Raw genomic sequence first — 57,671 nt, 5'->3', positions numbered from 1 at the left:
TTTTATTGATATTTTTATCCACTACAATTCCATTAAAAGGTGATTTTGAACTTATATTTCTAGTTATATTTTTGTTAAATAAGCAGCTGTTCACAACAGTTTATCGCCTGTTAATCTTTGCTGAAAGCTTGTTCTTATCATGGTAAATAAATTTAGAATTCAGCCACAATAAAGTTATAAGCAGCTGATTACAAGGTAAACTATATAAAAATAGGTTTGTTTTCCGGTGCTTATGTTTGAGAAAATACAACAATCGCGGTAATTATCCTGAAAACTCGTTATTATATAAATCACAATTTTTTAGAGCGTCAATACCCATGGATATTATGAATGAAACACTACCTATTTCTATTAAAGTAAGTGATGATTTAGCTGCAGAAGTGCAACACATATTATCTATTACTAATAAACTATCTGCGCAGTTAAATTTTCATACAATGACAGCAAACTGGTATGGCGACGAAGCGAATATTATGTCGATAAATTTTTATCTTGTCGCTCTGGCTGAGCTTGCTCACTTAAGCACTGATAATGAAAAAGTTACAGTAGAGAAACTTGCTGATGACGTAATGCTTAGCGCAAACAACAATGTATTTGATTGCCATGTTGCTATCACCGAAGCTGAATTAGCCTTGATAACAAAGCAACCAAAGTTATTATCTGGTTACCTCGCGAAAAAACTCACCAAAGTACTTAATTTAATTGCTGACAAACAACAACTCATTCATATTTAACGTTATTGAAAATAATTAATAGCTTGTTTTTGTTAGTAAAAATAAAGCTTATATCGAAGGTTTAATAATTTACTTTAAATAAAACTTAAATAAAACTTAAATTAATTGAACTAAATTAGAGTTCAGGGCTCTTACTTAGCAAGAGATTCTCCCCCTCGGTTTAGTTTTTATTGTTGTTTTATATTAGTGTTTTTATATTGTAAGCGCACCTCGACTGAGGGGCGCTTTTTTTTTCTTAAAATAAGTAACCTGAACTCTGGATAAGCAGCACTGATGGTATCTATTTCTGATGTTCACCTTGATATAGTAGTTACTTTATCACCTAAGGTTTTGATTTACTTGGGTATCAAGCACTCATTATCTAGAGTTCAGGGTAAGTAAACAAATGCAGCACACTTAACTTCAACTAAATGCATTAAATATTTAAGTTAAATTAATTTGAACTTAACCATAAATATAAGCTCTTACTTAGCAAGAGATTTCCCCCCTCGATTTTGTTTTTATTATTTTTTTGTATTAGTGTTTTATGACAAGCGCCCCTCATTTGAAGGGCGCTTTTTTTGTCTTTAATACTTAAAAACCAGTAACCTCTATCTCTAACTTATAAATAATATTTCAAGACAGGGATAGTCACATATATACATGCATACACAAATTGATAGGTTTTACCTATTGATGTTATAAATTCAAACGATTGTTCCTATTTGAAATTCCGGCGTATCATTCTCCCAACTTAACAAGAACTCATTTTTATAAACAAGTGGAGATACACATGTACCAATCAATTATCAATTCAACTATTCAACCATTTAACGCAACAGCATTTAGTAATGGCGATTTTATTGACGTTTCTGAAGCTGATGTAGCTGGCAAGTGGTCAGTATTCTTCTTTTACCCAGCTGACTTTACTTTTGTATGTCCGACTGAGTTAGGCGACATGGCTGATCACTACGCACAGTTACAAGAAATGGGCGTTGAAGTTTACTCAGTATCAACTGATACACATTTTACGCATAAAGCATGGCATGCCAGTTCAGACACTATTGGCAAGATTCAATATCCAATGATTGGTGACCCAACAGGTAAAATTACTCGTAATTTTGGTGTCATGATCGAAGAAGATGGTTTAGCGCTACGTGGTACGTTTGTTGTTAACCCTGAAGGCGAAATTAAAATTGCTGAAATACATGACTTAGGTATTGGTCGTTCTGCAAAAGAATTGGTTCGTAAAATTCAAGCAGCACAATATGTAGCTGAACATGACGGAGAAGTTTGTCCTGCAGCATGGCAGCCAGGTGCAGATACATTAACACCTTCTTTAGACTTAGTTGGCAAAATCTAAACTAAGCATAATATTGCCGCGATATTAAATTAAATATCGCGGTTAATTTTAAACCAACAAACGCCTTAAATCTTATTCATCACAATTTTCGAAGGAATAAACCATGTTAGATACAAACTTAAAACAACAACTAACAACCTATTTGCAAAATTTAACATCGGCTGTTGAATTATCAGTATTTTTAGGTGACGACTTAAAATCAAAAGAATTAAATACTTTGGTGACAGAAATTGCACAAATGTCGCGATTAGTGTCTGTTGTAGAGGCAGATGCAAGCAATGAACGTGTGCCATCAATGTTAGTAAAATCTGTTAAAACTGGCGGCGAAATGCGTTTTGCCGGTGTACCTATGGGGCATGAATTTACCTCGCTTGTGTTAGCCCTTTTACACAGTGGCGGACACCCAATAAAACTTGATAAAGCAGTGATAGAACAAGTAGCAGCATTAGAAGGAAACTATAGCTTTGAAACCTATATTTCTTTAAGTTGCCAAAATTGCCCAGACGTAGTGCAAGCGTTGAACATGATGGCCGCCATTAACCCACAGATTCAACATGTAATGATCGATGGCGCTTTATTCCAAGAAGAAGTGTACAAACGTGATATTTTATCAGTACCTGCGGTTTACCTTAATGGACAAGCGTTTGGTCAAGGCCGAATGACAGTAACCGAAATTTTAAATAAAGTAGATACTAATGCCGGTGCAAGACAAGCGAAAGCAATAAACAATAAAGAAGCTTTTGACTTATTAGTTATAGGTGGCGGGCCTGCAGGAGCAGCCTCTGCAATATATAGTGCTCGCAAAGGTATTCGTACCGGTATTGTTGCTGATAAGTTTGGTGGCCAAGTACAAGACACTATGGCGATTGAAAACTTTATTTCAGTAAGTGCTACCGAAGGTCCAAAACTGGTGGCAAGTCTAGAGAATCATGTAAACGACTACGATGTTGATATTATGAATAATCAACGTGTAAAAAATATTATTGAAAGTGATGTTGAAGGTGGTTTAATCACTGTTGAATTAGAAAATGGTGCAACATTACAAACACGCTCAACCATTATTGCCACTGGTGCTAGATGGAGAGAAATGAATGTAACCGGTGAGCAAGAATATCGAGGTAAAGGTGTTGCTTATTGCCCTCATTGTGACGGCCCTTTGTTTAAAGGAAAATCAGTTGCAGTAATTGGTGGTGGTAATTCAGGTATTGAGGCAGCCATTGATTTAGCAGGCTTGGTTGAGCATGTTACTGTTTTAGAGTTCGATAGTACTTTACGTGCTGATGCTATATTGCAAAACAAAGCACGTTCTTTGCCGAATATTGACATTATTGTTAATGCACAAACGACTGAAGTGTTAGGCAATGGAAAACATGTAACCGGGCTTAATTACTTGAATCGTGCGACTGATGAGCAAGAAACAATAGAACTTGCCGGTATATTTGTACAAATTGGTTTGGTGCCTAACTCTCAGTTCTTAAAAGGCACAGTAGAGTTAACAGAGCGTGGCGAAGTTGTGGTTAATCAAAAGGGTGAAACAAATATGGCTGGCGTTTATGCGGCTGGCGATGTTACTAATACACCGTTTAAGCAGATTATTATTGCCATGGGCAGTGGTGCAACGGCGGCGTTAGGTGCCTTTGATTATTTAATCAGAACACCTAATCCACTAGAGAACACTGAAAAGCTGACTGAAGCTGCTGCATAATATTCAACAAACTCTTGAACCTTTAAACGCTATTGTGAAAACAATAGCGTTTTTTTATTTTTAAAGTAACTCAAGTACGAGCACGTTAAATTAAATGATACGTTAAGTGACTATGTGCTAATCGAACAAACCTGTTACGGCTTGGCGAATATGGCTCACTATCGCTCTAACACTTTCCATGCGAGCGTAACCACTTCGACATAACAATACAATTTCACGAATCGGTTGAGGCTCTTGAAAAGGAATATAATGAATATGCTTTTGTGGTGCATAATTCATCGTTGCTAATTGTGGTAACAAGGTGATACCCATATTACTTGCCACCATGTAACGTAAAGTTTCAAGGCTAGTAGCGCGAAAACTATGATCTTCTTCCGCACCGGCACTAAAACAATAACCCATGGCCTGATCTCTTAAACAATGACCATCTTCTAAGGTGAGAATTTTTTGATTATGTAAATCATCAAAGGTTACCAATGAACGCTCTGCCATTGCATGAGATGCAGATGTAGCCATTACCAGAGGCTCGTTAAATAAATCGTAGCGTTCAAAACGTGCCATTTCGGGTAGCCAAGGCAGAATCAAAACATCAAGCTTGCCCGTTTCTAATTCTTGCAGTAAATCTTGCGTTCTGTTTTCATGTAAATAGAAATTTATTTTGGTTAGATTACTGTTCAACTCCGGCATAATGTGCGGCAGGATATAAGGGGCAAGTGTAGGAATTAACCCGATATGTAAATCACCTGAAAGCGGGTCAAGTAAGGCTTTAGCTGCTTCTTCAAAGTTATTTGCCGCAGTTAATACTTGCTGCGCTTGCTGCACAAGTTTTTCACCCGCTGGCGTTAACATAACATTACGCGGTTGCCGCTCAATTAAAGTTAACTTAAGGCGCTGTTCTAACTTTAAAATTTGCCCACTCAGCGTTGGTTGACTTACAAAACACGCATCGGCCGCATGACCAAAGTGTTTGTAGTGACCGATAGCCGTTAGGTATTCTAGGTCGCGAATTTTTATCATAGTTACAGTCTATGGTTACCTGAAAATTAATAGCTACAATATATTAACTGAAGCGAGTCAATTTAGCGAAATGCTAATCTTCACTAGGGAGTTTTTTGCTAAACCTACCTTTGAATTGATTCAATATTTTTATAGCGATACTAAACATATTATTGCCGGTTATTAATACTGAAGGTTAGCTTATATCCATAAATCATTTTGCGCGGTGAGCTTACCCGTTGCCTCACCCGTATTTACAACTCCTTTAGGTTCTATAATCATGATTTTGCATTCAGCATTAGCTACAGGCTTATGCTCTACACCTTGAGGGATTACGTACATTTCGCCAGCCTCTAACGTTACAAGGGTATCTCGAAATTCGATGCTCAGTGTACCTTCAATAACTATAAAAACTTCATCAGTATCAGGGTGGTTATGCCAAACAAACTCGCCTTCAACTTTAACCAGTTTAAATTGATAATCATTCATTTCAGCTATTACACGAGGAGACCAATGGTCGGAAAATTTAGTAAATTTCTCTTTAAAATTAATAACTTTAGATTGCATACTCACTTCTTTATGTTTATCGGTTATTTATTAATGTTACATTATTTCAGCGCCTTAGGAACAATTAATGCCTGATTTAATGAAAGTGCAGGATTGGTTTTATTGGTGTTTATAGCCGCTAAAATAATAAAACCGCTTAATACCATAACAATAAAATCTTGCGTTTACTCTAGGCCTGTATACAATAACAGTAATACTGTTTAAAAATACAGGCTTAACCATCAGTCGCTTAAGGAATGAAAATGCGCCCTTTAACACCTAGACAACAGCAGATATTTGATCTGATCAGAGAGAAAATAGCCGATACAGGTATGCCGCCAACACGTGCTGAAATTGCGACTAATTTTGGTTTTAAGTCAGCCAATGCCGCAGAAGAGCATTTGAAAGCACTGGCGAAAAAGGGTTATATAGAGATGTTGCCTGGTACATCGCGTGGTATTCGCCTTGCAGAAGAATTTATGGAAGAAGATGGTTTACCGCTTATTGGGCGTGTGGCTGCCGGCGAACCTATTTTGGCGCAAGAGCATGTAGAGCAACATTATAAAATTGATGGTAGTTTATTTCATCCTGCTGCAGATTATTTATTGCGTGTAAATGGCGAAAGCATGAAAGACATTGGGATATTAGACGGTGATTTATTAGCCGTGCACCAAACAACTGATGTGCAAAGTGGCCAAGTTATTGTAGCCAGAGTTGAAGACGATGTAACCGTTAAGCGCTTTAAACGTGAAGGCAACGTGGTTTATTTGCATGCCGAAAATGAAGACTTTGAACCTATTAAAGTGGACTTACGTTCGCAGCAGTTCAATATTGAAGGGTTGGCAGTCGGTGTAATTAGAGCTGCCGATTGGATGTAATTGTAATAAAACGTTAAATTTTTTCATCATTTTAAATCCAGCAACTTTAAATCCTGCAATATAATACAGATTAAACTCGTTTTTTTTTGAAATCATTCGGTTTAATCTGTTTTTTTATCTATCTTTCCCCCGCCATTTTTATCTTATTTTTGTTAACGACTAAAATACACATTTTACTTTAAATTCTCGTGAGTTGTAGATTTTTTATACAGATTTATTTTGGTGTTGATTATTTATTATTCAGTGTAAAAAAATCAACTTGAACAATAAATAAACATTCAGCATAACCTTTTAGAAATGGACCTTTCATTCAGTTTAGGGTTATTACTCTATTGTATTTATTAGTTTTTATTTTCAATGCATTTGAAATTTTAAATTGACCCCGATCAACTTTTAAGTAATTCTAGTCTAGAAAACGTACAAACATAACAATAGGGCGTACTTGACCGTTGTCGAATAATACGTCACTTAAATAATAATAAATGTATGCGCAAAACAGCCGGCTTTCATGATGAAACTGTGTTGTTTTGCCTTAAAAGGGTGAAGGAGATGTCGAGTGAAAAGACGTAACCTAGGTATGCTGTTGCTAGGGGGCTTGTTGTCTAGTTCGGTTTGGGCAGATATGCCGCTGAACTTAACCAAAGGCGTTACAGATGTCAGTAGAGACGTATATGATTTACATATGTTGGTGCTCTATATCTGTACTGCTATTGGTGTTGTAGTATTTGGTGCCATGTTTTGGTCTATGGTTTTTCACCGTAAATCAAAAGGCTTTAAGCCAGCAACCTTCCATGAAAGCACAAAAGTTGAAATTCTCTGGACGGCAATCCCTGTCGTCATACTAATCGCTATGGCTGTTCCTGCCACTATAACGCTCATTGATATGGAAAATAACGATGATGCCGATTTAACTATTCAAGTTACTGGCTCCCAGTGGAAGTGGCATTATAAGTACTTCGATCAAGATATCGAATTCTATTCCGTACTTTCTACACCACGTGAACAGTACGAAAACCAAGATGGTACTTCAGCCGATAAAGGTGAACATTACCTGCTCGAGGTTGATCGCCATTTAGTAATTCCTACTAACAAAAAAGTACGTTTTGTTATTACCTCTGATGATGTTATTCACGCGTGGTGGGTGCCAGCATTTGCGGTTAAACAAGATGCTAACCCAGGTTTTATTAATGAAGCTTGGACCAAAGTAGATGAACCTGGAATTTATCGAGGCCAATGTGCTGAGCTGTGTGGTAAAGATCATGGTTTTATGCCGATTGTTGTAGAAGTTAAATCTGAAGCTGATTATGCGATTTGGCTTGATGAACAAAAGCAACTTAAAGCTAATGCTGCAGCTGCTGAGGCCGCGTCATTAAATGCTTCTGTACCTTTAGAAGAGTTAATGCAACTGGGTGAAACCACTTACACTGCTTATTGTGCGGCTTGTCATCAAGTGAGTGGCCAAGGTTTACCACCAGCATTTCCAGCACTTAAAGGCAGTGCCATTGCAACTACAGGCCCAGTTAGTGAGCACATAGATATTGTGTTCAATGGTAAAGCGGGCACAGGTATGCAAGGTTATGGAAAGCAACTCAGCTTAAAAGAAATCGCGGCAGTGGTTACCTACGAGCGTAATGCTTGGGGTAATAATACTGGTGATGCGGTACAAGCTGCTGATGTTAAAACTGTCTCGGGCGGTGAAGATGCAAGCATCTTAGGCGCTGTTGAAGATGCCGTTGAAAATGTTGCAGAACAAGTAACAGAAGTAGTTGAAGAAATTATACCAGCCGAAGATTTAGCCAAGGTTTATAGCGAAGCTGAATTAATGACCATGGGTGAAGAAGTTTATATGGCATCTTGTGCTGCTTGTCATCAAGCTAATGGAACAGGTATGGCACCGGTATTTCCTGCACTGGTAAATAGCCCCATTATTAAAGGCGACGTAAAAGTACATCTCGACATGGTACTGAACGGAAGTAAGAAAAATCCAGCGATGGCGGCATTTGCTAGCCAATTAACTAAAACGCAAATTGCTGCGGTTGTAACTTATGAGCGAAATGCTTGGGGTAACAATACCGGTGATTTAGTCCAGCCAGCAGATGTTGCTGCTAGCGCGAAGTAGGGAGGCGTTATAATGACTACAGATGTAATTAATGATCAATCAGAACATGATCCACATGACGGTGATCACCATGATCATAAAATGACCGGCCTGAAACGCTGGTTATATACTACTAACCACAAAGACATCGGATCGATGTACTTATGGTTCTCATTTATTATGTTTTTAACTGGCGGTGTTATGGCGCTAGTTATCCGCGCTGAGTTATTTCAGCCTGGTTTACAAATAATTGAGCCTGACTTCTTTAACCAAATGACGACTGTACACGGTCTTATCATGGTTTTCGGTGCAATAATGCCAGCCTTTACAGGTTTAGCTAACTGGATGCTACCTATGATGGTAGGTGCGCCAGACATGGCATTGCCACGATTGAATAACTGGAGTTTTTGGATTCTCCCATTTGCTTTCGCTATTTTATTGTCGACTTTCTTTCTAGAAAGTGGCGCGCCAAACTTCGGTTGGACCTTCTACGCACCATTATCAACAACTTACAGTAACGGTAGTACGGCACTGTTTGTATTTGCGGTACATATTATGGGGATTTCCTCAATAATGGGCGCAATTAATATCGTTGTTACCATTATGAATATGCGTGCGCCGGGTATGACTTACATGAAAATGCCACTATTTGTTTGGACATTTTTCATCACGGCTTACTTGTTAATTGCGGTAATGCCGGTGCTCGCGGGCACGGTAACTATGGTGTTAACCGATACTTATTTTGGTACCAGCTTCTTTGATGCCGCTGGTGGTGGTGATCCCGTAATGTTCCAGCATATTTTCTGGTTCTTTGGTCATCCTGAAGTTTACATTATGATTTTGCCTGCGTTTGGTATTGTATCTACAACTATTCCTGCATTTGCACGCAAACCACTGTTTGGTTATAGCTCTATGGTTTACGCAACGGCATCGATTGCCTTCTTGTCGTTTATTGTTTGGGCGCATCACATGTTTACCACAGGCATGCCACTATTTGGCGAACTGTTTTTCATGTATTGCACCATGTTAATTGCCGTACCAACGGGTGTTAAAGTCTTTAACTGGGCGGCAACTATGTGGCGTGGCTCAATTAGTTTTGAAACACCAATGCTGTTCTCTATTGCCTTCGTGATTTTGTTCACTATTGGTGGCTTTTCTGGCTTGATGCTAGCGATGACTCCAGTCGATTTTCAATATCATGATACTTACTTTGTGGTTGCTCATTTCCATTATGTATTAGTTACCGGTGCGCTTTTCTCTATTTTTGCAGGCGCATACTACTGGTTACCAAAATGGACTGGCTACATGTACAACGATACCTTAAGTAAGTGGCATTTTTGGTGTTCACTAGTTTCAGTGAATTTACTGTTTTTCCCTATGCACTTTTTAGGATTAGCGGGTATGCCTCGTCGTATTCCTGATTATGCATTGCAATTTGCTGACTTTAATAAATGGGTCAGTATTGGCGGCTTTGCTTTTGGTATTTCACAGTTAATATTCTTGGTATTGGTTATCAAGTGTATTAGAGGTGGCGACAAAGCACCGGCGAAACCTTGGGAAGGTGCAGAAGGATTGGAATGGACAGTGCCTAGCCCTGCGCCGTATCACACTTTTGAAACACCACCAAAAATTGATTAATTGGAAATAAAATGACTAACGGCGAATCGCAAAATAAGTTGTCGGAACAAACACAAGCAAAAACACATGATGCATCAGTGAAAAAAACAGTTAAAAAGCTGATGCTCATCGTTTTTGGTATGTTTGGTTTTGGTTTTGCGATGGTACCGTTATATGACGTGTTTTGTGATATCACAGGTTTAAACGGTAAAACGTCTAATGTGGCAGCAAGTTACAATGCTGTATCGGTAGATACCGAACGTACGATTACGGTGCAATTTTTGACAAGAACCGCCAAGGGTATTCCTTGGCGGTTTGAGCCAATGATCAACGAAGTAAAAGTACACCCAGGTGAGCGTAAGGTCGTAAAGTTTTACGCGAAGAATGAATCGGTTAGTAATATTGTTGGCCAAGCCGTGCCGTCAGTATCACCGGGTCGGGCTGCGGTTTATTTTCAAAAGATTGAATGCTTTTGTTTTAATAATCAGCCGCTAAAAGCCAGTGAAGATGTTGAAATGGGTTTGCAATTTTATGTTGATGTAGATTTGCCAGACGATGTTTCAACCATCACGTTATCTTACACCTTATACGATATTACAAGCTCAGTTGATTCTTAAGTGCTTGGCACTTAATTGAGGGGAACAACAATGACAACCAAAGAATACGAAAGTTATTACGTACCAGCGCAAAGCAAATGGCCAATAATTGGGGCAATAGCGCTGTTTTTAATTGCTGTAGGTGCTGGCAATTATGTTTCAAATTTAAATAATCCTGAAGCTAGCGGTGGAGGTTGGGTTTTACTGGCCGGTATTGCTTTGATTATATATATGGTTTTTGGCTGGTTTAACAATGTTATTACCGAGTCAATGGCTGGAAAGTATAGCCATCAAATGGACAACTCTTTCCGCCAAGGTATGAGCTGGTTTATTTTTTCAGAAGTGATGTTTTTTGCGGCATTTTTTGGTGCCTTGCTTTACGCCCGTACTTTTTCAGTACCGTGGCTTGATGGTGCAGGAAACAATGCAGCAACGGCAGCCATTTTATGGCCAGACTTTACGGCAACTTGGCCGTTAATTAAAACGCCTGATGGTACTGAAACCACTGCCATGGGTTGGTATGGTTTACCACTCATTAATACTATTTTGTTGTTAACTTCTTCAATTACAGCACATTTTGCTCATGTTTCACTCGAGCAAGAAAAACGTGAATTATTGAAGTTTTGGTTAGGACTAACCGTGGTATTAGGTATTGTATTCTTGTTTTGCCAAGGCCTAGAGTATGCTCATGGTTATGCTGATGAAATGAAGCTGTACCTAGATAGTGGCATTTACGGTAATACCTTTTACTTGTTAACCGGCTTTCACGGTATGCATGTAACCTTAGGGACTATTATGCTACTGGTTATGCTGATCCGCGTATTTAAAGGACATTTTACCCCGAAAAACCACTTTGCGTTCCAAGCCGCAAGTTGGTATTGGCATTTTGTTGATGTGGTTTGGGTAATTTTATTTGTTTTTGTTTATATCATTTAACGTTATAAATAACGGCAATGTTATACAGCCCGTGTAAGTATTTGAAGGTACGGTAAAGTAATCCGTACCTTCAACTATTTAGAAAGGGCGAGGGTTTGGGGTGATAACCCCAGTGTATATACCAAGTACTAGCAGTAAAATTATCACAACCGATGTTATTACCCTGCGGCCAATAAACTTAGACATAGGTGGCTTGTCAGGATCATTTTTATTCATAATGAACAATGCCCTAAATAAGTTGTAAATCATAAAGGCTAGTAAGCCAACAACAATAATTTTAATTAACACAGCATTCTCTCTTTTATAGTCTGTTTTTAGTTAGTGAACATGCGGTAGTCTATGAATCTGGTATCAATTCAGCACAAGTTAAAGCAACTTAATTGGCCAATGGTTATATTTACCATGCTAGTATTTTCGTCATTAATCAAGCTCGGATTTTGGCAAATTGAACGCGCACTTGAAAAAGAGCAACGTCAAGAACGTATACAAGCATTAAGTCAACGTGATGCTCTCTCATTAGCCCAAGTAAAAGCACTTGAAGGCTTACAAGATGGTATTAACGATTTACCGATTAAATTGACCGGTTATTTTGATTCAGAGAAAGTTTTTTTACTTGATAACCAACCTAATAAAGGGCGATTAGGTTATCGGGTGTATCAAATTATTGAAAGTAATGGCGATACCATATTAGTGAATCTAGGATGGGTGCAAGGGTCTATAGACAGAAATGTTTTGCCTGAAATAACACCGGTAACCGGTCAGCACACAATCACAGGCCATATAAGAGAAATTGAAGTAGGCATTCAATTACAAGCTCAAGACTTAACTAATGCAACATGGCCATTGCGAGTACAACAAATTGAATTAGATAAATTTTCGGCATTAATCAACAAGAAACTATTGCCCTTTGTTGTTTACTTAGATACAAAAGAAACACTGGGTTATAAAAAAAATTGGCAGCCCATCGTAATGCCACCTGAAAAGCATCGAGGATATGCTTTTCAATGGTTTAGTTTGGCATTGGCTTGGATCAGTTTAATGATTTGGGCAGCGATAAAAATGGCTAAGCATGAATAACTAAACGAATCTTAAATATACATTAGCAAGTAGAGTAGAAAATACCGACATTAAATAATAAGAAAAAAAGGCTGAGTTGTATGAGTTCTTCAGAGTTAAATAAATCGCGCCGCAGTATGCTAATTCTTTTAGCGGTATTTATTATCCCCGTTGTGCTAGCTAAATTAGCATTAAATCAACAATGGTTTAATTATGGTGTAACTAACCAAGGGCAGTTAATTGATAATGAATTAACGCTGGCAAAACTGGGGTTGAATGTAGACGAGTTTGAGCATCAATGGTTAATGTTGTACACCTTACCTACGCAGTGCGATGTACAGTGCGAAAAAGTATTAGTTAGCGTTAACAATACCTATATTGCACTTGGCAAAGAAATGCCACGCGTAAAACCCGTTGCTTTAACTCAAGCGGACTTAACGACGTCGCAAGCAGAAAAAATTAATAGTAAAAAATGGCATATTCAAGCTATGCCAGCATTAGCAAAAATAGAAATAAAGCAATCCCAAGTACTTATTGTTGACCCTTTAGGTAACGTTATTTTAAGCCATATACCACCAAAAAGTGATAAACAATTACCGCAGTTTGGTAAATCGATATTAGCTGACTTTAAGAAGTTATTGAAATATTCGAGGATTGGCTAATATGAGAACGCAAAGCTCGTCTGACATTAAAAAACTGGTTTTTGTTAGTATTTTATTAGCTATAGTGGTGGTTAGCTTAGGTGCCTATACTCGCCTAACACATGCAGGGCTTGGTTGTCCTGATTGGCCTGGCTGTTACGGTTTTATTGACGTACCAAAAACCAGTGAACAAATTCTTATTGCTGAACAAGCATTTCCCGACCGCCCAGTAGAGCACCACAAAGCTTGGAATGAAATGATCCATCGTTACTTTGCTGGCGCTTTAGGCTTATTAATTTTATTGATTGCATTAATATCTATAAAACGGCGTGCTCAAGGCGGCCCGGTGCGTTTACCGATCTTGATATTATTGGTGGTGATTTTTCAAGCCGCGCTTGGGATGTGGACCGTAACTATGATGCTAATGCCTGTGGTGGTAATGGGGCATTTACTCGGTGGGTTTACCACCTTATGTTTATTATTTTTATTGTATTTGCGCTTGAGTGCTCATCGAGTACCCGGTGGTGATTTCGCTTTGAAAAAATATGCTAAATTTAGCGTTATTGGCATTTTTATTTTAGCTGGGCAAATTAGTTTAGGTGGTTGGACATCGTCAAATTATGCGGCGTTAACATGTACTGAGCTGCCTATTTGTCAAGATGGCTGGATTCAACAGCTAAATTTTGAACATGCACTAGACCTTATTCCGCCAGAAAAAGACAGTTACGAATTTGGTCACTTAGATCATGCATCGCGCTTAACCATTCATGTTATGCATCGTATTGGTGCTATAGTAACTACGCTTTATTTAATGTGGCTTGCTATCAGTATATATCGTAACGCTCAGTCGCCATTTTTTAGAAATGCAGCATTGAGTTTAGGTTTTATACTTAGCGTACAAGTAGGTTTAGGCATAAGTAATGTTTGGTTCTCTTTACCGCTGAGCGTTGCAGTTAGTCACAATGTGGTAGCGGCAATGTTAATGATGTCATTAATTAGTATGACATACAGTTTAAAACGGAAAATTTAGGGGCATAGTATGAGTCAAAGTAATACGGTAGAAGCGAGTCATAGCGCACCTAGTACGCCAGTTTGGCGAGATTATTATGAAATAACCAAACCCCGCGTTGTGGCATTGTTGGTATTAACGGCATTAGTAGGTATGTGTTTATCCGTACCGGGCGTTATTCCTTGGCAAGTTTTAGTACCTTCAATGATAGGTATTGGTTTTTTATCTTCAGCCGCCGCTGCTATCAACCACATTGTTGATGAACGTATAGATAAAGTGATGGGGCGAACTTATAATCGCCCATTGCCTAATGGCAGACTAACAGCTCGAAGTGCCACCATATTTGCCATTAGTTTAGCAGTAGTCGGTTTTATCGTGTTATATACACTGGTAAACCCATTGACAGCTTGGTTAACTTTTTCAGGCTTAGTAGGTTATAGTTTTGTTTACACCATGTACTTAAAGCGAGCTACACCGCAAAATATTACCATTGGCGGTTTAGCTGGCGCAATTCCTCCTTTATTAGGTTGGACAGCCATGACCAATGAAGTGCATCCTAATGCCTTATTGTTAGTGCTATTAATCTTCACTTGGACACCACCACATTTTTGGGCTTTAGCCATTCATCGTAAAGACGAATACGCTAAAGTTAACATTCCGATGTTACCAGTAACTCACGGGGTAAATTTCACCAAAACTCAAATTTTACTTTATACCGTACTATTGTTTGTTGTCGGTTTATTGCCTTATCTAGTTGGCATGAGTAATTGGTTATATTTAATTGGCGCTGTAGTTTTAAACTTGGTGTTTTTTGCTTATGCTTGGAAGTTAAAGTTTAATGCCGATGAGGAAACTGCCATGGACACCTTTAAATTTTCGATTGTACATTTAATGGCGTTATTTATTATTTTGTTACTTGATCATTATTTATTACCGGTAACGGGCTAATGAATAAAATTGTTACGGTAATAGTTGCACTAGGTGCGCTTGCGGCAGGCTTAGTATTATTTAGTCAACTAAATCAAAAATCGCCAGTTGAATTTGCTTTACATTATCAACAAGCTAGAGATGTAAAAGCATTTGAATTAACTGATCACCTAGGCGAAAAGTTTAACAATGAATCGCTCAAAGGTAAGTGGAATTGGGTGTTTTTTGGTTATACCTCGTGCCCTGATGTTTGCCCAACAACGCTACAAGAATTGAACTTTATTTACGATGATTTGCAAGCGGTAACAGATAACAATCAAGTACTGTTAGTTTCTGTTGATCCCAAGCGCGATACGCAGGAAAAACTAGCCAGTTATATTGGTTATTTTAATCCTGAATTTAAAGCATTGTATGGCGATCATGGCGCGTTATTTCCATTTGCCCGAAACCTAGGCTTAATGTATGCGATAACCGAACCAGAAGTTGATTTACCAGCAAATAGCGATGCCATAGAAAATCACGGAGCAACAGTCACTAATTACTTGGTTGATCATAGCGCTTCGTTAGTGTTAATTAATCCTAACGGTAAAGTTGAAGCGATATTTAAGCCTAAACAAGCCTTAGGTGCAGTACCTGTGATTGAAGGTGATAAGCTGGTGAGTGATTTTGCAAAAATAGTTGCTTTGTACTGAGTTTAGCTTCAACGCAGAAAAGTAAAATTTAGCTCAGCCATTATCATTGTTTTCAGTGAAAATGGCTGAGCTTATGTTTATTTTGATAGATAAAGCACGGGATAACTTGTTATATAGCCAAGTTATCTAGTCAAGTTATCCAGCCGTTGTTATAACGGATACCACTCTCGATTTTCCTTAAGAATAAACCAAGGTTTTGAAAACCAATAATAACGCCCCGGCTCGCTTATACTCGGTGCAGTGCAGTTGCAACGAACACGGCCTGGCTTTAGTGGTGCGCTAAAATTAATAACAAAGGTTTTATCATTTTGCCATTCGATTTTTTGTCTACCTAGCCCTGAAATATAACAATGAAGTTGGTCTGGTGAGAAATCCTCTTCCTCAACAGTCATGGTAATTGAAGTTGCTTGACCTTGTTCAAAAATTGTTTGTAGGTTGTCGCCGTTTAATTGAATATTAAAAGGCAATGATTCTAACTTGTCACGCAGACTTGAAAGCTGGTCATACGGTTGTGATGCAGGAAAACGTGGAATACTGGTTAGGTCAGTATCTAAACCAACAGCGCCTGATTGCTGAGAAAAAGCGACAAAATTATTATCACGTACCCATTGCTGAACTTCAGGACTAAACTCACCATAAGGGTAAGCAAAATAACGCCAACTTTGGCCGGTTTCAGCTTTAATAACTTCTTCAGCGCGTAATAAGCTTTCTGTATTTTTTGCTAACCAAGCTTGGCTGGTTATGCCGTCTGGTATACGCGCTAGCGAATCATGCTCCATGCCATGATTGGCAATAATTACCCCGTCATCAGCCATCGCTTTTAATTGTTGCCACGACAGAAAGTGTGAAGTGTTTTGTCCAACAATGCCAGGATTTATAAATATGGTAAAAGGAAAGTTATGTTTATCTAGTATCGGTTTACCGTTGGTTAAAATGTCTATGTAGGCATCATCGAATGTGATCACCACTGTTTTGTCAGGTAAGGTTTTTTGCTGTTTTATCGCGTCTATTAACGTCGATAAAGCAACAACTTTAAAGTTATTGTCTTGCAAATATTGCATATGCTTTGAAAATTGCTCGGGCGAAATACTAGTACTTGCTGGCGTGTCTTCACTTACATGATGATATTGCAATATAACAGTAGCAAAACTAGAGAAGTGTAAGCACAAGCACAATGCTGCCAAGAGACGGTATTTCATGATAATCTTCCTGCAAAATAAGAGACATTAAAAGCACAGGTAAAATAGCTTTTTTTTCGCTATAGATATAGCCCAATTCATAACAAAGGTCAGTTTTTTTGAAATTCAATGATATAGAACGGCATAAACAGCTGTTCGTACTTGCATTACCGATGATTTTATCAAATATTACCGCACCATTATTAGGTTTAGTTGATACCGCGGTTATCGGCCACTTATCTCATTCTTATTATTTGGGCGGAAGTACGGTCGGCGCGATGATCATAACCGTGATTACATGGTTATGTGGTTTTTTACGCATGTCGACTACCGGACTATCAGCACAAGCATTTGGTGAAAAAAATGACCAACGAAACTGTTTAATTTTACTCCGTGGTATTATTGTCGCTTTTAGTATTGGTTTAACCGTTATTTTACTGCAAGGCGTTTACCTTGATGTAGCGCTAGCACTTGCCGGTGGCTCCGAACAAGTGCAGTTTTATGCGAAAGAATATAGTGCTATACGCATTTGGGGCTTACCTGCGGCTTTAGCAAATTTAGTCATTATGGGTTGGCTACTTGGTAACCATCAAGCAAAAGCCGTAATGTGGCTCATTATTGCCACAAATTTAATAAATTTAGGCTTAGATTTATTGTTTGTTATGGGCTTTGGCTGGCAAGTTAAAGGTGTGGCATTTGCGACACTTATTTCAGAATACAGTGGTTTGCTTATTGGTTTAGCCTTTGTATTTAAAAACTTTCAGCAAAAGTTTATTGGCTTGTTTAGCAGTTTTCAGCATTTATTAAGTGAGGTAGTTGAGCGCTCGGCTTTACTTAGCTACTTTAAACTAAATCGAGATATTTTAATTCGAACCTTATGCTTAGAAGTTTGCTTTGTTTTTATGACCTTCCAAGGAGCAAGGTTAGGTGATGACGTTATAGCTGCTAATGCCATTCTAATGAATTTTTTATTGTTAATATCGTTTGGTTTAGATGGCATCGCTAATGCCGCCGAAGTCATGGTTGGAAAAGCAAAAGGTGAGAACAACCAAAAAAGCATGTTTGTCAGCGTAAATATTGCCTTGTTCTGGACTGGAATTTTTGCCCTTTGCTACAGCGTGTTATTTTATCTTGCTGGCCGATATTTCATTTTAGCTATTAGTGATATAACTGCCGTAGTTGACTATGCACAACAGCATTTATTCTGGATAGTAGCGCTACCTTTATTAGCGTGTTGGTGTTATTTATACGACGGTGTTTATGTAGGTTTAATGCAAGCACATATTATGAGAAACAGTATGCTTATTGCTACCTTTGCCTGCTTTTTCCCCGTATGGTGGTTATTACAAGGTTACGGGAACCATGGGCTGTGGGCTGCATTTTGTGTGTTTATGTTAGCGCGTGGCGTAACTTTAGCTTGGCATTACCAACGTAATAAAAATGCTTTTTAACGACTTTAGGGGTTAAGGGTTTTAACGCTTTATTATACTACTTGTACTTTATGGCTTAGTACGATTAAAAATATGATACAACCGATTAGCAAATAATCCCACATAACCATAAATAGCTAACAAACACCCGCAAGCTAAAATAATAAGACCTATTATTTGCCAAATATGGCTGTAATAAAGGCCTAAAAAGATAAAACAAGCGCCAATAATAAAAAGGCCAAGTCCTCTGAGAAAACGCTGCATTGAGCGTTGAGGATCTTGGCCAAGTTTTTCTAACAATGACATTTGTAACGAATGCTAATTGTGTTTAGTAATATGAATGCTCACCACGTTCGTGTTCAGTCATATCTTTAACACCTTTAATTTCATCACCCATCATGTCGATTAACTGTTTTTCAATGCCGTCTTTAACCGTAACATCAATTTGAGCACAACCATTACAGCCGCCGCCGAATTGTAATACCGCATAACCGTCTTCGGTAATTTCCATTAAAGTACATTCACCGCCATGGCCAGCCAGTTGTGGATTTACTTCAGACTTTAAGAAGTAATCAACACGTTCAAATAAAGGCGCGTCATCACCTACTTTACGTAGTTTAGCATTTGGCGCTTTTAGGGTTAATTGAGAACCCATTTGGTCGGTGGTGAAATCAATTTCAGCTTCTTCTAAAAATGATTTGCTATCGGCATCAATATAAGCAGAAAAATGTTCAAATTTTAGTTCAATATCGTCAGCTTCAACAGCGTCAGCTGGACAGTACGATACACCACATTCTGCGCTTGCTGTGCCCGGGTTTACAACAAAAACGCGGATACTTGTACCTTCTGCTTGACCAGAAAGTAGTTTTACAAAATGTTCTTGTGCAGTTTCTGAAATGTTAATCATCATACTAGTTTACTCTCACTACTGGGTGGAACTTTTTACAGGCATTGAATTTTCAATACCCGACTATTTTACTCAAGTATCATCATTTTACTCTGCTCTGTCGTTTGGCGCTAGTCCTAGATGGCATAATTTATACAGCTAAAATTTTAAAAATTATCTAACCAAAAGATAAACCCTTAATTCTGAGAAGAAAACTAGTTCAAACGCCATAATTTTGTTATTTTATCAGGTAACTAATTAAGGAATGCTCGTATGTCGTTATCGCTGTGTCGAATTGTAATTTTTTGTTTATTTAGTCTCTCGTTTACTGTTTTAAGTGCCAGCGTAAGTACGTATTTACCCAAAGGTAGTGGTTATCAGCAAACAATACCTACGCCAGAGTCTGTATTAGGCTTTGGTATCGGTGAACGTCATCCTCGTCATGATCAAATCTTAAGTTATTTACATCAGGTAGCGGCAACTTCTGATCGCGTTAATATTGCTGAAATGGGCCGAACCACGCAATTTCGTTCACAAGTATTACTCACTATTTCTAGTCCAGAAAACCTTAGCAATATAGATGATATTCTAGCAAGGCGCTCAGACATAGCGGCCTCATCTAAAGATCCTATTGTTGTTTGGCTTGGATACAGTGTACATGGCGATGAAATAAGTGGTACCAATGCTGCCATGGTAGTGGCATATCATTTAGCTGCTTCACAAGATAAAGCTGTGGCTGATATGCTCAACGATACCATTATCGTGATAGAGCCCAGTTTAAACCCCGATGGTATGGACAGGTTTGTAAACTGGGTAACAACCCATCGTGGTATCTCGGAAAATTCTGATCCAAATCATATTGAACATCATCAAGATTGGCGTACTGGTCGTACTAATCATTTTGGCTTTGATTTAAACCGTGATTGGTTGTTGTTATCCCAAAAAGAGAGTCAAAATCGTTTACCCTATTTTCACCAATACCAACCCAATGTCTTGGGCGACTTTCATGAAATGGGCGCAAACGGTAGTTATTTCTTTCAGCCCGGTATTCCAACGCGAACTCATCCATTAACACCAGCCAAAAACACTGAATTAACGCAGTTGTTAGCGACTTATCATGCTAAAGCACTTGATACGCAAGATCGCTTATATTACAGCGAAGAAAGCTTTGACGACTTTTATTACGGCAAGGGCTCTACCTATCCTGACATTAATGGCGGTATTGGCGTTTTGTTTGAACAGGCAAGTAGTCGAGGCCTACAGCAAGATACAGTGAATGGTTTATTAACCTTTGAGTACGGCATTCAAAATCAAGTGTTAACGTCGTTATCAACCATTGAAGGGGCATGGAAAAACCAAGCGAAATTCAAAGATTATCGTCGAGACTTTTTTAAACAAGCCCAAAAGCAAGCCAGCGATGAAAACTTTAACGGTTATATTTTTACTGAAACACAAGACAATTACCGCTTACAAACTTTTCTAAGCAAGTTGCAGCAACATCAAATTAAAGTTTACCCGCTCAAGCAAGATTACAAACGCCATGAACTCACCTATATCGCTGAACAAAGCTACTATGTTCCATTAGCACAGCCTCAGTATCGTGTAATTAAAGCCTTATTTAATCAAGATAAAAACTTTAAAGATAATACCTTTTATGATGTCTCTGGTTGGACATTACCGCTAGCGATGAATATAAAGTTTGATCAAGTTAGCAGCACTTGGGGCTTAAAAACTCAAGATAAGCCTTGGCGAGAAATGGCGGGAGAAACAGCCGAATTTGATAACTCTGCTTACGCTTATGTATTTGAGTGGCATGAATTCTTAGCTCCAAAACTGTTACACAAAATTGCTCAAGCTAACATCAAAGCAAAGGTGGCTACTAAAGATTTTTCAGCTTCAGTTAACGGCGAAGTTAAAACCTTTAACCCTGGTACCATTATTGTTCCTGCAGGTATTCAAGAGCTTGCAAACTGGCGCAGTACATTAGTGGGCTTTGCAAATCAGAGCCAAATACCGCTGAACGCTTTATCGACAGGCTTAACAACCAAAGGGATTGATATTGGCAGTAGCTCATTTCGTCCTATATCAGCGCCGAAAGTATTGTTAGTTGGTGGTAAAGGTGTCTCTCAATATGAAGCAGGTGAAATGCTTTATTACCTCGATAATTTACTAGAAATACCGGTAACTGTAGTTGAAATGCAAAGGTTAGCGGCCATTGATTTAGCCAGTTATAGCCACATTATTATGGTTGACGGTAAGTACAAAGCACTAAGCACTCAGCTCGTAGGTAAGTTTGCTTCATGGATGGCAAGTGGTGGTGTTATTTTTAGCCAGAAAAGTGCCGCTAAATGGCTATCGTCGAATGAGCTTTTAAAAATGGATTTTGTTAGTAAAAACCATATTGACCAATTGTTTGACACTGAAAAACTCACTTATGGCGATAAAGAAAAACTGTCGGCTAGAAAACGCATTGCCGGCGCAATTTTTCAAGCCGAACTTGATATTAGTCATCCACTTGCCTACGGTTATCAACAAAGTGATTTACCTGTATTTCGTAACAGTACAATCATTATGCAGCAAACAAACGAGCCTTTTATTACCGTAGCAAAATACAGTAAAAACCCTTTATTAAGTGGCTATTCAGATCAAAATTTAGTTAATCGTTTAGCAAATAACCCAACACTTGTTGCTCATAATGTTGGTAAAGGGCGTGTTATTGCGAGTACAGATAATTTAGTTTTTAGAGGTTACTTTTTAGGTAGTATGAAAATAGTAGCAAACAGTCTATTTTTTGCGAAAGCATTTAGTGCAACCTTAGCAGAGTAAGCAGAACGAGCTATTAGCCAACAGGAATGGCGATACAAATACTGAGGAGTGTAATATGTTGCACTCCTTTTTTTTTCAATATTTTACAGATTTCATTCGCTGTGGTGCCCGTCGTTACTACGTCATCTATTAAAATAATATTTTTTGGTAAATCGTTAATGTGCTCTAGATTGATACTAAAAGCATTTTTTAAATTCTTACGGCGTTCAAATCCCGACTTTCCTACCTGATTTTCAGTACATTTTTCTCTCGTTACCACACTAGCCTGATAAGGGTATTCAAATTTTTTAGCAAATTGTTGAGCAATTAAATGTGCTTGATTAAAGCCGCGAGTTTGCCATTTTTTAATGTGCAACGGCACCGATATGACTAAGGTATTAGTAGGAGTTAAATCGACATTTTCAACCACTAATAAATCATGCCAATGATTAATAAGCAATTGGCTTAACAGCTCAGCAAGTTCTGTTTTATATTGATATTTTAACTGACTGATCCAAGTGTCGAACGGCCACACATAAGGCGCGATAGCGACAAGGTGGTCAAAATTATTTTTTGGAATAAGTTTTGTTACCGCAGGCCAAGTAAGCAGATCATAAGGCAGATATTGATAATTAAAATAAGGTAAATCTGCTTGGCAAAACTGACAAAGTAAAGGGTGCTTTTGGCAATCATTACCACATAAAAGGCAGCAGCTTATTTTCAGTCTAAAGCTTAAAAACTGTTGGTGTAGTGTTAGACCTAAATATTTTAGTATTGTGCTGTTTAAAGTATTGCCAAATTCCATTTTTAGCATCCATTGGTTAAACTATGCGCCAACCCGTTGTGGATATTATAAGGCGTGATAAATAGCATGGCACAAAGATTAAAAATTGCGAGTAAAGGGCATGGTATTCCATTAGTGTTTATTCATGGTTGGGGACTTAACTCTGCGGTTTGGCAGCCTTGCCTAGCGAATTTACAAGCAGACTTTGAAGTTATTACGGTTGATCTTCCCGGTTTTGCCAGCAATAGCGCAATGCAACTTGAGCAATATTCTTTAGTTGAAATAGCGAAAGAAATTATCATGGCTGTGGGAAAACCCGCCATTTATGTTGGTTGGTCTTTAGGCGGGTTAGTGGCTAGCCAAATAGCGATAAGTCATTCATCAAAATTATTAGGGCTGGTAACCGTTGCCAGTTCACCGCAATTTGTTGAACGCGATAATTGGCCGGGGATTAAAGCAAGTGTGTTGGCTTTATTTCATCAACAACTGGCTCAAGATACTACAAAAACCATCAGTAATTTTTTAAAAATTCAAGCCATGGGCAGCCCGCATATTCGCCAAGATATTAAAACTATTCGTGATTTAGTGATGCAGCACGATCAACCCACTCAGCAAGTGTTAGATAACTCATTAAGTTTATTAGAAACCTCAGATATATCTGAGCAGTTAACTAGTATTCATCAACCATTTTTACGACTGTATGGCAAGCTTGATGGCTTAGTGCCTAAGCAAGTTATTAAGCTAGTTGATGAACTTGTGCCAAGCAGCCAGAGTTATGTATTTGAGCAAGCTTCTCATGCACCCTTCATATCTCACCAGCGTGAGTTTTTAACGATATTAAAAAGCTGGGTTCTTAAAAGTTTTTCTTAAAAAATACTAAGTTTACTTTCTAGCTATTTTGGTTAATAATTAAACAGGTCACTAAAGGTAATAATTTAGGAGTTTTCATGGAAATTCAATCTGCTTTTAATGCCGGCGTGCAAGGCTTTCAAAAAGCTAATGAAAGTGCTTATAAGGCTGCCGAAGAAATAGCCACCAATGTTGGTATTACACCTGAAACTTATGGCATAGGTGGGCAAAGTAGCAACCAAGTTGCAGGGGCTACACCCGAAAGTTTAAACACCCCAACGAATCTTACACAATCTGTGGTTGATTTACGCGTGGCAGAATTTCAAGCTAAAGCATCTGCTAACGTAATTGAATCAGCAGATGAAAACCTTGGCACATTGTTAGACGTGCGCGTTTAATTACTATGAATATCACGCCGCAAAGCAATCAACTTCCATTACCAACTGCTGTTAATTTGCAGACCGATAGCTTGCGCCGTGATAACCAACAAAGAGAAATAATTACCCGGCCAGAACCCTCTAGCCAATCAGCAGCTGAAAAAGGCGTTGCTTCAGATAAAGAGCGAGGTCGTACACCTGCTCAAAATAATCAACAAGTAGACTTCGCGAGTTTACGTAAACAAGCAGAGCTTGCTAACGATGTTATTGGCAACGGCTCAGGCCGTAACGCAGGTAACAATGAAAATTCAGAGCAAGGATCAGATCAAGAAAATAAAGATAGTTCTGCCGATTCAAAACAAGGCCAAAACGCTGCAACTGATTCGCAAAAATCTGATACTGAAGCCTTAGCAGAAAAAGAGATTATTCGCGATTTAGAACTTCGTGATCAAGAAGTACGAACCCATGAAAGAGCCCATGCATCTGTGGGTGGTGCACATACTGGCGCACCAACTTACACGTATGAAACTGGGCCTGATGGCAAAAAATATGCTGTTGAAGGAGAAGTCTCTGTAGACTTAACCCCCGTTGCTGGTGACCCGAAAGAAACCATTGCTAAAATGAAGCAAGTACAGGCTGCTGCTTTAGCACCTGTAGATCCATCTTCGCAAGATATTAGGGTTGCGGCATCTGCGGCAAGTATTATTATAGAAGCACAGTCAGAGTTAATTAAAGCCAATGCAAACGCTGACAATGAAAAAGATGAACGTAGAAGCGGCGATTTATATCGCAACCAAGATTTACTGCAAAGTGATGAGAGCTTTGCAAATAATGAAAGCAGTAAAGCGTTCGATCTACAAATCGAGCAAACTTTATCAGCACAAGAAATTATTGCGCCAAGTCGATCTTTAGCGGTAGATCAAAGGGCGAACCGAATTGAACAATTTTATTCAAATATTAATCAAGCATACGAAAAACCAGCAAGCCATCAGTTTGAGTTAACCGCTTAACGCAATTTAAAAATTGGCTTTAGATACCAGTTTCAATAAATAAAAAGCCTGCAAATGCAGGCTTTTTTGTTTCATACGTTTGTCTTGGCTATTAAAGTTATTTAAATACCAAAATTCTCACGATATTTTCTGATACTCACCAAACTATCAACCATGTCAGGTTGCTCTTCCAAGTAGCTGATCACGTCTGCTAGCGTCACGATAGAAATTACTTTGGTATTAAAGTCGCGCTCTACTTCTTGAATAGCAGAAAGTTCAGCTTGACCTTTTTCTTGTCGGTCTAAAGCAATTAATACACCTGATAACTCAGCGCCGTGTGCTTGAATAATTTCCATAGACTCACGAATGGCCGTTCCTGCAGTGATTACATCATCAACCAGCATTACTTTACCTTCGAGGGCCGAGCCTACTAGACTACCGCCTTCACCGTGTTTTTTTGCTTCTTTACGGTTGAAACAATAAGGCATGTCGATATCGTAACTATCGGCAAGTGCTACTGCTGTGGTTGTGGCAATCGGAATACCTTTATATGCTGGGCCAAACAATAAATTATATTCAATGTTTGAATCTTGTAATGCCGCAGCGTAAAAACGCCCTAAACGGGCTAAGTCACGACCTGTATTAAATAGACCAGCATTAAAGAAGTACGGGCTTGTTCTACCTGACTTTAATGTAAACTCGCCAAAACGTAATACTTGTTTAGCTAAAGCAAATTCAATAAATTCGCGTTGATAATCTTTCATTTTCAGCTCCTAAATTGTTTAGTTTAAAGCGGATTTTTGTATGTCGAATAACTCGTTAATACTGTTTTTAGCTAATGCTAACATGGCTTGCATTTCGTCGAAGCTAAAAGGCTCTTCTTCTGCTGTACCTTGCACTTCAATTAACTTACCTGTTTCTGTCATTACCACATTCATGTCGGTATCGGCTGCAGAATCTTCAACGTAATCTAAATCAGAAACAGCTTCACCTTGGTAGATGCCTACAGAAACAGCAGCAATCATGTGCTTAAGTGGGTTACTATTAATAATACCTTTTGCGCGCATGTGGTTTAGGGCATCGACTAAAGCAACACAAGCGCCAGTAATTGAAGCGGTGCGAGTACCACCGTCAGCTTGAATAACATCGCAATCAACAGTAATGGTGTTTTCACCTAAAGCGACTAAATCAACTGCTGCACGCAAAGAGCGAGCAATTAAACGAGAGATTTCTAATGTTCTACCACTTTGTTTGCCATTGGCAGCTTCACGACGCATACGCGTGTGAGTAGAGCGAGGTAACATGCCATATTCAGCAGTGATCCAGCCTTTACCTTGGCCTTTAAGAAAACGTGGAACACCCGTTTCAACTGTTGCGGTACAAATAACTTTGGTGTCACCAAACTCAATAAGTACTGAGCCTTCTGCATGAGCTGTAAATTGACGAGTAATAGTTACAGGACGAATTTGCCCTAAAGTTCTGCCGCTTGGACGCATGTTACATTTCCTATCGTAGTATAATTGCTGCGCATTATAATCGTTCGACTGGCAATTTGACATAATGACCTAACAAGTATTTTGAAATATAGTTAATTAAACTAAGGTCATACTATTAAGCGTTTATTGTTATTACCCTAAAATTTTATCGAAATTGAGAGTGTGTATGAAATTTCAGTTGTTTATTATCTTATTTTTATCCAGTGTATTTATGGCTAAGTTAGCCAATGCGCAAGAACCAACGAGCCAAGTTACTAGCTTGTTTACAAATAACTTGCCTTTGTACAGCAAAGTTTATGACGACAAGCGCGACCCTTTTAAAGATGCGCAAGCGGCTATTATGTTAGCCCAGCAAACTCAACGAAATGTATTAATTGAAATTGGCGGTAACTGGTGTACGTGGTGTCATAAAATGGATGCGTTTTTAGAAAAAAATCCTAATATTTATCAAGCCTTACATAACAACTACGTATTGTTGAAAATTAACGTCAGTGACACTAATGAAAACGAAGCCTTCATGAAATCATTGCCGCCAGTGCAAGGTTACCCTCATATGTATGTATCAACTAATACAGGCCAAATGTTACTGTCGAAAGATACTGCCGAACTACTTGATGATCTAGAATACTCTGCTGAATATTGGTTGAGCTTTTTAGAGAAGTGGCAGGTTAAAAATAATAAGGACAACACGCATGAAACCAATACAAACGGCTAAAGTTCAGCTTCGAAAAAAAATAGCGAATAAAGCGATATCGCAAATAACCTCATTTTTTGACGAAAGCTTTCCAACACCAACATGGTTACAAAAAAAAGTGTCACGCCGTAGTGCATTAAAGTCTGCCGCTGGCGCTACTATGATTGCCGCCATGCCATTAAATGCTTGGTCAGCACTGGCAAATGAGCAATTAACAAAAGTATTGCAAACCGATCCTTGGTTAACGCTCAACGCCGTACTTGCACACTTGTTGCCTGAGTCGCCAACCGGTCCAAGTGCCAAAGAAATTCAAGCAACGCAGTATTTATACAATGTTGTTTATCAACAACCCACTGATAACGCCGAAATTGAATTTATCTACAAAGGTGTAGGTTGGTTAAATGGTTTTAGTCAAAGCCAACTACAAAAAAACTTTGTTATGCTGACAATGCAAGAAAAAGAAACAATATTGCGAGCAATAAGTAAGTCGCGTGCAGGAGAGAATTGGTTAAGCAACTTAGTGGGCTATATTTTCGAAGCCATGCTTTCACCGCCAAGTTACGGCGGCAATCCTGATGGTATAGGCTGGCAATGGTTAGAGCACCAAGCAGGTTTCCCGTTACCGCCCATGGGTAAACGATATTACGAATTGCCGGGACAGCAAGCTATTGTTATCAATGGTAATGCTACATCGGCAAATAAAGTAACTTCTGAAAATAAAGCTACCACAGTGGTAAGCCACCAACACTATATTCGCTCGCAAATAGGAACTAGAAAAGCATGAAATATGATATTTGTATCGTAGGCAGTGGCGCAGGCGCATCACCCGTGGCTTATACCTTAGCAAATGCAGGTGCCAAGGTTTTAGTACTAGAAAAAGGCGCTTGGTTAACCGAAAAAGAATTTTACAAAGACGAATTAGCCATTAGCTTACGCGATGTATACAACCCTAAGCTTGAAGACGAACAGCACGTTATTGAAGAAGAATACGAAAACGAAGCTGGCGAAAGCTTTTGGCAAGGCGAGGCAACAAGTGAGTCAGGTTGGAGCTTTTGGAATGGCACTGTAGTTGGTGGCTCATCAAATTTTATGAGTGGCTATTTTCATCGTTTAAAGCCAGTAGATTTTCGCTTAAAAACTGAGTTCGGCGCAATTGACGGAGCAAATATCGAAGATTGGCCGTTAAGTTACGAAGAACTAGAGCCTTACTATGCCCAAGTAGAAAAAGTGGTTGGTGTTTCAGGTCGAGTTACAAAGCATCCACATCAAGAACCTCGCTCAACAGATTTTCCTTATCCTCCGGTTGCTGAACACGCTATATCTTCTTGGATAGATGAAAGTGCAGAAAATATCGGGTATCACGCCGTACCTGTGCCTAGAGCAATATTGTCGCAACCGGCAATGGGCAGAAATAGTTGCGAATATTCAGGATATTGCAGTAGTTATGGCTGTTCGTCAGGCGCAAAAGGTAGTGGCAGGGCAGCCCTACTAAACCATGCAGTAGCTACCGGTAATTGCACCATTACACCCCATGCAAAAGTTTACAACATTGCCACAGATAGCCAAGGTGAAATATCTGGTGTGCATTTCTATGACAAAGCGGGGCGTAAAAAAGTGGTTCAAGCCAAATATTACGTAGTGGCTTGCCAAGCGGTAGAAACATCACGTTTATTATTAGCATCGAAAGGTGAAAAGTTCCCTAATGGCCTAGCCAATAATTCGGGCAATGTGGGCAAAAATTTAATCTTTAGTGGCGGTGGCACTGGCCGAGGAGATTTTTTCTATAAAGATTTAACGGCCGAGAAAAAAGCACAATTAACCCAAGTAGGGCCCTTTATAAACCGTGCTTTGCAAGATTGGTATCAAATTGACGATAAAGCCTTTACTGGTGTTAATCGTAACGGTAAAGCCAAAGGCGGCACGATAGACTTCTTGTTTTATCAAAACCCAATTGCCCGTGCGCAAAGCACAAAATGGCAATACGACGAAAACCAAGGTAGCGAACAGTTAATTTGGGGTGAAGAGCTTAAACAAAGCATGAAAGCTGAATTTACTACCTATAAAACATTACGCTTTGAAGTATTTAACGATTGGCTACCCAACGATAATTGTTTTGTTGATTTAGATGAAGAAGTTACCGACAAGTGGGGAGACCAAGTGGCTAAAATACGTATTGGCGCGCACAACCATGATTTAGATGTAGGTGAATACTTAGCTGAAAAAGCAGAAAAACTGTTAAGTGAAATGGGCGCAACCAACATAAGATCTTCAATCAGCAGTTCGCCAGCATCAAATTTAATGGCTGGCGGTTGTCGTTTTGGCGATAACCCTAAAACCTCAGTACTGAATAAAAATTGTCAAACCCATGAAGTTGACAACTTATTTGTTACCGATGCGTCATTTATGCCAACCGGTGGCAGTGTACCGTATACATTTACCATCTATGCAAATGCATTTCGAGTGGCAGATCATATTCAAGCACGTTGGCAACAAGCAAACGCTTAATATCTTATATAGCGGGATTATCGCTGCATAATCTCGCCATTTCCACGCTATTAGTGTAGATACCAAGTATCAGCTAGGGCATAATTCATCACAATATTAATTTTAACTCTTTAGGTAATTCTATGATCCACAGCATGACAGCATTTGCGCGCCATGAAGTAAAAGGCGAGTGGGGCAATGCGGTTTGGGAAATTCGCTCTGTAAATCAACGTTTTCTCGAAACTTATTTTCGTTTGCCTGAGCAATTTAGAAGCATAGAGCCAGTATTGCGCGAGCGCTTTCGTAAGCAACTAAATCGCGGAAAAGTTGAATGTAATTTGCGCTTCAATGCTAACCCAGGTGAAAAAAGCAATTTATCGATGAATACAGCGCTTGCAGAGAATTTACTTAAGCATGCAAACTGGATCAATGAACAAACGCTAAATAGCCAAATTAACCCACTAGAAATCATGCGCTGGCCTGGTGTTATGGAAGCTGAAGAGTCAGACATGAATGCCATTCAAGCTGAAATTCTTGCCGGTTTCGACCAAGCATTAAAAGACTTTATAGTTGCCCGCGCTGATGAAGGCGGCAATATGAAAACACTAATCGAACAGCGTTTAGACGGCATTATCGAACAAGCCGAAATTGTTAAAGGCCACATGCCTGAAATTATTCAATGGCAACGTAAACGCATTACCGACAAGTTTGCTGATGCTAACATCGAACTAGAATCGTCACGCGTAGAGCAAGAGTTAGTCTTACTCGCACAAAAAATGGATGTTGATGAAGAAATTGACCGTCTGTTTAGCCACGTAAAAGAAACTCGCAGCATTTTGAAAAAGGGCGGAGCACAAGGTCGTCGCTTAGATTTTATGATGCAAGAGTTTAATCGCGAAGCGAATACCTTAGGCTCTAAATCTATCAATGCTGATATTACTAATTCAGCGGTAGAGTTAAAGGTGTTAATTGAACAGATGAGAGAGCAGATCCAAAACATAGAATAATATTTTTACTGTATATACTCATAAAAATTGTAAGATTTAGTATTTTGTTCAGGGGGTTACTGTTTCGGGAAGAGCATGTTCCTGTAGAGTAATCACCCCATTTTTAATGGAGATCAGAAGTAGATTAACAGTGAAATAGTCCATAATCACAAAAAGTAGAACCTTTGCCTTTCACGTGATTAAATTGATTTTATATTCTATTCTTCCCATTCTTATTTACACAAATAGGCGCCAACACGTTCTTTATTCCAAGTATTAAATTTATTGCCCATTTTCCCTAAAAAGCCATGATACCAAGTGCCGTTTTTATGGTAGATGACGTGATCACTCCCACCAGTACACTCTACTCTAAATGATGGAACATTGCTGACACGCCCGTTACTCACAATTCTTTTTATCTCACGCTTGTTGGTAGGTGTTTTACTCGTTGAATTTGAGGTGTTCGATGAGCTAGCTGTAGAGGTACTTGATGATGACCTGCTTGGCGCATCACTATAGCTATTTGTTCCAATTTGAGAAGGCTCTGGATAAATTAATGTGGCATATTTAAACTCAGAGCGTGACCAATTAGTTCGAGAGACAATTTTATTAAAATCACTTTGTGAGTTCATAACCTGAGTGAATTTTTCTATTCGGTTAATAGCAGTTTGAGGTAATTTGCAACTATAAACATCGTAATGATTAATTGCTTCAGACGCTCCCCTCATTGCTTGAAAGAAAGAGGCACTATCTCGGCTTGAGGTTGCATAGTTATACTCACAAATGCCACTAAATGAAGTACGGAACGATTGCCCACCAGCAGAAAGTCTTAAGCTAAATGTATTTTCTGATGAATATGCACTGATGTTATAGGGCAAATGTTTAACGACATATTGATATATAAGGCGATTTCGAAATTTTTCTATGTCGAGGTTTAAGTTGAGTTTTGGTAGTTGAAGTATTTTCTTATAATAAGCCTGGCTATCACAACGCTGTTGGCATTTTGCAAGCACGGTGTTAAAGAATTTAGGTAAGTCACTTTCAAAGCTAACGGCATAATCAAAGTATTTTTCAACAATTTCATGATAGGGAAAATGTTTCAACACATAATTATATTCAATCGATTCGAAAAAGCTTCTCGCTTTACTACCAAATCCGTTTGTTTTCACTAGGTTTCTATATGTGCTAGGTTTATCACAGTTTGAACAAGTACTTAACACGCTATCGATAAAATAAGGAATTTCACTGACATTAGTTACTAGCAATTTTTGATAGCGATTTGATAGTGATTTATTCACCCAACCTGCACTAATACTAGGCTTGAAGATGTATTTGTATTCAATTGATGTTCGGGGTAAGCCAGCAACAATATTTTTACCATAACCAGGTAACTTGTGAAATTTAGATATATATTCGCGGCGATCACACAAGGTACACATCGACAGTACTTTATCGAAAAAAACAGGTAGGGATGAAATATTATTTACTCTATTTTTATAGTAAGTTTTAGCGATAAGTGTTCCAAATACTTCATTTTCAGTATTGTCTTTTTGCATTGCTGATTTTATTAAAAACGTTGATTTTCGATGATATTTAGGTGTTGATATGTACTTAAAGAAATTCGAACTTTTTAAATTTAATGAATACACCTTATCAAGTAGTCTTTTAGGAATACGTTCAACCAATCCGTATTCATTTCTCTCAAAATGTAGTGCATGAAGGCTATTTTTTTCATTATTAGTTAACCGTTCATCGGTCAAAATCTCTTTGTCTTTTAATACATACTCAATGAGGTAGTTAGACAATGCCATTTGCTTTTTAAGGTTTAGGTTTTTGGTGATTTCGTTGAAATATATGTCTTTGTCATTTCCAATGATGAGGTCAACACAAGACTCAACTTTCTGTTGCTTTATACACAAGGTATGAGGAGAATTACTTTTTATTTTAGTTAACTTGGCTTTTACTTCAGCTAAATTAAGTTTTTTCGCGTAGGGAGTTGTTGGCGATAAAAGTAAGATCAAAGCCAAAATATAGACGTAATGTTTAAGCATTAAAAATTTCTACTCTTCAATAGCGTTTAAACGATAAGAGAAAAAAACACGCCGTGTCCAGTTGCAATGAATCACCTCATTCTCAACGGGGTCATCTAAGTTGCATTGCGTTTGATGAGCAAGGTATAAATTCCCTTCTTCTTGATATAACCGTGTGCATGGTAACCAACTGAACTCTTCTTTAGACGTTACATTAACAGCAATACAAATAACTGGCTTTCCCTTGAGTTCTTGTTTGGTAGGTTCAAAATCTTGATAAGGAGAAGGACTGTCGTAATTGAAAGTTGCTTGTTTAATAAACCAAAGACCACTAGTGAAATTTTCGTTATCTAACTCTTGATAAAGCAGCGTACCATCTTCCATAAAATAAAAATGTTCTAAATTTGAGGTGAGGCGCTGGTTTACGATAAGGCGCTTTAAGTCATTCTTATTATCTATTAGTGTTTTTGCTAATAAATGTGATGAAAATAACGACAGTGCTAAAAAGGAAAGTAATAATTTCATAGCATAATTTTTCTGAGGCTGAATTTAAGATAGAGAAAAGAGCTAGTTTGTTTACCAGCTCTCACTTAAGCTAATTTTACAAAAATTAACCATTTCGTTCTTTTATGAAGTCATCCCAATTAAATTTACAGTAACGACCAAACTTCAAATAATCAGAGCTTTGTGGTTTGAATTGCTTATTACTCCATGCGTAGTCACAATACATATTAGCTAACAATATCAAACTCTGAGTACTTTGAGGCTTATCAAAGTTCTCTAAATGTGCTGCTCTTAACTTATCTATGTTCAAGTTTTTACCTGCACGTTGGCCATAATATTTAGTGACCGATGTGTTACCACCGCCCACCGCCCAACTTAACAAATCACTACCATCAGCATCTTTGGCAAAGAATACTTTATCTGTTAAATCATGAAAAAACTCATAGCTAATGCCGCTATACGCTGCTCTCATATAGGGCGTAATTTGGTTATAGTCAGCCTTGCTTGCCAACTTAGGCGTAGCTATTTTTAAAAACCTAAAGGTGCCAGGTTGATTACCTTGAGCTGCTGCATGAAAAGCAGTTTCTCCATCTTTATTCTTTAAACTAATTTTTGCGCCATTTTTTAGTAAGTATTCAATTGTTTTGTCTTGCCCTTTGAAAGCAGCCATCATTAAAGGTGTATTACCAATATCGTTTCTACTGTTGATAACATCATTACCTTTTTCTGCAACAAGCGCTTTTATGCCATTAATATCTCCTTTGGCCGCTAAACCATGAATACCATTGCCTGGCATAACACTTTTTAAGCCTGCTGTAGCGCTATTAAGTAATTCTGACGTGCTTTTGCAGCCAGTAGCCAACAAAGACAGCACTACCAATATTAAGAATTTATTCGTTTTCATAAGGATACCCTCAAGTTATTTGTTTTTTAGTTTGATGTTTAGTGCTTCATAGACATGAGGGATATACTTGTTATCCTTAGAGTCTGATATGATAAATCGACCTTCAATTCCTTTGAGCTTAAAGCTAGAAACAAAGAATAGGCTTCTAGTTCCTGTTCCTCTATGCAGGTCGTCTGTTTTTAAGTATTTTAAGGTCACCTCTTCGATACTAGGTTTACCCGCGGTTTTCTTTCCTATCGCCGTTATTAGTGCTTCGCTGATATCTAATTTAAAAGACATACCTCCTCTATCACGATAGGAGTTATAGCCTTCAGCGATTAGTTCTGTGCCAAAAGCGAACCTTTGGTCTTGGTTTTTCAAATGAGGGGTTATTTCTTTTGATGCGATATTTACGGCCAGTTTTGTTGAAATGGTATAAAGACCAAACAGAGGTTCAATATGTTCCCGTGTATCTGAATGAGCAACTCTTAACCAGCCTTTTTTATTAAATGATGCGGGTATATTTAAGTCTTTGACTTTAACTTGCGAATCTAAAAGCTCTTTTTGGGAGTAAGTTTTCTTAAACTCAGTAACTTTTGCTTTATGCTTTTTCAATAAATCATCTAAAGCAAATTCATTAATGCCTTTATAAACTAACCTTGAACAAAAAGCTCCTAAGCATATATATTCAGCTGATAAGGAAAACCCTTCTCCATCACCATTTTGGGCGGTATAAGCAAAGATATTATCAATCTCAGAAAAATACTTTAAATCTTTAACAACGGGGGCGCTTTCGTAAGACTTAATTTGCTCTGCTCTTTTTTTCTTTTTAGCAACTTCTTCTGCTTTCTTTTTAGCTAGAGATTCAGCAATACGATCTTTGATGGCTTGCTTTCTTGTTAGCTCTTTCTCTTTACCATCACTATCTTCTTCTGCAACATTGAACGTCCAGTAAGCGCCATCGTAGTACCAGCCGTAAAAATCAACTGCAACGTGCGGTGATTTTCTGCTGCCTTTACCTGCTTCTTTATACGATGCCAACTGACAAAATTTATACGCTTCCTTTTCTGTATCAGGCAGGGCAAATAGGTACATGTTCTCTTGAAGTTTTTTGTAGCTCATACCATCCGCTTGAGCGCAAGACCAACCTTGGTCAAGGTATGTTGCTTCGTTTACAGCTCCTTTACCATTATTATCAAAAAACTTACCGTTAAATGACATTGCATCAGCAAAGTATTTTATTCTTACGTTTTTGTCTGGCTGCTTTTCACCGAAAACAATAAAGCCTTCAACTTCATCCATTTCGATAGTTGTATTAGGCTTACGTAAGATATAATTAAATCGCGGGGCATTTATTGCTTCGCTCATACTAATACTTGAGCTATTGCCAAAAAACACCATTTTCGTATTTTGAATCTCTCCTTCTCTATCAAGCTGTACTAAATCGCCATTTGTTAGGCGAGCATATACACCATAACTTTCAGGGATTTCAGGTTCACCACAAGCAGTCAACCATAAGGTTGCTATAAGTGGGGCTAGTTTTTTTATCATTACGATAGGTTCCTTGTCTGATTTATATTTTAATTACTCACCTGAACTGATGAATTTTTCTTCTATTAAAACATCAAGATAAAAAATAAACCTTCCTTTAATCGCGCATTAAAAAATAATTTATTTTTTGGAAAAATTGGTGCGTTTTTCTTAGCTAGTGAATCGCTAAGGCGTTTGCCAAATTAAACCATCACTTTTTTAACTGACTGAGATGATGGCAAAACCTAAACCATTTACCCCCGAGCTATTTGAAATAAGAGTTAAGCATGCAATGGAACGACTTATTGCTGATAAGCAACCTTTGATTGGCGAGGAAAGAGGGGATATTCGGGTTACTGACATCGCTGATATTTTTAAGGTAAATGTGGCTACCTTTCGCCGCTGGTGTATAACCTATGTCAACCAAAGTCCGAGTCAGTATTTAGCAAATTATCGAATTGAAAGGGCTAAACAGTTACTTAAACAAGGGGTTAAGCCTTCAAAAGTGTCTGAAATGTTGGCATTTGGTGAGCATAAAATATTTTCAACCACATTTAAGCGATATCAAGGAAATACACCTTCAGAGGCTATGAAAATGCAATTCAGTACTTATTCGCCCAATCATACAGCATCGAATAAAAAGGGGCTGTAAGAAATAAAAAAGGCTTTAGCTATAGGCAGATTGTTATTTCAAATGCATATACGGGGGAGTCAAACACCTGAAGTAACCATCATATGAGTGGCCACCTTCTACCTTGTAGGATGTTTATCAGGTAGTCATTAGGCTATTTATTAGAAAAATACTCCTTGGTATCGTGATGGTTGTGGTCATATAAGGTATAAGTATTATTCGTAGTCAAAAGTGAAGTTGCTAATTATTGTTATAGCGAGTTTGTTAATTAGCAGTAACCTTGTGTGAGAAGGCTGCTGCTAATTAACGTATTTCCCCTTTCGGAGTATGTGTTGTGGTACAACGCTAAGCACTACTCTCGATAGATGAAAGTTTGTTCACAAGTTTTTCAAACCTTGCCAGATATTGGTTGGTAGGAGCAGACACTTTTAACATTGCTATGGCCTGGTTCAAGTAGTTAAGAGCATTCGCGTTATCTTCAACTTTTACTAGGGTTTCACCATATCCTCCTAATTGTACAGCTCTGATATATCCTTGAATGTTTAGGTTTTCTGTTGTCTTTAATGATTTTTTGTGCCACTCAATAGAGGTTTTATATTCGCCAATATCTCTATTGTTTGCAGCGATATTATGATAAATCACTGCCAATGCAATAGAGTCTTTAAGGTCTTCTCCTTTTAACGAGTTCAGTGCCATCATTGAATACTCCAATGCTTGTTTAGGCTTTTTTAAATCTCGCCCATAAATGGTGGCAATATTGTTGTAAGTTGCATGAACTCTTGGGTGACCTTCAGGTGAAATTTCCTGAAACATTTCAGCGGCTTTCTTTAAGTTTGTTAAACCCATGGCGAAGTTACCAAGCCCAGCTTGCACAGCTCCAAACTGTTGTAAATGTAATGCTGTTCGTGGATGACTGACATCCCCATACATACGAATGTCTAAATCAACTGCTTTTGCAAAATATTCAAGTGCTTCTTCATTTTTTCCTTCCATCATGAATGAACTACCTAAGTTACCAAGCACCGTTGCCACCATAAAATTATCGATTAGTAACAATGATTTATATCCACTGAGAGATTTTTGATAAAAACGTCTGCTTTCTTGATAAGTGCCACCTGAGTGCAATGCTAATCCCATTAAATTATAAGCTTCATAAATAATTTTTGGGGTATTGGCATTATTGATGCTGTTTTCAATTGCTGTTTTGGCATCACTTTTTCTGCCTGAAGATATATAAACTTGTGCAAGTTCATTTTGCGCAATATAAAAAGACTCATCATTTTTATCAAATAACGGAAGCGCTTTATTGTATAACTCTTCGGATTCTTTCAGTAAACCTCGCCCTTGATAAACCTTAGCAATAGCCTTAAGTAAATGTGCTTTAACTTTTGGACTTTTATTTACGCTTTCAAGTGCTTTCTTACTACTGTTATCAATAAGTTCTTCAACAGTTAATACGCTGTTTTTATCAATATCTGAAGCATCAAACATATCAGTTAAAAAAGACGTAACTTCTTCGCTTACTTCAACTTGCTCAATGAGCTTTGTATTGCTGCTATAGAGCGAATAAGAGCTAATAGCAATGGTAATAATGAGTGATAATGAAATACTTGAGACTAGTTTATTTCTTTGAAAAAACTTTGATATTTTGTACATCAAAGTATTGCTGTATTCGCTAATAGGCTGTTTATTAATAAATTTAGTGATGCTCTGTGATAACTCGAAAGAAGATGAATATCGCTTTTCGATATCACTTTCAGTTGATTTTGAAATTATTGCCTTAACTTCATTGGGAATGACCATATCCGAACCGAGCATTGCTGTGAGGTTTTTACCAAGAGCATAAACGTCACTCGTAGTTGATAACTTATTTCCTGCCAATTGTTCAGGGCTAGCGTAGTCTCTGCTTAAAGCTTTTAGGTGGTTATATTTTTGTTCATTTTTTAAAGTATTACCATTCATTGTGCTGTTGATATTTTGAGCGATACCAAAATCCATTAATTTGGGTTCACCTTGTTTATCAACTAGGATATTCGATGGTTTAATATCTGCGTGAATGACCATATGTTGATGAGCAAACTGTACAGCCTTACAGACTTTCTTAAAGAGTTTTAAGCGTTCTTGGAACCTTAGCGCATTTGCGTTGCAGAATTGATCAATAGAAATGCCATCAACATATTCCATCACCATGTAAGGGAGGTTGTTTTCTGTTTTATCAACCGTATATATTTTGGCGATATTTGTATGATCTAGGTTAGCTAAATGCTGTGCTTCTTTTTGTAAGAAATCCTCACCTGCTAACGCTGCAATAGAAGGATAGACAAATTTTATTGCAACTTTTTGTGCTAATTGACCATCATTGCGTTCGCCAAGATATACTGCGCCCATTCCGCCTTGGCCTAATTTTCTAGTTAACTTATATACGCTAACTTGTGTGTTGATTAAATCATGAATTATATTGTCATCAACTAGTTGTTCGGCCTGTTTTCCGATGAGTTGCTTAAAGGTTGTTTGTTTTTTATTTTCTTCATGCGCGGTAATTAAGGCGGTTGTTTCAGTATAAAATTCATGTTCACTACTCATTAAAATAGATAGTTGAACTGCCATGTTATCTTCATCAATTGCCAGTAAATGTTGAAATAATGCTAGTGGAGTATCAAAGTTCATTGTTGTTCTTATTATTTTTATTTTATCCGTTTAACACTGGGTGCGTAAGTAAGCTTTTGCAGCTGAAAGTTCACTATAAATGGTTGATTTTTTTAGTGTCAGCTCAGAGCCAATATCTTCAATATCATAACCTAAAAAGTAATGTAGTAAAGCAACTTGGTATGATCTAGGAGCGATCTTAGCTAGCTTAGATAATGCACTATCGAAAATAATATAGGGCTCAGGATCTTCTGATAGTGAAATAAACTTTGCTATATTTTCGCTGTTGTTCGACCTTTTTTGTGCACCTTTAGCTTTTAAATCGTCGAGCAACATCCACCTTACAAAAGAGGCTAACGACAGAAAAAACTGCTCTCTATTATCAAAAACTTCTTTGGGAGGAGATAATTGAACAAGCACCTCGTGCAAAAGTGAGGTAGTGTTGGGTAGCTGCTCTAATATGCTATGAGATGAAGCTTTATAAGTAATTTGCTTTTTAACTATACCCTTTAGATGATAGTAAATAATACTTCGCAGCTGATTCGCACTTTTTAAATCATTATGAACTATCCAGCTATTTAACAACTCGGTAACAGGTTCGTGTTGTGCAGTATCTATTGTCATATTATTCTCTCAAAGCAATAAACTAATCGATTATTCGTGTTCAATTAAAGCTAATGACTCAGCAATATGATAAATATTTTTATAATCATACTTGATGGTATCAGGCCTTTTTTCTTCTAAATCTGACCAACTTAATAAGCAATCGTGGGTTTTCATTGCTTCGTTTTTTGATTCTCCATATCGCCAATTATTGACAATATGAAATGCATTCCATCTATTATGTTCAGTTTTTGCTAGCGCATGAATTCGATGTGTGAGTTGCTCATTATTGAGTCCCGTTTGCTTTTTAATAAATTTCATCCAGCGCTGAATTAAAGCCATGTTTAGATCTGAAAATTCATTTAAATACGGCAAATAGTCCAAAGCTTCTTGTTTTGTCGCATCTGAATTATCAAAGGTAATCGTAGGTATTGAACCACCTAAAACTAATAGTTTCATGGGAAAATGACGTTTTTCAGTAAAGTTTGATTTACGCTTAAAAAGAGGTTGGTTAACCCAATGTAACCACTGAGTTGAGTCCACTGTATCTTGGTCGTGTTTTTCTATTAGCACGGATAATGCTTCAGGCGTTAAAGCACTTAAGCCGAGTTCTGTTTTTGCATAAGTGTTGTGGCTTCGCTGCGCAAGTACTTCGCTGTTGCTATCTAATAATTGATTGAAACTTAATACTTTCTTTAAGGCGCCGAATGATTTGATTTGTTGGTGCTCTATATTATGATTTAAGGCGTTGTAATAATGAAATGTGGTTGTGTTATCCGTTGTTTTTAACTGCGCCAAGGTGCACATATCATAAAAGCGCAATATGCTTTTTAAGGCGATATTTTCATCTTCATCACAAACAATAATATGATTAAAATTAGACGGATTTTGAAGCTGCTGTACAGAGCCTAAAAAAGTAATATCCCATAAATCTAAGCCTTTTCCATTACAATGTTCAAACACTTGATGATGAGTAATAAAAAAGTCATGGGGTTGAGTTGTTAAGACAGTAATCTCGACTTTTTTATGATTGCAAAAGTGAGCCAAAAGTAAAAGCTCTCTGAGAATAGACTCTCCTATTTCACCAAAACCTGAAATAAGCACACTTACTGGTGCGCTAGTATTAGAGCTCGTATCTGTGTTTTCTCCTAATCCCATAGACTGCACTAAGTCGATAGCTATTTTTTCGCTTAAGTTAAATATGTTAATTAACAAGCCCGTAGATTGTTTTTTAATATTCTCAATTGAATAAAAAGCGCTAGGTTCAAAGAGTTTGTAGCTCATTACATTGTCTATTCCAATATGACAATGAAGCTCAGGTTTATAAGGTGATTCGACTAACGTTTTTAAAATAGCTAAATTAGTTAAGTCACACCCTGTTATAGCGACCATTGCTTTTGCTTTTAAAATAGCTGCTTTTAATTGAATAGCCATATCTGAAGCATCGCCCAGTATCAGAGTAACTTTTTTCTGTTTATACTGAGTAATTAATGGATTGTTATGATTTTTCTCTACGATAACGACTTTTTCTTTTTTATTGAGTAAATCATCAATTAAATAGGCGCTCTCGCTATTTAAGCCGAAAATAATGTAATGATTTTTGTAATACTTAACTAATATGTTGCTTTTAAACCAGCTACCAGCGGCAAAAAAGGTTGCAAATGCAATGGAGAAAAACACAGTGCAAACCGCAGAAAGCCTTGCTGCTGAAATTGCCCAATGTTTTAGTGCTTCATCGGCAGGGGAAGAAATTAAAGAAAATAATTTAAATGTGCTGTAAAAAACATCAAACCAACGGGTTAATTCTGGGTGAGAGATATTGTTTTTAACAACATATACCGAGCTAAAACCATAAATTCCTAAGGTAATCGTAGCGACCACAAAAAATGCTAAAATGATAATGCCTCTAATAGTTAGTGGGGCAGATACATTTCTATTCGCTTTCATTAAAACTTCCTTTATTAATAACGTTTGTAATATTCAATTTTTATATCAACATAGTTAAACAGAATTTATTCATTGCTAAAGTGCGCGCAACCTCTAACTTTCCATTGCTGCGCTGATAATGCGGGTAAAAAGAATGCTCTTCTTTCTGCTGGCGTTAGGCAGCTTCTATTTATTGGTAAGCTGTTAATTGCTTGTTGTTCATAGTCTTTAATACTAACCATTTTTTTATCAGTTTTTTTCAGCATTTTTTGGAAAATGGGGGTGACTTTTGCGGTGGGAAAGCGAGCGTCAGAGCTTAAATACTCTGTAGTAACAATACTCTTGCTATCATTTGAAAATTTAGAAGGTAAATCTTTAGTCACTTGTGAAAAAGTCTCAATTTTCTCCATGGTATTTACATCCCATAAAACGCTGGTATTACGATCGGAATTAGCAGCGCTAGATGTTGTTAATGAATATTGATGATCATTGGAAATGCTAACATCTACCAGAAAAACACTATCTAATGAATGCTTTTTTAACATACTTGGTTGTGCGTCTTTAAATTTCCAAACAGCGACAGAGTTACCATCTATAAAAATTGCACCATTACCGTCTGGATGGAAAATAAAATCTCTTATCCAGTGTCCATCCGAATAGAAAAGGGTCGATAAATTTTCAACAAAATCAGCAGAGAATAAGCTTAATTTCTTAGTATCATGTTGCACTAATATTTTGTCGTCAAAAGGGCTGAAAATAGCTATTTTGGGGTTTACTAAATCAGGATATGTTGCCTCGCGCTTACCGGAAATAAGGTCAAATAATATAACCTCCGAAGGTAAGTTTTGTTTCTTAAGGTCTGAAGAAAAATAGTCAAAGGTTGAGACTAACAATACCTTTTTGCCTGCTTGGTTAAACTCATAAGAGGGTATTAAATTATTTCTAGCTATACTTTTAGTCACCCCTGTTAGTAAGTTTCTATGTTGTAACACTTCGTTTTTAAATGCCTGTTGTTCTTGCGGTTTTTTAAGTACGTAAATTATGCTATCGCCATCAGGTGAGAATTTAATATCGCGATAGAGTTTTCCTTCAAATATAAATTCATCAAGCTTTTCTCCTGTTTGTAAATCATAAACCAATGCTTCACTTTCGAATAAATTGTTAACTTCTCTGGTAATTAACAGTTTATTCTGCTTCGGAAAAATATAACTTTGTAGCGTGTTTTTACCAAAATCAAATTCGTGTATTACGGTATTTTTTTTAATATCCCATATAAAATGTTTACCATTACGTTGACTAACAACGACAAATTCATTATCAAAACTGTAATGTATATTCTTGATAAAGTAAGACTCTTTTTTCAAAAATAATGGACTGTTTACCTTACTCGTTAGTGACCACGATACTATTTTCTCGCCAAAGACGGTAAAAAAATTACCCTCGATAATTGCAGAAAATATGTCAATTAAGTTTGTTGCTTCCAAGCTATGATCTATAACTTTAACCAGTTCATGTGATTGAGCTGACCAGAGTATGCTTTTTTTGTTGTTGACAGACGAAGCTAAAACCAAGTCGCTGCCAGGGCTATAGCTGGCATAAGAAAGGTGGCTTTCGTTAAGTTGATAACGGTGCAAAATTTCTCCAGTTGCTATCGACCACTCTAAAGCTTGATTACTATAAGCTGATAGCGTTAGCAGTTTTTTGTTATCTGCACTGAACTGAGCACTTAACAACTTAGACGATTTTTCAGATATTTTAATAGTTTGGAGTATTTCTCCTGTGTTCGCTGACCATATCGCAACTTTACTTCTTCCTATTTCACTAAATATCATTTCTCCGTTTGGACTAAAGTGTGCTTTTAAAGTGCCACGGTTACGCTTAGTATTAATGTCAGAAAAATCATTAATAAATTTATGCTGAATGAGTTTACCGGTCTCTAATGACCATACATAAGTGCCGTGATTTACTGCCACGCTGAGTATTTTTGTTCCATCAGGGCTGAAAATAGGCTTAATAGGAATAACATTTTTTATGCTGATAGTGGTGGTTTTTTCTGCGCTCTCAGCGTCAAATACATCTATATAGCTAGTAACGGCGCTCTCAGCTTTGCTTTTGTTAGTTTGTAACCATTTGGGAATTGTTTTTTCGGGCATTACTGAGGTAATAGCCAGCAAATTTTTAACGGGATGAAACGCAACGCGACCTAATTGCCTATCAGGGTAATCAAACTGTTGTACTTGTTCTCCTGTTAATACTGACCAAACGTCTACTGCCTTTGCACTTGTGAAAATAAAGCGACTATCGTAACTAAAGTCAAAATTTAATATTCTTGATTCAGCGGTGATTTTTGTTACAGGCTGGCCATCATCAAGTGACCATATAGTTAATGTTTGATTATCTACCATCGCAACATAGCGACCGGTCTTGTCAAACTTTACTGACTGTCTCGACAGTGGGTACTTGGAATTAATATTCATAAGCCGACTGATTTTTTCTAAGGGCTCATGGAAAGACAACTCTATGCCTTTGAGCAAAGGCCTATCACCGCCATACAGGCCAGGAATAGCATTTAACGATAATAGCAACGCTGTGTCATATTCACCTTTCTCGCTTTGGTTTTTCGACATTTGAGTGAGAAATTCACTCTGTAAAATCAGTGCACCATTTTTTTCTTTTATAGCAAGTTGTTGTTGAAAAATTGCCTCCTCTTTCTGAAAATAAGCAAACACACCAGCCCCAACAGCCAAAATAGCTAATATTGCAACAGCGGCTAACCAACGTCGCAGTTTTTTTGCTTTTAAGCGCTCTTGCTCTAATTGATATTCTTTATCACGTTGGGTAAGTTCACCTAAAGGAACACCTAAAATTCCGGCGATGATTTTAAGCAACATTAAATGCAGTTGTTGTTGATAGGCATTTACCTTTGCAGCGATTGACTTTTTATCAAGCTGTGTGCTGTTTTTTAGATGTTCGCGATAAGCGGCCGGCGTAGTAAAGCCTTGCTCGGGTTTACCATTATTATTTATTCTAAAATCTGCTGCTATTGGCTCCGCGTGCTTATCAGTAGCATTACCTTCTTGATCATATTCGTACTGTAAAGGAATTGGAAAACACTCATCTGCTTTAGTAAAGCCTAACTTTTGTTTACCTTCGTCCCAACTGGTATTGGGCTCTCCGTCTATCATGGCAGCAATGATGTGCTGAGAGTTGCCTAATTTTTTGAAATAATCTATTTCGTCGGCAACATACGTTGATGCGACAGCTCTAGGTGAGCATAAAACAATTAATAAGTTTGTTTGCTCTAATGCACTAACAATTGATGTACCTAAATCGGCATGCGCAGGCAGTTCTTGCTCGTCTCTAAATACGGGATAAATACGAGGGGGAATAGTATCTCCTCGGCTATTTTTCTGCCCGACTAAATCATTCGGCACTTCATAAGTTTCAATGGCTTGATGTAACCATGTGGCCCATTTTCTACCTTGTGTTTTATTATCTGCATGGCGGTATGAGATAAACGCGTGGTATTTGAAAGATGAATTTTTACTGTTTGCCATTGAAAAGCCTGTTGTCGTTATTTGAGGTTCATTATTTTTAGGAAGGGAGGAGTGCTTATTTGCATGTAAAACTTTATTTTTTGCCCACGAGGGAAAATGGCCAGTAAAAGCACGTTAATAGCTAAAGAAACTCTCTCACTAATTTCAGCTTTAAATATGACTACGGCATCTGTAAAACAGCATAAATTAGTGCTATTAAAACAATTATTTTGCACTAATCTGCAACTAAAGAAGCCCATACTTAATTTTACTTTCACTTTACTCCACAGCTTGCATATTTTATTTTAATTCTGTACAACCTTAGCACAACTGATTGATTTATCACCATGATTTTTTAATTGGTCCGTTATATTCGGCGTAAATTTTTATAGCTTTGTTGTGGTTAATACTGCTGTAAACCGTTTTATAACACTTAGCGAACTTGGCTTATTTGTTCATTGTAAAAGCGAGTTATTTTTCAATATGCGTATTCGCTATTATGATGCACAAACAATTACTGTTAGCTTTTATAACCAGTTAAAAATGATTAGCTATGGCATGTGGGCTTGCCTTTGATTCGTTTTCTTTGTCTAAACGGTATACATAAAAACTTAACCAGTGTGATTAAACATATGAATATACATTTATTTACTGAAAGCAAACCACCAGAGTCATATAACCAAACCTATTGGCTATGCTTAAAGCAACGTATGGCTTGGCTATTGCAGAATTGGTTAAATAAAAGCGGCGATCCGTATTTATATTTTGATCGGTTAAAAACGCCATTATTTATAAGTGATGAAGTAGCGTTTAATTCGCTTTTTTCGGGAGAGTTTTATCATCAAGAGCAATTCGTTAGTCGCTTTATTGATGATTGTTATTGGATTATTTGGCGAGCTACACGAGGCGATACCACTTACTTTTTTTTCTTGCGTGCAGAAAATTTTTATAAAGGTAGTATGTTAGACCAATATACTTTCCCTTATCAGTTTGATAAAACTCAATTGATTGCACAACGTGAGCAAGTAGAAAACTTGTTAATCGAGTTAGACCAATATGGTGCAAAAAGCCAGTCATTATTGCCCTTTCAAAAGCCAAATAATAGTGCTGATAGTTCAGCTGTATACGCTCAACTCTCAGAAAATAAACCGTCAGATATACCTCAATGTAATCAGTATGAAAGCAGGTTTTTAGCATTACACCGTGACAAGTTAATTTATCAACTGCCTCTAATTGAATTAAATAAACAATTAATTTATCTGAGCAAAATAGATAATGGACAATGGCAACAAGATACCTGCATAAAAGCGTGGAATTTTGCTAGCAAAGCACATTGTAAACAGTTTATACCTGGTAGCGATGTTCCATATATCAACCATGTTGGCCTAGTTGCCATGGAGGTTATATCCGCACTTGCACAGCCGCAAATAGATAAAATGTTACATTACCAACCGATTAAGTTTCAAAACCTTGCAGTGGTATGCGCGTTATTACACGATACAATTGAAGACACTGCAGTTACATTTGAAGATATTGAAACTGCATTTAATCAATATGTTGCTGCAGGTGTTTTAGCGTTAACCAAAAACACTAATTTAGCCACTAAGCGAGATCAAATGATCGATAGCTTAGCGCGTATAAAAGCGCAACCTTTAGAAATAAGCATGGTAAAAATGGCTGATAGAATAACTAACTTACAGCCACCGCCAGCTCACTGGACAAAAGATAAAATAAGGAATTATCGTGACGAGGCGCAATTGATTCTTGAAACGTTAGGTACGAAAAATGAATATTTAGCACAGCGGCTAAAAGAAAAAATTGATAACTATCAACAGTATTGTTAAATAAGATCGCCTTACATCAACCAGGTAATTGAGGTATTCAGTTTTCACAAAGGGTTTTTCTGTTGATCATTATATTAGGGAGGTATTAGTGCAAATTGAACGAAAAAATAGCTTGCTAGCACATGATTTGAACAACCTGGTTTTAAATAAACAGCCAAAAAATAAACAGCATTTAATGCCCAATAGCAAATGAACAAACCAGTAAATAAAGACAAAATAAAAATAAGTGCAAAGCGAAAAGCTAAGCTGATAGGGAAAATATCTTACATATCACCTTGTACGCAAGCTGATATAAATTACTGGTATCGACGCAATACACTGGTATTTTCTACTTTACTCGTCGTCTTTATATGGTTAATTTATGCCGCCTTAAGTCGAGAGACAGAGTTTCAGCGTTTTAATCAATTAAGTCTTATGTGGACTGATAATTTAAATGCATTTGATTTAATTGCATTTATAGCGAATTATTTTGTAGCAGAACTGATTTTGTGCTTTTTTACTTACTTCTTTATTAAAAACTTATTTGCTCAATGCCCAATCAAAATTGTTGGTGAAAAAGGTTTTGCTTTTGTTGGCGTAAAACGAAACTATACCGTTACATCTGCAAATATCGCATTGTTTTCATCAGTTAAAAGAATGACGATAACCATTCCTCGAGGGGGTATTGGCAAACACTATAAATGGTATGGCGATAGTCGGTTGAGTGTGTTTGATTACGCCTACCACCCTTTTTTGGAAAGTACTCATTTTATTCACGCAGTGCTTGAAAGTTGGCATAAACATCGAATGTTAAAATCGCTTTAAGTGGCAATGAAAACGGAGTAAACATGAAAGTTATATTTTCACATGGCAAAGAAAGTGGCCCATGGGGCAGTAAAATAACCCAACTTGCAAACATAGCCAAAGCGGCAGGTTTTAGTGTCGATAGTCTTGACTACAGCAATATAGTAAGCCCCGATGAGCGGGTGACAAAGTTGAATACTTATTTAGCAAGCGAGCTTGAACCTTATATTTTAGTCGGCTCAAGCATGGGCGGTTACGTTTCATTAGTCGCATCATTAAGTAACCAGCCTCTGGGCGTATTTTTATTAGCGCCAGCTTTGTATATGCAGGGTTATCAGCAGCAAAGTTATAATACTACACTCAACAATATTGAGATTGTACATGGTTGGTCTGACGATATTGTGCCCGTAGCTAGCTCTATAAAATATGCTCAGCAAGCGCAGTGTACCTTGCATCTTATTGATGGCGATCACCGTTTAAACTCATCAATTACACAAGTTATCGCGTTATTTGAATCGTTTTTACTCACCACTAAAACTAACGCTCAGCAAGTGAGCGTAGCAGTTCAATGAAGTGGTTATATGTTGTTATCTTAATTTTTACCTTAGCGCTTTGTGCAGCAGTAAACTCAGCAGAGCCAGACAGTGGCATCGATAAAGCGCAATGGCAACAGGCACGTGAATACTTTAGTCAGCAAGGCTCTACATTAGAAAACAAACTTTTTAGCGGTTACTCTACAGCTAAGCAAGCATTGCTGTTAGGCAGTACTTTATGGCTGAATGATGAAACGTTAACTCAGAAAAATATTACTCAAAAAAACACTAACCATAAAAACGAAACGCAAAAAACATTAGCCCAACGCCTACTTATTCAGGCGGCTAGCCAAGCTGATATGTTGAATAAATTTGACCAGGGATATTTATATAACTTGTTAGCAAGCACATATCAACGTGAAAATAACACCATAACTGCAGCGCATTACTTTAACCTAAGTATTGATGTTGAATACCCCGATGCATGTAATAACCTAGGGGTAATGTGGGAGCAACAAAACAACTTTAAACAAGCAAAAGAAACTTATATACGCTGCCTAGCACTTAGCAAGGTATTTGCCACGCCGCTACTTTATTTAAACCTAGGGACTATTTACTATAATGGTGCCGGAACGGTAAACAAAAATAAGCTTCTAGGTGCTAGTTATTGGCAAAAATCTTATGACTTATTTCCATTTGATGCCGATACTAATTACAACCTCGGAATTTATCACCTGAATGAGACTAAGCGTTACGCTAAAGCGCGCTATTATTTTGCTTATTGCGCTTTTAGCGACCCAGACTGTGCGCAAATTATCGCTAATAATGCATTTATTGGCCATTATGCTGATAAGGTATACCTACAAGAGGTACTAGCATTGTCAGCGCCATATCAGCGTGAAAATTTACTAAGTGATAGGTTAAAATATGCTTTCAACGAGGCAATATATTTTGATGAGTTAACCAAAAATAACTTAAGGTTTACCATTGAAACGTCAGGTAATAATCAAGTGAACTCTGTGGCCGTAAGGTTCACACAGTCAGAAGCTGAGCGCGCAACTCTTATGCTAAATCGTTTAATTTATCTCGATATGTTTACTGGTTTAAACTTGCCGATGTTAAAACTAAAGTCAGCGATATCAAAACATAAAAGTGCTACGTTTGAATACTTAAAACAACGACACCGTTTAACTTACACAGAAGGTATATTTGTTTATAGTATTGAGTTAAATAACTAAGTGTGAGTGCTTTTGATATTTGCGCGGGGTGATTAACTTACCAACCACGACAAAAAACAGTTAGCACCTAAACTGCTATGCCGACGTTATTTATCTTAATTTATCCTGTGATTAGTGTTTGCTGAGTTAAATTAACAGTACAAGTAAAGTAAAAAATTAGATTGATATTTTCAATAAGGATGCCTTCAAAATGATCACATTATCCGCCCAGCAATGCCGCGTTATTGGCGTAATGCTAGAAAAAGAAACCACCACACCTGAGCAATATCCACTGTCGGTAAATGCTATAACCGCTGGCTGTAATCAAAAAAGTAACCGCGAACCTGTTATGTCGCTTAGTGAAAATGATTGGCAAAACACGGTAGATGAACTGGTACAAATGAATCAGCTGATGGTTGACCAAAAAGCCTCAAGCCGAGTAAATAAATACTTTCATCGCTTTTGTAACACCGAATTTGGCAATCTACAATTTACAGCACAGCAACGCGCGATTATTTGCGTGTTATTTTTAAGAGGCCCACAAACGCCAGGAGAGTTAAGAACCCGTACCAATCGCTTAGCTGACTTTACCGATGTAAATGAAGTAGAAGTAGTATTACAACAACTGCAAAACCTAAATAACCAAACCTTAGTGCAGAAGCTTGAGCGCGAACCCGGTAAACGCGAATCTCGCTATCTACATTTATTTTCAGATCTTGATGAAAACCACTCAGCAGCGCCCAACACCAGTGCGCTATCTGGTGATGCAGAGCATGAAAGCGGCAGTACAAACATATCCACACCTTCAGAAGGTGAGCACCTACTTACCCAAAGAGTGAATGCTTTAGAGCAGCAAGTCGCGACATTAACAGAGCAGGTCACTTGTTTGACTGAGTTGCTTGAGGATAAGTGATGGTTGTTTGATAGTTGTGGTGAATTTATTTTAATCCGTACTTATTCTTCTAGTACGGTTACAAACTCACCGACAATTCGCATATTTTCACAATCTTCTTCGTGAAGGACAATATCTTCAAATTGTGGGTCTGTGGAATTGGGCTTCAGTAAAATAACAGAATGTTCCCACTGTTCATCATCCGTGTATCTCTTTTCACTAGCATAGGTTTTAATTGTGAAGGATGAATTATAATCCTGGTCATTTTTACCATAGTTTTCAATAAGTACAATTTTACCATTTCGTGAACCGCCAAGTGGCTCTTTGAATATGCATATAGAGTTATTTTGAATTCTGCGATTCATAGACTCACCAATAACCCGACAAGCAAAGTATTTTTGGTTTGCTGAGTATTGTGAAGGTACGCCAATCATATTGTAATCTTTGTTTTCTTGCATCTCACTAAAAGAGCCAGCAGCAGCATAGAAGTCGTAAAAGGGTATTTGGTTTTGCTCTTTTTCGTCTGTAATAATTTCAACAAAAGTTGATGGGACAACCTCTAGCTTTGGAGTGTTGTTAATTGTGACGATTTCTTTTGCACGAAGGTATCGATACATATCGTCTGAAACAGGTGTTAATAGGTTGAAAATTAGTCTGACTACTGATATTTGTTTCCCATTACCTGAGCTCATTGAGGTTTGTTCAACTTTATTTTGGTCTGGTTTTACATCACCCATATAGTAGAATTCAATACCTTCATCATTACTCTTTTTTATGAACAGTGGCAGTCTAATATCCCCATATTTTCCCAATATTGATTGCACGTCTTTACTGGCTAATTTTCGATTAGACTTTGACATCCATGAAAACTCTTGATTATTAATAAACTCATCTTCATATTTAATTGAGTCTGAAATTTCTTCATCTTTATGGTAGTTAACAAAGATGGGACAATGGGTATTGTCAGAATTGACAATATAGCCACCGACATTTTGAGCCACTGGGTTTGTATTTACATTTAAAATTCTGAAAACATCTTTTCTAGAATACTTTTCATATAAAGAAAAGCCATCTCGCCAGTTTTTCGGTTTATACACTTTATTAAATTTATGTAACGAATAATCAATAGAGTCTTGTAAAAACTGTTTAAATAATGCCGGTTTAAGAAGATCTGTGAACTCTTTGGTTAACTGAAAAACATCGTCATTAAGTGCTAAAATATTTAATCCGTATATTTCATTAAGCGTGAGTAATTTACCCGAGCTCTTTTCACGAATGAATTTAAAATTAAGGTTATTTAGACACGACTCTATTGTCTGATCTGAAACGTCATAGTGATATTTTTCAACTACAATAGCTTTGAGGTGTGAAACTGTACAAGTATTCCTCTGTAGTAATTCATTAAGCAATATACTTTCTTCAATTCTTTTCGCGTTATTGATCTCATTAGAAAAAAATTCAAGCAATTTTACCGACTTTTCAGAAAGCGTATGAGTAAAATCTTTTTCAATTTTACACACAAAATTAAAAAACGACTTTGAGTAATCTATGTACAAAAAAGGGTCTCGTGAACCATGCTCGATAAAATCCATCATCAAAGGAGTCCGCCCGAGCTTATACTTTAAAAGGTAGTAGTCTTTCTTCAAATCTGTGAGCATCTTCATATTGGCGGAGTCAATTGATGCAAAAATTCGCTCTTTAGTAATCGCATCGAAATTTATTGTCGAGCTACCTGGAATCAGCTGACTACCGCTTGATATTGTTCTACGCAGTGAGTCTTTGTTATATGAAGTGTCACCATAAAGCGCAATTGGGATGAGGTAATTGTTACTATGATTACCGATGAAATCAATAACCGTAAGGTAGCCTTTACCATCTACTTTACGCAGGCCTCGTCCTAGCTGCTGTACAAATATGATCGCAGAGTCTGTAGGGCGAATCATTATAATCTGATTCACTTTCGGAATATCAATTCCTTCATTAAAAATATCAACGGTAAAAATATAATCTAATTTTTCTGCTAAGTTATCAGACTCTAATAATTCAATGGCATGATTTCTTTCATTTTCAGAGCTATCCCCTGATAGTGCTAAAGAGCGAAAACCATTCTTATTAAACATCTCTGCTAATTTTTTTGATTCTTCATTGCGTGAACAAAAAACCAGGCCTCGAGTAATACCGTTATCAGAGCCGTAAAAGCGGGCATGTTTAATAATATTAGTTACTCTTTCATCTGATGAAAGAAATGAAAAATCTCTAATATCATCTTGCACAATATCATCAATAATCAGATCAGTAACCCCGTAATAGTGAAAGTTACTTAACATCTCCTCTTCCATCGCTCTGTTTAAACGAATCTCATAAGCAATATTATGGTCAAATAGGCTAAATATATCCTCACCATCAGTTCTTTCTGGCGTAGCGGTCATTCCTAACAAAAAGCGAGGTGTAAAATGTGCAATAAGCCTTTTATATGAGTCTGCACCTGAGCGGTGTGATTCATCAATTACGATGTAGTCGAAATAGTTTTTATCAAATTGCTCTAAGTGGTTTTGTTTTGCGATGGTTTGAACAGTGGCAAATAGAAAGTCTTTATCTAGCTCTTGTTTAGAGCCAGAATATTCACCCATTGTTTTATTAGCGCCAAAAACACTTTGGAACGTTTCCATTGCTTTTAATGCGATGGTCCTTCTATGCACGACAAACAATAACCGCTTGGATTGAAATTGTTCAGCATCGAATGCTGATAGATAGGTTTTACCGGTACCTGTAGCTGATATGAGTAGCGCTTTTGTAGCGTCCCTTTTTCTTAACGCTTTGATATTCTCTAGCGCTTCTCTCTGCATCGAATTTGGCGTTATTTCAGGTTGAATAAATGCTTGTTTATTTGTTTTAGAAATAATATTTTGTTTATTATAAATATCTTCATAAGAATCGATAAACGAATTGGTAACAGGGGTGCCACTTTGAAAGTCAGCATCAAATTCAGCAATGACCTTTGCAACAATGCAGCTAGAGTGAAGTGCTGATACCTTCAGGTTCCACTCTTTATTTGTAGCTAGTGCTGCTGCCGTGAGGTTGCTACTACCTATAATGAGATTATGATATTCCGCTTTCTTAAATAAATACCCTTTTGAGTGGGAATTTTCTTTGGTTGCTATACGCAGCTCAATATTAGTGAATTTGAGAAGTTTTCTAAGGGCTTCAGGTTGAGTAAAGTTTAAATACTGCGAAACAACAATTTTGCCTTTAACACCTTTTGCTTCAAGCTCTTTCAAAGGATTCATTAAAGTCGCAACACCACTTGTGGTTACAAATGCGACTGAAATATAGAATTCATCACAATATCGTAACTCTTCAAGAATGGTAGAGAGTACTTTTTGCGGTGGATTTTTTTTATTGACCAATAATTTTGGTTGATACAGCATTTCAGAAGCTGATTCTTTGTCAATAAAACCAGTCTGTAAGCTTTTATTCAGTTCATCTAATATCATAGTATTTTAATACTTATAACTGATCATTTTGAAGTTGTTCAACTATTGGAATATCAGCTGCAGCCCAATCAAGTTGATGTAGTTCTGAAATCTTAAGCCACTTTTTATCAATGTGTTCAGTTAGCGTTATATCTTTATGTTTAACTGAACAAATGAAAGAGTGCATTGTAATGAAAAAGTCAGGATATTGATGGTTAACGGTATTAAAGAACTTGGGGTCGTTAATATCTAGATGCAATTCTTCTTTAATTTCTCTAATTATTGCAGTCTCTTTTGTTTCACCTGGTTCAATCTTTCCACCAGGAAATTCATATTTTTTTGAAATGTATTCAAGTTTTGCAGGACCACGTTGAACACAAAGAATTTCCTCTCCGCATTGTATAACTGCTGCAACTACGTTTAACTTTTTCAAAAACACTCCTTTGCTGATAACTCTCAGGAAAATAGTTAGATTTTAGGTATGTTTAATGTATTAACAATTAATACATTTAAATTATAAAACTCTATGCTAATGAAAAACTTAAGTAATCACCACAAATGATCTCAAATAAAAGTAAAACTTGATGAAATTATATTTTCAAACTGCTGGATTATTGCCGTAATACAATTTGGTGGCAGCAATGAATTCTGTCAAATAAATTAATTGATTTTTCTTAGCTGATAACTTAGCTACAATAGCTTTATCACTAGACCAATAAAAATATTCTCATGAGCGATTTCATTCCCGAGTTAAGTAAGTTCAGCGCTGCAAATGACAAGAATAAGCCGTCTAGTACGCTATCTTCATTGTGGATAAAAATAGAAAAGCATCAAAAGCGTAATGCTAACTTCATTAAAAAAAGAAGTAAGCTGTTTGATCAATTTAAACAGCAAGCACAGCCCGCTGAACAAAAATTGGCTGAGGCTATTACTGCACAAGCTGAGCACCTAATACGCTTTCTCTCAAAAAAGTCATTAACCGATAAGCAAAGGAATGAGCTGTTAGGGTGGATTTCGGATGAAATCGATTATTTAGCTACACATCCTTTTTCTGAAGGTATTGATGTTGCTGATTTACGTGAACAAATAAATACAGAGTTAACACTATTGGCGGAAAGTTTAGACCAGGCGGTAGATGAAGAGAGTATTGTCGAGCTAGCTAACATGTTAGATGAGATGTTTGATGGCGAAATGCAGTTTAATCGTGAGGAGCTAATTGAGATAATTAAAAATCCTGCTTTGATCCAAGATCATATTCAACGCTTTCATGAAAAAATGCATGAGGAGGAATTGACAGAGGAGGATGAATATAATGCAAAGCTTGATGAAGAGTTCGATGCAGAATCTGATGAAGACTTCTTTGACGGTTTTGATTATCAGGACTACAGCGATTTTTCAGAGAGAGAAAATAGGCATGAGCTAGGTATCTTGGAAAAATTATTTAAAGGCAGCCAATTAAATAAAATGTATAAGCGCCTTGCCGCTAAGCTACATCCAGATAAAGAAAGTGATGCCACTAAAAAAGCGATTAAGCATGATTTAATGCAGCAGCTTGCAACTGCCAGAGAAAATAAAGATGTGTTTACACTGCTAACGCTTTACCACGAGCACATTGACGACGACTCTTTCAACTTTGATGCTGAAACATTAGCGGCAATTGAAGCTTTGCTATCGAAAAAGGTGAGTGAATTAAATGCTGAGCTTAAGGAGTTAAAGTCGGCCGATACACCTGAAGCTATTGTTTGGGAACATTTTCATGGTAGAAGCAATAAAATAACCACAGAGAATATCGTGATACATGCCGAACGATTAGAAGATGAAGTGATGTCTATTAACCAGTTTATTGTGAGTACTTCAACGTTAAAAGCACTAAAGACTGAGTTAAACACTCGCATTAAGCAACGAGAATCGTCACCTTTTTTTAACTTTGATGATGACTTAGAGTCAATGTTTGGGGTGCCATTTTAGACGTGCCATTTTAGGCTGTTTAGCTAGTATGTTTGTTATGCTTAAAGTCGCAAACTAGTCGGTATTATTTATTGGCTAGTTTGCTTGTTAACTTGATGGTAGATGCATAATTAGTTATATAAAACACTGAAATCTATAGCCGTTATTGATTAATCATTTGATTTAAAATCCTAGCACACTTCCTTATTGCGAATGCACCAAGCCCGTATCATCCCGCTCAAAACCATGACAAACATAACCCACTAACTGGCGTTTTTTCTTTGATATTTGATGAAAATGCTCAAAGCCAACTGAAAAGGCAAAGGGATTAGCGTTATAGTCGGCATACGATTGATCTGCGCCGTTCTTTGCTTCACGAACACCTGCAGCAAATGAGCTTAAAAAGTCGTCGCGATTATTGAGTAAAATAACGGTAACGCCGGTATCGCTTTCAACAAGCTCTAATGTACCTAGTTCAATATACTTATCAACTACCGTGTTATTGAAAAAACCACTGTATTGCTCGGTTTCTACATCATAAATAACGGCTGAGTTATCTGTTGCTTCCATTAAAGAGACAAACAATTCTCTTACTTTTTTTGAAATCAAACTTTGTTCCTTTTTACTTTGAATTTTGTTTTAGATGTATTTTATTCATTATTGTCAGTCGTTAGCATAGCGTTCAAAAAGTAATGATAGATCGCCAGCATCTATGGTTATTAGCGCAGCATATCAATAGATTTATGAATTCACCACTTTGCAAGAATTTAAATAATTATAGGTAATACATTGATATAAATTAATTATTAATATTCCATATATCTAAGGAGATATAACAACTAATTTCCATATATATAAGGATTTTAAGGTGGTTATACTGACTACAAGAGGAATAAAAGCTGATATCAGAGTCGATATCAGCGAGTCGTTACTACCATGTTATTTGAATCTAAAAACTATTAACTACCTAATATTTTAAGCGGTAGTGACAAGGCGTCGTTGCCCGTTTGGCCCACTAGCCAAATAATAGCGCTTAAACCGCCAACGGTAACCACATACCATATTGCAGATACCACTTGTGCATAGCGATTAAGTGGCAGTAATTGGCTTAGGTGTCGACGTTTATATTCAAAAAATATTTCAATGCTACCAATCGCTAGTAAAAAGCCGAGTAAGGCTAAACCAAATTTGTAGCTAAGATAAATACCCAATGCAGCGCCAAGGGCACAAGCGACTAAGCCAAGTTTAGAGTTAATAGAGAAAGCGACACTTTTAAGTACATGGCCGCCATCTAGTGGCAATATTGGCAACAAGTTAAATAGGTTGAGTAGGGCGTTGAATACCGCTAAACCGGCTAGTATTTCTAGGTCAGTTATCCAGTAACCAATTAAACAGGCAAGTGAGAGTATTAAGCCGAAAAACGGTCCCATAATGGAAATAACTACGTCTTGCCAACGTGTATTAATTTTGTCGTCACTCAGTGCTAAACCACCAACAAAAGGGATAAGGTAAATGCCTTTGGTTTTTAAGCCGAAGTATTTCATGGCTTTAATATGGCCATACTCGTGAAAAACTAAACACAGGATAAGCGCTATGGCGAATTCAATGGAGAATAACCAGCTATAAGCGGCTAAGCTGCCGGCGGCAAATAATACTTTTATGACTTTGGCACTTTTTAGTAACTTTAAGCCAAGACCCGCCATGCCAACCAAACTAAATTTTAATGGCTGTTTTTCACGAACAATAACGTCTTGTTGCTCAATGTCTTTTTCTTCTAATGAGTTTTTTTGTATTTCTTGGCCGTTGATTAATAGTTGATATTGCAGCGCAAAAGGCTGCCACTGTAATGTGCCATTAAGCTCTACTTGTAGCTCGCCTTGCTCACTTTGCAGGGAAAACTGATGTAAAAATGTATCGCTATCGGCATTTGCATCTATTTGCGATACACATTGGTCGTCCCAA

General features: G+C 37.4%; 50 protein-coding genes (1 of these 50 only partly in view). 29 read left to right on the top strand and 21 right to left on the bottom strand.

All coding sequences use genetic code 11. The features are described from left to right. The first annotated feature begins 236 nt into the window (after positions 1-236). The 3 genes from AC27H3_RS09170 to ahpF all read left to right on the top strand — a co-directional run bounded on the left by AC27H3_RS09170 (position 237) and on the right by ahpF (position 3,781). Positions 237-734, top strand: a complete 498-nt coding sequence (locus AC27H3_RS09170) for a hypothetical protein (RefSeq protein WP_487105555.1) — start codon at positions 237-239, stop codon at positions 732-734. A 772-nt stretch (positions 735-1,506) separates the two neighbouring features. After that, positions 1,507-2,076 carry an alkyl hydroperoxide reductase subunit C gene (gene ahpC / locus AC27H3_RS09165; protein WP_487105553.1) on the top strand — a complete coding sequence of 190 codons (570 nt, stop codon included), beginning with the start codon at positions 1,507-1,509 and terminating at the stop codon, positions 2,074-2,076. 103 nt (positions 2,077-2,179) lie between these two features. Further along, positions 2,180-3,781, top strand: a complete 1,602-nt coding sequence (ahpF, locus tag AC27H3_RS09160; RefSeq protein WP_487105551.1) for an alkyl hydroperoxide reductase subunit F — start codon at positions 2,180-2,182, stop codon at positions 3,779-3,781. Between the two features lie 117 nt (positions 3,782-3,898). Here the strand turns inward: ahpF and oxyR are convergent, their stop codons facing one another. Together oxyR and AC27H3_RS09150 are read right to left on the bottom strand one after the other, a co-directional pair. Continuing rightward, positions 3,899-4,798, bottom strand: coding sequence for a DNA-binding transcriptional regulator OxyR (gene oxyR / locus AC27H3_RS09155; RefSeq protein WP_487105549.1), 900 nt, complete (start codon positions 4,796-4,798; stop codon positions 3,899-3,901). Positions 4,799-4,978: 180 nt separating this feature from the next. Continuing rightward, complete coding sequence (locus AC27H3_RS09150) at positions 4,979-5,344, bottom strand: cupin domain-containing protein (protein ID WP_487105547.1); 366 nt, start codon at positions 5,342-5,344, stop codon at positions 4,979-4,981. Between the two features lie 242 nt (positions 5,345-5,586). Between AC27H3_RS09150 and lexA the strand changes: the two genes are divergently transcribed. The 5 genes from lexA (at position 5,587) to AC27H3_RS09125 (ending at position 11,448) form a co-directional block, all read left to right on the top strand. Further along, complete coding sequence (lexA, locus tag AC27H3_RS09145; protein WP_487105545.1) at positions 5,587-6,201, top strand: transcriptional repressor LexA; 615 nt, start codon at positions 5,587-5,589, stop codon at positions 6,199-6,201. A gap of 577 nt (positions 6,202-6,778) precedes the next feature. Further along, positions 6,779-8,320 (top strand): cytochrome c oxidase subunit II, encoded by a 1,542-nt coding sequence (coxB, locus tag AC27H3_RS09140; RefSeq protein ID WP_487105697.1) that lies wholly within the window; start codon positions 6,779-6,781, stop codon positions 8,318-8,320. Positions 8,321-8,332: 12 nt separating this feature from the next. Then, positions 8,333-9,937, top strand: a complete 1,605-nt coding sequence (ctaD, locus tag AC27H3_RS09135) for a cytochrome c oxidase subunit I (RefSeq protein ID WP_487105543.1) — start codon at positions 8,333-8,335, stop codon at positions 9,935-9,937. Positions 9,938-9,948: 11 nt separating this feature from the next. Beyond that, the gene (locus AC27H3_RS09130) at positions 9,949-10,533 is read left to right on the top strand and encodes a cytochrome c oxidase assembly protein (protein WP_101685938.1); all 585 of its coding nucleotides are present in this window, start codon (positions 9,949-9,951) and stop codon (positions 10,531-10,533) included. A gap of 30 nt (positions 10,534-10,563) precedes the next feature. Further along, positions 10,564-11,448, top strand: a complete 885-nt coding sequence (locus tag AC27H3_RS09125) for a cytochrome c oxidase subunit 3 (RefSeq protein WP_487105541.1) — start codon at positions 10,564-10,566, stop codon at positions 11,446-11,448. Positions 11,449-11,526: 78 nt separating this feature from the next. Here AC27H3_RS09125 and AC27H3_RS09120 read toward each other — a convergent pair whose 3' ends face one another. Further along, positions 11,527-11,736 carry a DUF2909 domain-containing protein gene (locus AC27H3_RS09120; protein ID WP_085303203.1) on the bottom strand — a complete coding sequence of 70 codons (210 nt, stop codon included), beginning with the start codon at positions 11,734-11,736 and terminating at the stop codon, positions 11,527-11,529. A gap of 51 nt (positions 11,737-11,787) precedes the next feature. Between AC27H3_RS09120 and AC27H3_RS09115 the strand changes: the two genes are divergently transcribed. From AC27H3_RS09115 to AC27H3_RS09095, 5 genes are all read left to right on the top strand, one after another. Then, positions 11,788-12,525 (top strand): SURF1 family protein, encoded by a 738-nt coding sequence (locus AC27H3_RS09115; RefSeq protein ID WP_487105539.1) that lies wholly within the window; start codon positions 11,788-11,790, stop codon positions 12,523-12,525. 80 nt (positions 12,526-12,605) lie between these two features. Next, positions 12,606-13,166, top strand: a complete 561-nt coding sequence (locus AC27H3_RS09110) for a hypothetical protein (RefSeq protein ID WP_487105537.1) — start codon at positions 12,606-12,608, stop codon at positions 13,164-13,166. A gap of 1 nt (position 13,167) precedes the next feature. Then, on the top strand, positions 13,168-14,175 hold the full coding sequence (locus AC27H3_RS09105; protein ID WP_487105535.1) for a COX15/CtaA family protein: 1,008 nt from the start codon (positions 13,168-13,170) through the stop codon (positions 14,173-14,175). A 9-nt stretch (positions 14,176-14,184) separates the two neighbouring features. Continuing rightward, complete coding sequence (gene cyoE / locus AC27H3_RS09100) at positions 14,185-15,102, top strand: heme o synthase (protein WP_487105533.1); 918 nt, start codon at positions 14,185-14,187, stop codon at positions 15,100-15,102. Further along, positions 15,102-15,773 (top strand): SCO family protein, encoded by a 672-nt coding sequence (locus AC27H3_RS09095; protein ID WP_487105531.1) that lies wholly within the window; start codon positions 15,102-15,104, stop codon positions 15,771-15,773. The genes cyoE and AC27H3_RS09095 overlap by 1 nt, the downstream gene beginning before the upstream one ends. 149 nt (positions 15,774-15,922) lie before the next feature. Here the strand turns inward: AC27H3_RS09095 and AC27H3_RS09090 are convergent, their stop codons facing one another. After that, a complete protein-coding gene (locus tag AC27H3_RS09090) occupies positions 15,923-16,972 on the bottom strand; it encodes a polysaccharide deacetylase family protein (protein WP_487105530.1) in 1,050 nt (349 codons plus the stop codon). A gap of 98 nt (positions 16,973-17,070) precedes the next feature. Between AC27H3_RS09090 and AC27H3_RS09085 the strand changes: the two genes are divergently transcribed. Beyond that, positions 17,071-18,402 (top strand): MATE family efflux transporter, encoded by a 1,332-nt coding sequence (locus AC27H3_RS09085; RefSeq protein ID WP_487105528.1) that lies wholly within the window; start codon positions 17,071-17,073, stop codon positions 18,400-18,402. Positions 18,403-18,450: 48 nt separating this feature from the next. Here the strand turns inward: AC27H3_RS09085 and AC27H3_RS09080 are convergent, their stop codons facing one another. Continuing rightward, entirely contained in the window at positions 18,451-18,687 is a 237-nt protein-coding gene (locus AC27H3_RS09080) for a hypothetical protein (protein WP_085303216.1), read from the bottom strand. 22 nt (positions 18,688-18,709) lie between these two features. Beyond that, positions 18,710-19,288: a Fe-S biogenesis protein NfuA gene (nfuA, locus tag AC27H3_RS09075; protein ID WP_487105695.1), complete on the bottom strand. Its 579-nt coding sequence runs from the start codon at positions 19,286-19,288 to the stop codon at positions 18,710-18,712. Positions 19,289-19,540: 252 nt separating this feature from the next. Between nfuA and AC27H3_RS09070 the strand changes: the two genes are divergently transcribed. Continuing rightward, positions 19,541-22,093 (top strand): M14 family zinc carboxypeptidase, encoded by a 2,553-nt coding sequence (locus AC27H3_RS09070; RefSeq protein ID WP_487105525.1) that lies wholly within the window; start codon positions 19,541-19,543, stop codon positions 22,091-22,093. 13 nt (positions 22,094-22,106) lie between these two features. On the opposite strand, the gene AC27H3_RS09065 is transcribed toward AC27H3_RS09070, so the two are convergent. Beyond that, entirely contained in the window at positions 22,107-22,877 is a 771-nt protein-coding gene (locus AC27H3_RS09065; protein WP_487105523.1) for a ComF family protein, read from the bottom strand. Positions 22,878-22,943: 66 nt separating this feature from the next. Between AC27H3_RS09065 and bioH the strand changes: the two genes are divergently transcribed. The 3 genes from bioH to AC27H3_RS09050 all read left to right on the top strand — a co-directional run bounded on the left by bioH (position 22,944) and on the right by AC27H3_RS09050 (position 25,092). Beyond that, positions 22,944-23,726 (top strand): pimeloyl-ACP methyl ester esterase BioH, encoded by a 783-nt coding sequence (gene bioH / locus AC27H3_RS09060; RefSeq protein WP_487105521.1) that lies wholly within the window; start codon positions 22,944-22,946, stop codon positions 23,724-23,726. Between the two features lie 77 nt (positions 23,727-23,803). Further along, positions 23,804-24,103, top strand: a complete 300-nt coding sequence (locus AC27H3_RS09055) for a hypothetical protein (protein ID WP_487105519.1) — start codon at positions 23,804-23,806, stop codon at positions 24,101-24,103. A 5-nt stretch (positions 24,104-24,108) separates the two neighbouring features. Then, positions 24,109-25,092 (top strand): putative metalloprotease CJM1_0395 family protein, encoded by a 984-nt coding sequence (locus AC27H3_RS09050; RefSeq protein WP_487105517.1) that lies wholly within the window; start codon positions 24,109-24,111, stop codon positions 25,090-25,092. Between the two features lie 101 nt (positions 25,093-25,193). Here the strand turns inward: AC27H3_RS09050 and pyrE are convergent, their stop codons facing one another. Together pyrE and rph are read right to left on the bottom strand one after the other, a co-directional pair. Further along, on the bottom strand, positions 25,194-25,835 hold the full coding sequence (gene pyrE / locus AC27H3_RS09045) for an orotate phosphoribosyltransferase (protein ID WP_487105515.1): 642 nt from the start codon (positions 25,833-25,835) through the stop codon (positions 25,194-25,196). 18 nt (positions 25,836-25,853) lie between these two features. Beyond that, positions 25,854-26,567 (bottom strand): ribonuclease PH, encoded by a 714-nt coding sequence (rph, locus tag AC27H3_RS09040; RefSeq protein WP_487105513.1) that lies wholly within the window; start codon positions 26,565-26,567, stop codon positions 25,854-25,856. Between the two features lie 166 nt (positions 26,568-26,733). On the opposite strand from rph, the gene AC27H3_RS09035 reads away from it, so the two are divergent. The 4 genes from AC27H3_RS09035 to AC27H3_RS09020 all read left to right on the top strand — a co-directional run bounded on the left by AC27H3_RS09035 (position 26,734) and on the right by AC27H3_RS09020 (position 30,752). Next, positions 26,734-27,282, top strand: coding sequence for a thioredoxin family protein (locus AC27H3_RS09035; RefSeq protein WP_487105511.1), 549 nt, complete (start codon positions 26,734-26,736; stop codon positions 27,280-27,282). Then, a complete protein-coding gene (locus AC27H3_RS09030; RefSeq protein ID WP_487105509.1) occupies positions 27,260-28,045 on the top strand; it encodes a gluconate 2-dehydrogenase subunit 3 family protein in 786 nt (261 codons plus the stop codon). Before AC27H3_RS09035 ends, AC27H3_RS09030 begins: the two co-directional genes overlap by 23 nt. Beyond that, positions 28,042-29,766 carry a GMC family oxidoreductase gene (locus tag AC27H3_RS09025; protein ID WP_487105507.1) on the top strand — a complete coding sequence of 575 codons (1,725 nt, stop codon included), beginning with the start codon at positions 28,042-28,044 and terminating at the stop codon, positions 29,764-29,766. Before AC27H3_RS09030 ends, AC27H3_RS09025 begins: the two co-directional genes overlap by 4 nt. A gap of 122 nt (positions 29,767-29,888) precedes the next feature. Next, positions 29,889-30,752, top strand: a complete 864-nt coding sequence (locus AC27H3_RS09020; RefSeq protein WP_487105505.1) for a YicC/YloC family endoribonuclease — start codon at positions 29,889-29,891, stop codon at positions 30,750-30,752. 212 nt (positions 30,753-30,964) lie between these two features. Here the strand turns inward: AC27H3_RS09020 and AC27H3_RS09015 are convergent, their stop codons facing one another. The 4 genes from AC27H3_RS09015 to AC27H3_RS09000 form a co-directional block, all read right to left on the bottom strand. Further along, complete coding sequence (locus AC27H3_RS09015) at positions 30,965-32,782, bottom strand: hypothetical protein (RefSeq protein ID WP_487105503.1); 1,818 nt, start codon at positions 32,780-32,782, stop codon at positions 30,965-30,967. 9 nt (positions 32,783-32,791) lie between these two features. Next, positions 32,792-33,286 carry a hypothetical protein gene (locus AC27H3_RS09010; RefSeq protein ID WP_085303242.1) on the bottom strand — a complete coding sequence of 165 codons (495 nt, stop codon included), beginning with the start codon at positions 33,284-33,286 and terminating at the stop codon, positions 32,792-32,794. 85 nt (positions 33,287-33,371) lie between these two features. Then, on the bottom strand, positions 33,372-34,169 hold the full coding sequence (locus AC27H3_RS09005) for an ankyrin repeat domain-containing protein (RefSeq protein ID WP_487105501.1): 798 nt from the start codon (positions 34,167-34,169) through the stop codon (positions 33,372-33,374). A gap of 15 nt (positions 34,170-34,184) precedes the next feature. Further along, positions 34,185-35,699 (bottom strand): hypothetical protein, encoded by a 1,515-nt coding sequence (locus AC27H3_RS09000; protein WP_487105499.1) that lies wholly within the window; start codon positions 35,697-35,699, stop codon positions 34,185-34,187. A 214-nt stretch (positions 35,700-35,913) separates the two neighbouring features. Here AC27H3_RS09000 and AC27H3_RS08995 point away from each other — a divergent pair, with 214 nt between their 5' ends. Then, a complete protein-coding gene (locus AC27H3_RS08995; protein WP_487105497.1) occupies positions 35,914-36,330 on the top strand; it encodes a helix-turn-helix transcriptional regulator in 417 nt (138 codons plus the stop codon). A 324-nt stretch (positions 36,331-36,654) separates the two neighbouring features. Here AC27H3_RS08995 and AC27H3_RS08990 read toward each other — a convergent pair whose 3' ends face one another. The 4 genes from AC27H3_RS08990 to AC27H3_RS08975 all read right to left on the bottom strand — a co-directional run bounded on the left by AC27H3_RS08990 (position 36,655) and on the right by AC27H3_RS08975 (position 45,041). Continuing rightward, positions 36,655-38,976: a protein kinase domain-containing protein gene (locus AC27H3_RS08990; RefSeq protein WP_487105495.1), complete on the bottom strand. Its 2,322-nt coding sequence runs from the start codon at positions 38,974-38,976 to the stop codon at positions 36,655-36,657. A 30-nt stretch (positions 38,977-39,006) separates the two neighbouring features. Beyond that, on the bottom strand, positions 39,007-39,579 hold the full coding sequence (locus AC27H3_RS08985; protein WP_085303254.1) for an RNA polymerase sigma factor: 573 nt from the start codon (positions 39,577-39,579) through the stop codon (positions 39,007-39,009). 30 nt (positions 39,580-39,609) lie between these two features. Continuing rightward, complete coding sequence (locus AC27H3_RS08980) at positions 39,610-41,505, bottom strand: NAD-binding protein (protein WP_487105493.1); 1,896 nt, start codon at positions 41,503-41,505, stop codon at positions 39,610-39,612. Between the two features lie 65 nt (positions 41,506-41,570). Continuing rightward, positions 41,571-45,041, bottom strand: coding sequence for a TIR domain-containing protein (locus AC27H3_RS08975; RefSeq protein ID WP_487105491.1), 3,471 nt, complete (start codon positions 45,039-45,041; stop codon positions 41,571-41,573). 611 nt (positions 45,042-45,652) lie between these two features. On the opposite strand from AC27H3_RS08975, the gene AC27H3_RS08970 reads away from it, so the two are divergent. From AC27H3_RS08970 to AC27H3_RS08950, 5 genes are all read left to right on the top strand, one after another. Further along, positions 45,653-46,864: an HD domain-containing protein gene (locus AC27H3_RS08970; protein ID WP_487105489.1), complete on the top strand. Its 1,212-nt coding sequence runs from the start codon at positions 45,653-45,655 to the stop codon at positions 46,862-46,864. Between the two features lie 189 nt (positions 46,865-47,053). Beyond that, complete coding sequence (locus AC27H3_RS08965) at positions 47,054-47,668, top strand: hypothetical protein (RefSeq protein WP_487105487.1); 615 nt, start codon at positions 47,054-47,056, stop codon at positions 47,666-47,668. Positions 47,669-47,691: 23 nt separating this feature from the next. After that, a complete protein-coding gene (locus AC27H3_RS08960) occupies positions 47,692-48,219 on the top strand; it encodes an alpha/beta hydrolase (RefSeq protein ID WP_487105485.1) in 528 nt (175 codons plus the stop codon). After that, entirely contained in the window at positions 48,216-49,418 is a 1,203-nt protein-coding gene (locus AC27H3_RS08955; protein WP_487105483.1) for a tetratricopeptide repeat protein, read from the top strand. Before AC27H3_RS08960 ends, AC27H3_RS08955 begins: the two co-directional genes overlap by 4 nt. Positions 49,419-49,608: 190 nt before the next feature. Continuing rightward, positions 49,609-50,310, top strand: a complete 702-nt coding sequence (locus AC27H3_RS08950; protein WP_487105482.1) for a YceH family protein — start codon at positions 49,609-49,611, stop codon at positions 50,308-50,310. 41 nt (positions 50,311-50,351) lie between these two features. On the opposite strand, the gene AC27H3_RS08945 is transcribed toward AC27H3_RS08950, so the two are convergent. After that, positions 50,352-53,783, bottom strand: a complete 3,432-nt coding sequence (locus tag AC27H3_RS08945) for a DUF3427 domain-containing protein (RefSeq protein ID WP_487105480.1) — start codon at positions 53,781-53,783, stop codon at positions 50,352-50,354. A 13-nt stretch (positions 53,784-53,796) separates the two neighbouring features. Continuing rightward, complete coding sequence (locus AC27H3_RS08940) at positions 53,797-54,195, bottom strand: (deoxy)nucleoside triphosphate pyrophosphohydrolase (protein WP_487105478.1); 399 nt, start codon at positions 54,193-54,195, stop codon at positions 53,797-53,799. Between the two features lie 296 nt (positions 54,196-54,491). Between AC27H3_RS08940 and AC27H3_RS08935 the strand changes: the two genes are divergently transcribed. Beyond that, positions 54,492-55,730 (top strand): hypothetical protein, encoded by a 1,239-nt coding sequence (locus tag AC27H3_RS08935; RefSeq protein ID WP_487105476.1) that lies wholly within the window; start codon positions 54,492-54,494, stop codon positions 55,728-55,730. 183 nt (positions 55,731-55,913) lie between these two features. Here the strand turns inward: AC27H3_RS08935 and AC27H3_RS08930 are convergent, their stop codons facing one another. Then, complete coding sequence (locus AC27H3_RS08930) at positions 55,914-56,318, bottom strand: hypothetical protein (protein ID WP_487105474.1); 405 nt, start codon at positions 56,316-56,318, stop codon at positions 55,914-55,916. 350 nt (positions 56,319-56,668) lie between these two features. Next, on the bottom strand, positions 56,669-57,671 hold the 3' portion of the coding sequence (locus tag AC27H3_RS08925; RefSeq protein WP_487105472.1) for a site-2 protease family protein. 77 nt of this gene lie beyond the right edge of the window; the window shows 1,003 of its 1,080 coding nt (coding positions 78-1,080); its start codon lies off the right edge, out of view — the gene reads right to left on this strand; the stop codon is at positions 56,669-56,671.

This window comes from Colwellia sp. NW0002-52-1, from assembly GCF_057550865.1.
This window is presented reverse-complemented; position numbering and strand designations above follow the sequence as displayed.

What these genes read in the sequence shown, in the direction of transcription:
- AC27H3_RS09090 (WP_487105530.1), bottom strand. Translation starts at nt 16,972, where the DNA reads ATGAAATACCGTCTCTTGGCAGCATTGTGCTTGTGCTTACACTTCTCT.
- AC27H3_RS09105 (WP_487105535.1), top strand. Translation starts at nt 13,168, where the DNA reads ATGAGAACGCAAAGCTCGTCTGACATTAAAAAACTGGTTTTTGTTAGT.
- AC27H3_RS09125 (WP_487105541.1), top strand. Translation starts at nt 10,564, where the DNA reads ATGACAACCAAAGAATACGAAAGTTATTACGTACCAGCGCAAAGCAAA.
- AC27H3_RS09005 (WP_487105501.1), bottom strand. Translation starts at nt 34,169, where the DNA reads ATGAAAACGAATAAATTCTTAATATTGGTAGTGCTGTCTTTGTTGGCT.
- ahpC (WP_487105553.1), top strand. Translation starts at nt 1,507, where the DNA reads ATGTACCAATCAATTATCAATTCAACTATTCAACCATTTAACGCAACA.
- AC27H3_RS09030 (WP_487105509.1), top strand. Translation starts at nt 27,260, where the DNA reads ATGAAACCAATACAAACGGCTAAAGTTCAGCTTCGAAAAAAAATAGCG.
- AC27H3_RS09115 (WP_487105539.1), top strand. Translation starts at nt 11,788, where the DNA reads ATGAATCTGGTATCAATTCAGCACAAGTTAAAGCAACTTAATTGGCCA.
- AC27H3_RS09095 (WP_487105531.1), top strand. Translation starts at nt 15,102, where the DNA reads ATGAATAAAATTGTTACGGTAATAGTTGCACTAGGTGCGCTTGCGGCA.
- coxB (WP_487105697.1), top strand. Translation starts at nt 6,779, where the DNA reads ATGCTGTTGCTAGGGGGCTTGTTGTCTAGTTCGGTTTGGGCAGATATG.
- nfuA (WP_487105695.1), bottom strand. Translation starts at nt 19,288, where the DNA reads ATGATTAACATTTCAGAAACTGCACAAGAACATTTTGTAAAACTACTT.
- bioH (WP_487105521.1), top strand. Translation starts at nt 22,944, where the DNA reads ATGGCACAAAGATTAAAAATTGCGAGTAAAGGGCATGGTATTCCATTA.
- AC27H3_RS08980 (WP_487105493.1), bottom strand. Translation starts at nt 41,505, where the DNA reads ATGAAAGCGAATAGAAATGTATCTGCCCCACTAACTATTAGAGGCATT.
- AC27H3_RS09020 (WP_487105505.1), top strand. Translation starts at nt 29,889, where the DNA reads ATGATCCACAGCATGACAGCATTTGCGCGCCATGAAGTAAAAGGCGAG.
- AC27H3_RS08955 (WP_487105483.1), top strand. Translation starts at nt 48,216, where the DNA reads ATGAAGTGGTTATATGTTGTTATCTTAATTTTTACCTTAGCGCTTTGT.
- oxyR (WP_487105549.1), bottom strand. Translation starts at nt 4,798, where the DNA reads ATGATAAAAATTCGCGACCTAGAATACCTAACGGCTATCGGTCACTAC.
- AC27H3_RS09010 (WP_085303242.1), bottom strand. Translation starts at nt 33,286, where the DNA reads ATGAAATTATTACTTTCCTTTTTAGCACTGTCGTTATTTTCATCACAT.
- lexA (WP_487105545.1), top strand. Translation starts at nt 5,587, where the DNA reads ATGCGCCCTTTAACACCTAGACAACAGCAGATATTTGATCTGATCAGA.
- AC27H3_RS09000 (WP_487105499.1), bottom strand. Translation starts at nt 35,699, where the DNA reads ATGATAAAAAAACTAGCCCCACTTATAGCAACCTTATGGTTGACTGCT.
- AC27H3_RS09025 (WP_487105507.1), top strand. Translation starts at nt 28,042, where the DNA reads ATGAAATATGATATTTGTATCGTAGGCAGTGGCGCAGGCGCATCACCC.
- AC27H3_RS09070 (WP_487105525.1), top strand. Translation starts at nt 19,541, where the DNA reads ATGTCGTTATCGCTGTGTCGAATTGTAATTTTTTGTTTATTTAGTCTC.
- ahpF (WP_487105551.1), top strand. Translation starts at nt 2,180, where the DNA reads ATGTTAGATACAAACTTAAAACAACAACTAACAACCTATTTGCAAAAT.
- AC27H3_RS08970 (WP_487105489.1), top strand. Translation starts at nt 45,653, where the DNA reads ATGAATATACATTTATTTACTGAAAGCAAACCACCAGAGTCATATAAC.
- AC27H3_RS08935 (WP_487105476.1), top strand. Translation starts at nt 54,492, where the DNA reads ATGAGCGATTTCATTCCCGAGTTAAGTAAGTTCAGCGCTGCAAATGAC.
- AC27H3_RS09065 (WP_487105523.1), bottom strand. Translation starts at nt 22,877, where the DNA reads ATGGAATTTGGCAATACTTTAAACAGCACAATACTAAAATATTTAGGT.
- AC27H3_RS08990 (WP_487105495.1), bottom strand. Translation starts at nt 38,976, where the DNA reads ATGAACTTTGATACTCCACTAGCATTATTTCAACATTTACTGGCAATT.
- AC27H3_RS08995 (WP_487105497.1), top strand. Translation starts at nt 35,914, where the DNA reads ATGGCAAAACCTAAACCATTTACCCCCGAGCTATTTGAAATAAGAGTT.
- pyrE (WP_487105515.1), bottom strand. Translation starts at nt 25,835, where the DNA reads ATGAAAGATTATCAACGCGAATTTATTGAATTTGCTTTAGCTAAACAA.
- AC27H3_RS08945 (WP_487105480.1), bottom strand. Translation starts at nt 53,783, where the DNA reads ATGATATTAGATGAACTGAATAAAAGCTTACAGACTGGTTTTATTGAC.
- AC27H3_RS09080 (WP_085303216.1), bottom strand. Translation starts at nt 18,687, where the DNA reads ATGTCATTGTTAGAAAAACTTGGCCAAGATCCTCAACGCTCAATGCAG.
- AC27H3_RS08950 (WP_487105482.1), top strand. Translation starts at nt 49,609, where the DNA reads ATGATCACATTATCCGCCCAGCAATGCCGCGTTATTGGCGTAATGCTA.
- AC27H3_RS09050 (WP_487105517.1), top strand. Translation starts at nt 24,109, where the DNA reads ATGAATATCACGCCGCAAAGCAATCAACTTCCATTACCAACTGCTGTT.
- AC27H3_RS08975 (WP_487105491.1), bottom strand. Translation starts at nt 45,041, where the DNA reads ATGGCAAACAGTAAAAATTCATCTTTCAAATACCACGCGTTTATCTCA.
- AC27H3_RS09130 (WP_101685938.1), top strand. Translation starts at nt 9,949, where the DNA reads ATGACTAACGGCGAATCGCAAAATAAGTTGTCGGAACAAACACAAGCA.
- cyoE (WP_487105533.1), top strand. Translation starts at nt 14,185, where the DNA reads ATGAGTCAAAGTAATACGGTAGAAGCGAGTCATAGCGCACCTAGTACG.
- ctaD (WP_487105543.1), top strand. Translation starts at nt 8,333, where the DNA reads ATGACTACAGATGTAATTAATGATCAATCAGAACATGATCCACATGAC.
- AC27H3_RS09015 (WP_487105503.1), bottom strand. Translation starts at nt 32,782, where the DNA reads ATGCTTAAACATTACGTCTATATTTTGGCTTTGATCTTACTTTTATCG.
- AC27H3_RS09035 (WP_487105511.1), top strand. Translation starts at nt 26,734, where the DNA reads ATGAAATTTCAGTTGTTTATTATCTTATTTTTATCCAGTGTATTTATG.
- AC27H3_RS09055 (WP_487105519.1), top strand. Translation starts at nt 23,804, where the DNA reads ATGGAAATTCAATCTGCTTTTAATGCCGGCGTGCAAGGCTTTCAAAAA.
- AC27H3_RS09110 (WP_487105537.1), top strand. Translation starts at nt 12,606, where the DNA reads ATGAGTTCTTCAGAGTTAAATAAATCGCGCCGCAGTATGCTAATTCTT.
- rph (WP_487105513.1), bottom strand. Translation starts at nt 26,567, where the DNA reads ATGCGTCCAAGCGGCAGAACTTTAGGGCAAATTCGTCCTGTAACTATT.
- AC27H3_RS09150 (WP_487105547.1), bottom strand. Translation starts at nt 5,344, where the DNA reads ATGCAATCTAAAGTTATTAATTTTAAAGAGAAATTTACTAAATTTTCC.
- AC27H3_RS08965 (WP_487105487.1), top strand. Translation starts at nt 47,054, where the DNA reads ATGAACAAACCAGTAAATAAAGACAAAATAAAAATAAGTGCAAAGCGA.
- AC27H3_RS08960 (WP_487105485.1), top strand. Translation starts at nt 47,692, where the DNA reads ATGAAAGTTATATTTTCACATGGCAAAGAAAGTGGCCCATGGGGCAGT.
- AC27H3_RS08985 (WP_085303254.1), bottom strand. Translation starts at nt 39,579, where the DNA reads ATGACAATAGATACTGCACAACACGAACCTGTTACCGAGTTGTTAAAT.